The 43,861-nt window shown below is 63.1% G+C and carries 42 protein-coding genes (1 of these 42 running past the window's edge); 35 read left to right on the top strand and 7 right to left on the bottom strand.

The features are described from left to right. The 4 genes from F6X37_RS14940 to groL form a co-directional block, all read left to right on the top strand. A partial coding sequence (locus F6X37_RS14940; protein WP_316251967.1) for an IS4 family transposase occupies positions 1-177 on the top strand: 177 nt, incomplete at its 5' end. 9 nt (positions 178-186) lie between these two features. Continuing rightward, positions 187-468, top strand: a complete 282-nt coding sequence (locus F6X37_RS14935; protein ID WP_262419921.1) for an FkbM family methyltransferase — start codon at positions 187-189, stop codon at positions 466-468. A 532-nt stretch (positions 469-1,000) separates the two neighbouring features. Next, positions 1,001-1,291, top strand: coding sequence for a co-chaperone GroES (groES, locus tag F6X37_RS14930; RefSeq protein WP_008923887.1), 291 nt, complete (start codon positions 1,001-1,003; stop codon positions 1,289-1,291). A gap of 53 nt (positions 1,292-1,344) precedes the next feature. Then, the gene (groL, locus tag F6X37_RS14925) at positions 1,345-2,985 is read left to right on the top strand and encodes a chaperonin GroEL (protein WP_184062186.1); all 1,641 of its coding nucleotides are present in this window, start codon (positions 1,345-1,347) and stop codon (positions 2,983-2,985) included. Between the two features lie 204 nt (positions 2,986-3,189). On the opposite strand, the gene cysC is transcribed toward groL, so the two are convergent. Together cysC and F6X37_RS14915 are read right to left on the bottom strand one after the other, a co-directional pair. Next, positions 3,190-3,828, bottom strand: a complete 639-nt coding sequence (gene cysC, locus F6X37_RS14920; RefSeq protein WP_090803263.1) for an adenylyl-sulfate kinase — start codon at positions 3,826-3,828, stop codon at positions 3,190-3,192. 26 nt (positions 3,829-3,854) lie between these two features. Beyond that, the gene (locus tag F6X37_RS14915; protein WP_262419920.1) at positions 3,855-4,874 is read right to left on the bottom strand and encodes a chondroitin 4-O-sulfotransferase; all 1,020 of its coding nucleotides are present in this window, start codon (positions 4,872-4,874) and stop codon (positions 3,855-3,857) included. A gap of 21 nt (positions 4,875-4,895) precedes the next feature. Here F6X37_RS14915 and F6X37_RS36870 point away from each other — a divergent pair, with 21 nt between their 5' ends. Next, entirely contained in the window at positions 4,896-5,063 is a 168-nt protein-coding gene (locus F6X37_RS36870) for a hypothetical protein (RefSeq protein ID WP_244144937.1), read from the top strand. A 309-nt stretch (positions 5,064-5,372) separates the two neighbouring features. Here the strand turns inward: F6X37_RS36870 and F6X37_RS14910 are convergent, their stop codons facing one another. Further along, the gene (locus tag F6X37_RS14910; protein WP_090803266.1) at positions 5,373-6,236 is read right to left on the bottom strand and encodes a hydroxymethylpyrimidine/phosphomethylpyrimidine kinase; all 864 of its coding nucleotides are present in this window, start codon (positions 6,234-6,236) and stop codon (positions 5,373-5,375) included. Between the two features lie 338 nt (positions 6,237-6,574). Here F6X37_RS14910 and F6X37_RS14905 point away from each other — a divergent pair, with 338 nt between their 5' ends. The 9 genes from F6X37_RS14905 (at position 6,575) to F6X37_RS14865 (ending at position 15,517) form a co-directional block, all read left to right on the top strand. Continuing rightward, a complete protein-coding gene (locus tag F6X37_RS14905; RefSeq protein WP_006047743.1) occupies positions 6,575-6,745 on the top strand; it encodes a rubredoxin in 171 nt (56 codons plus the stop codon). Between the two features lie 375 nt (positions 6,746-7,120). After that, complete coding sequence (locus tag F6X37_RS14900) at positions 7,121-8,527, top strand: hypothetical protein (RefSeq protein WP_187611859.1); 1,407 nt, start codon at positions 7,121-7,123, stop codon at positions 8,525-8,527. Positions 8,528-8,835: 308 nt separating this feature from the next. Then, a complete protein-coding gene (locus F6X37_RS14895) occupies positions 8,836-9,414 on the top strand; it encodes a YqgE/AlgH family protein (protein ID WP_090803272.1) in 579 nt (192 codons plus the stop codon). Positions 9,415-9,424: 10 nt separating this feature from the next. Next, positions 9,425-9,865, top strand: a complete 441-nt coding sequence (gene ruvX / locus F6X37_RS14890; RefSeq protein ID WP_184062183.1) for a Holliday junction resolvase RuvX — start codon at positions 9,425-9,427, stop codon at positions 9,863-9,865. Next, positions 9,852-10,391 (top strand): bifunctional pyr operon transcriptional regulator/uracil phosphoribosyltransferase PyrR, encoded by a 540-nt coding sequence (pyrR, locus tag F6X37_RS14885; protein WP_187611858.1) that lies wholly within the window; start codon positions 9,852-9,854, stop codon positions 10,389-10,391. Before ruvX ends, pyrR begins: the two co-directional genes overlap by 14 nt. 460 nt (positions 10,392-10,851) lie before the next feature. Further along, positions 10,852-12,258, top strand: coding sequence for an RNA-guided endonuclease IscB (iscB, locus tag F6X37_RS14880; RefSeq protein ID WP_187611857.1), 1,407 nt, complete (start codon positions 10,852-10,854; stop codon positions 12,256-12,258). Next, on the top strand, positions 12,255-13,280 hold the full coding sequence (locus tag F6X37_RS14875; protein WP_090803276.1) for an aspartate carbamoyltransferase catalytic subunit: 1,026 nt from the start codon (positions 12,255-12,257) through the stop codon (positions 13,278-13,280). Before iscB ends, F6X37_RS14875 begins: the two co-directional genes overlap by 4 nt. 60 nt (positions 13,281-13,340) lie before the next feature. Then, positions 13,341-14,621, top strand: coding sequence for a dihydroorotase (locus F6X37_RS14870; protein WP_187611856.1), 1,281 nt, complete (start codon positions 13,341-13,343; stop codon positions 14,619-14,621). 38 nt (positions 14,622-14,659) lie between these two features. Then, on the top strand, positions 14,660-15,517 hold the full coding sequence (locus tag F6X37_RS14865) for a lysophospholipid acyltransferase family protein (RefSeq protein WP_187611855.1): 858 nt from the start codon (positions 14,660-14,662) through the stop codon (positions 15,515-15,517). 36 nt (positions 15,518-15,553) lie between these two features. On the opposite strand, the gene F6X37_RS14860 is transcribed toward F6X37_RS14865, so the two are convergent. Then, positions 15,554-16,426: a symmetrical bis(5'-nucleosyl)-tetraphosphatase gene (locus tag F6X37_RS14860; RefSeq protein ID WP_187611854.1), complete on the bottom strand. Its 873-nt coding sequence runs from the start codon at positions 16,424-16,426 to the stop codon at positions 15,554-15,556. A 234-nt stretch (positions 16,427-16,660) separates the two neighbouring features. On the opposite strand from F6X37_RS14860, the gene F6X37_RS14855 reads away from it, so the two are divergent. The 19 genes from F6X37_RS14855 (at position 16,661) to F6X37_RS14765 (ending at position 38,235) form a co-directional block, all read left to right on the top strand. Further along, on the top strand, positions 16,661-17,572 hold the full coding sequence (locus F6X37_RS14855; protein ID WP_187611853.1) for a GDP-mannose 4,6-dehydratase: 912 nt from the start codon (positions 16,661-16,663) through the stop codon (positions 17,570-17,572). A gap of 395 nt (positions 17,573-17,967) precedes the next feature. Beyond that, positions 17,968-19,029: a dTDP-glucose 4,6-dehydratase gene (rfbB, locus tag F6X37_RS14850; protein ID WP_187611852.1), complete on the top strand. Its 1,062-nt coding sequence runs from the start codon at positions 17,968-17,970 to the stop codon at positions 19,027-19,029. 10 nt (positions 19,030-19,039) lie between these two features. Continuing rightward, entirely contained in the window at positions 19,040-19,933 is an 894-nt protein-coding gene (gene rfbA / locus F6X37_RS14845) for a glucose-1-phosphate thymidylyltransferase RfbA (protein ID WP_184065112.1), read from the top strand. Next, positions 19,918-20,469: a dTDP-4-dehydrorhamnose 3,5-epimerase gene (gene rfbC, locus F6X37_RS14840; protein WP_184065114.1), complete on the top strand. Its 552-nt coding sequence runs from the start codon at positions 19,918-19,920 to the stop codon at positions 20,467-20,469. The genes rfbA and rfbC overlap by 16 nt, the downstream gene beginning before the upstream one ends. 9 nt (positions 20,470-20,478) lie before the next feature. Beyond that, a complete protein-coding gene (rfbD, locus tag F6X37_RS14835) occupies positions 20,479-21,405 on the top strand; it encodes a dTDP-4-dehydrorhamnose reductase (protein ID WP_090803286.1) in 927 nt (308 codons plus the stop codon). 286 nt (positions 21,406-21,691) lie between these two features. Continuing rightward, positions 21,692-23,107, top strand: a complete 1,416-nt coding sequence (locus F6X37_RS14830) for a mannose-1-phosphate guanylyltransferase/mannose-6-phosphate isomerase (protein WP_187611851.1) — start codon at positions 21,692-21,694, stop codon at positions 23,105-23,107. 1 nt (position 23,108) lies between these two features. After that, positions 23,109-23,927: an ABC transporter permease gene (locus tag F6X37_RS14825; protein WP_090803289.1), complete on the top strand. Its 819-nt coding sequence runs from the start codon at positions 23,109-23,111 to the stop codon at positions 23,925-23,927. A 4-nt stretch (positions 23,928-23,931) separates the two neighbouring features. Next, positions 23,932-24,708 carry an ABC transporter ATP-binding protein gene (locus tag F6X37_RS14820; RefSeq protein ID WP_187611850.1) on the top strand — a complete coding sequence of 259 codons (777 nt, stop codon included), beginning with the start codon at positions 23,932-23,934 and terminating at the stop codon, positions 24,706-24,708. Between the two features lie 191 nt (positions 24,709-24,899). Further along, the gene (locus tag F6X37_RS14815; protein ID WP_187611849.1) at positions 24,900-26,282 is read left to right on the top strand and encodes a phenylacetate--CoA ligase family protein; all 1,383 of its coding nucleotides are present in this window, start codon (positions 24,900-24,902) and stop codon (positions 26,280-26,282) included. Continuing rightward, a complete protein-coding gene (locus F6X37_RS14810) occupies positions 26,279-27,856 on the top strand; it encodes a polysaccharide deacetylase (protein ID WP_187611848.1) in 1,578 nt (525 codons plus the stop codon). The genes F6X37_RS14815 and F6X37_RS14810 overlap by 4 nt, the downstream gene beginning before the upstream one ends. After that, complete coding sequence (gene wecB / locus F6X37_RS14805) at positions 27,853-28,974, top strand: non-hydrolyzing UDP-N-acetylglucosamine 2-epimerase (protein ID WP_187611847.1); 1,122 nt, start codon at positions 27,853-27,855, stop codon at positions 28,972-28,974. The genes F6X37_RS14810 and wecB overlap by 4 nt, the downstream gene beginning before the upstream one ends. Further along, positions 28,967-30,220: a glycosyltransferase gene (locus F6X37_RS14800; RefSeq protein ID WP_187611846.1), complete on the top strand. Its 1,254-nt coding sequence runs from the start codon at positions 28,967-28,969 to the stop codon at positions 30,218-30,220. The genes wecB and F6X37_RS14800 overlap by 8 nt, the downstream gene beginning before the upstream one ends. Beyond that, the gene (locus F6X37_RS14795) at positions 30,217-31,350 is read left to right on the top strand and encodes a glycosyltransferase (RefSeq protein ID WP_187611845.1); all 1,134 of its coding nucleotides are present in this window, start codon (positions 30,217-30,219) and stop codon (positions 31,348-31,350) included. Before F6X37_RS14800 ends, F6X37_RS14795 begins: the two co-directional genes overlap by 4 nt. A 367-nt stretch (positions 31,351-31,717) precedes the next feature. Further along, a complete protein-coding gene (locus F6X37_RS14790) occupies positions 31,718-33,142 on the top strand; it encodes a UbiA family prenyltransferase (protein WP_187611844.1) in 1,425 nt (474 codons plus the stop codon). Positions 33,143-33,144: 2 nt separating this feature from the next. Then, entirely contained in the window at positions 33,145-34,461 is a 1,317-nt protein-coding gene (locus F6X37_RS14785; protein WP_187611843.1) for an FAD-dependent oxidoreductase, read from the top strand. Next, complete coding sequence (locus F6X37_RS14780; RefSeq protein WP_187611842.1) at positions 34,458-35,198, top strand: SDR family oxidoreductase; 741 nt, start codon at positions 34,458-34,460, stop codon at positions 35,196-35,198. Before F6X37_RS14785 ends, F6X37_RS14780 begins: the two co-directional genes overlap by 4 nt. Before the next feature lie 133 nt (positions 35,199-35,331). After that, positions 35,332-35,730 (top strand): GtrA family protein, encoded by a 399-nt coding sequence (locus F6X37_RS14775; RefSeq protein WP_184038521.1) that lies wholly within the window; start codon positions 35,332-35,334, stop codon positions 35,728-35,730. A 71-nt stretch (positions 35,731-35,801) separates the two neighbouring features. After that, the gene (locus tag F6X37_RS14770; RefSeq protein WP_262419919.1) at positions 35,802-36,866 is read left to right on the top strand and encodes a hypothetical protein; all 1,065 of its coding nucleotides are present in this window, start codon (positions 35,802-35,804) and stop codon (positions 36,864-36,866) included. A 481-nt stretch (positions 36,867-37,347) separates the two neighbouring features. Continuing rightward, positions 37,348-38,235: a hypothetical protein gene (locus tag F6X37_RS14765; protein ID WP_187611841.1), complete on the top strand. Its 888-nt coding sequence runs from the start codon at positions 37,348-37,350 to the stop codon at positions 38,233-38,235. Between the two features lie 28 nt (positions 38,236-38,263). Here the strand turns inward: F6X37_RS14765 and F6X37_RS14760 are convergent, their stop codons facing one another. The 3 genes from F6X37_RS14760 to F6X37_RS14750 form a co-directional block, all read right to left on the bottom strand. Continuing rightward, positions 38,264-39,421, bottom strand: coding sequence for a methyltransferase domain-containing protein (locus F6X37_RS14760; protein ID WP_187611840.1), 1,158 nt, complete (start codon positions 39,419-39,421; stop codon positions 38,264-38,266). 77 nt (positions 39,422-39,498) lie between these two features. Further along, complete coding sequence (locus F6X37_RS14755; protein WP_187611839.1) at positions 39,499-40,572, bottom strand: zinc-dependent alcohol dehydrogenase; 1,074 nt, start codon at positions 40,570-40,572, stop codon at positions 39,499-39,501. Between the two features lie 42 nt (positions 40,573-40,614). Next, positions 40,615-41,571, bottom strand: a complete 957-nt coding sequence (locus F6X37_RS14750; RefSeq protein ID WP_187611838.1) for a class I SAM-dependent methyltransferase — start codon at positions 41,569-41,571, stop codon at positions 40,615-40,617. A gap of 427 nt (positions 41,572-41,998) precedes the next feature. Between F6X37_RS14750 and F6X37_RS14745 the strand changes: the two genes are divergently transcribed. Both F6X37_RS14745 and F6X37_RS14740 read left to right on the top strand, forming a co-directional pair. Continuing rightward, positions 41,999-43,060, top strand: coding sequence for a glycosyl transferase family 1 (locus tag F6X37_RS14745; protein ID WP_410451353.1), 1,062 nt, complete (start codon positions 41,999-42,001; stop codon positions 43,058-43,060). A gap of 49 nt (positions 43,061-43,109) precedes the next feature. Further along, positions 43,110-43,861 carry the 5' portion of a glycosyltransferase gene (locus F6X37_RS14740; RefSeq protein WP_262419918.1) on the top strand. It continues 250 nt past the right edge of the window, so the window shows 752 of its 1,002 coding nt (coding positions 1-752); it begins with the start codon at positions 43,110-43,112; its stop codon lies beyond the right edge, outside the window.

Here is a 43,861-nt window from a genome sequence, read left to right as displayed (position 1 = left end):
AGGCCCAAGCTCAACGAGGTGCTGCGCTTGATCGCGCGCTTGGGCGGATTCCTCGGCCGCAAGGGCGATGGCGAACCCGGCGCGAAAGCTATTTGGCTGGGACTCAAAGAGGTTCATATCGCTGCCAAGACATTGCAGAAGTTACGTGTCGGCGGTCACGCTGGAAATTGTGTATAACCCGATGCATTGAACGACGTTCTCGAGCACACCCCGTACGCCGATCAGGAAATCGATCTGCTTTCCATCGACGTGGAAGGTCACGATTACGAAGTCTTGCGATCGATTGATATCAGCAGGTATAAACCAAAGATCATTATCGTGGAGTCTACGCTGACTGCGATCAGGGAAGTAATGGATTCCGCCATATTTCGCTATCTGGAGGAGCGCAATTATCGACTGGTCAGTTGGACATATTTGTCGCTGATCTTCAGAGTGGAAAGATCTCAAATCTTTCGCACTCAGTTATAGCGTTACGGTTCTGCACGTATCGTCCTTGCAGCTGCTATCAATTTCGCAATCCCACTTTCAACGGCCGCTGCAACGGTCCAGATATACCTGGACCGACTGGTGCCTCAGCCGTGAAGCACATTCATGAGCCCCTCGACTTGCCTGAAGGCTGACTAGCGTAACGGCCCGCGCTTATGGGGGATTTCCCTGGGTTTGACGTTTCGAGCGGGCGCTCCGCTCCGAAGTCGCTGCCTCGTCATGGCTCGCCTCTTCCTTCACGAAGGGCCGAATCTCAACGCAACACGTCGGTAAATTATTGTTTTCTTAGAGAAAATACCGAACGGCAGACGTTCCGCACGGGGCGGGGTTCAAGCCCGAGCGAATCACATTTGAGGATCAGTGAACTTCGACCGCGTTCCCCGCTTCTTGAATTTGTCACTGCCCGTCCATATAATTAGCACTCGCTGCACGAGAGTGCTAACAACATCTCCGGTTGGCTCGGCCAGCCGGGTTTTTCTCAGCGTTCTTCAGTCTCAATCAGAGAGGAGTATGTATGAACCTTCGTCCTTTGCATGATCGCGTGATCGTCAAACGTCTGGATCAGGAAACCAAGACCGCGTCGGGCATCGTGATCCCCGAAGCCGCAGCGGAAAAGCCGGATCAAGGTGAAATCCTCGCAGTCGGCCCGGGCAAGCGCGACGACAAGGGCGCAGCCATTGCGCTCGACGTGAAGGTCGGCGACCGCGTCCTGTTCGGCAAGTACGCAGGCCAGACCGTCAAGGTCGACGGCAACGAACTGCTCGTGATGCGCGAAGAAGACATCATGGCCGTGGTGCAGAAGTAAGCGCAAGGTCGCTACTTCACCGGTTATATCCAAAGTATTCAAGGAGTTAGAAGATGGCAGCTAAAGACGTCGTATTCGGTGATTCCGCCCGTGCCAAGATGGTCGAAGGCGTGAATATTCTCGCCAACGCCGTGAAGGTCACGCTGGGTCCGAAGGGCCGCAACGTGGTTCTCGAGCGCAGCTTCGGCGGCCCGACGGTCACCAAGGACGGTGTGTCGGTCGCGAAAGAGATCGAACTGAAAGACAAGCTCCAGAACATGGGCGCGCAAATGGTCAAGGAAGTCGCTTCCAAGACCAGCGACAACGCAGGCGACGGCACGACGACCGCTACGGTTCTCGCGCAATCGATCGTCCGCGAAGGCATGAAGTACGTCGCATCGGGCATGAACCCGATGGACCTGAAGCGCGGTATCGACAAGGCCGTTACAGCCGCAATCGAAGAACTGCGCAAGATCAGCAAGCCGTGCACGACCAACAAGGAAATCGCCCAGGTTGGCGCGATCTCGGCGAACAGCGATTCGTCGATCGGTGAGCGCATCGCTGAAGCAATGGACAAGGTCGGCAAGGAAGGCGTGATCACCGTCGAAGACGGCAAGTCGCTGCAAGACGAGCTGGACGTCGTCGAAGGTATGCAATTCGACCGCGGCTACCTGTCGCCGTATTTCATCAACAACCCGGACAAGCAAGTCGCCGTGCTCGAGAACCCGTTCGTGCTGCTGCACGACAAGAAGGTGTCGAACATCCGTGACCTGCTGCCGGTGCTCGAGCAAGTCGCGAAGGCTGGCCGTCCGCTGCTGATCATCGCTGAAGACGTCGAAGGCGAAGCGCTCGCAACGCTGGTCGTCAACAACATCCGCGGCATCCTGAAGACCGTTGCCGTCAAGGCTCCGGGCTTCGGCGATCGTCGTAAGGCGATGCTGGAAGACATCGCGATCCTGACCGGCGGTCAGGTCATCGCTGAAGAAACCGGCCTCACGCTCGAGAAGGCAACGCTGGCTGAACTGGGCCAGGCGAAGCGCATCGAAGTGGGCAAGGAAAACACCACGATCATCGACGGCGCTGGCGAAGCAGCGAACATCGAAGCTCGCGTCAAGCAAGTGCGCACGCAGATCGAAGAAGCGACCTCGGACTACGACCGTGAAAAGCTGCAAGAACGCGTCGCCAAGCTGGCAGGCGGCGTTGCAGTGATCAAGGTCGGTGCTGCGACCGAAGTCGAAATGAAGGAAAAGAAGGCACGTGTCGAAGACGCACTGCACGCAACGCGCGCGGCTGTGGAAGAAGGCATCGTGGCGGGTGGCGGCGTCGCGCTGATCCGTGCACGTACGGCAATCGCTGGCCTGAAGGGCGCTAACGCCGATCAGGACGCAGGTATCAAGATCGTTCTGCGCGCCATGGAAGAGCCGCTGCGCCAGATCGTCGCCAACGGTGGCGAAGAAGCGAGCGTCGTCGTGGCAGCGGTTGCTGCTGGCAAGGGCAACTACGGCTACAACGCAGCGACCGGCGAGTACGTCGACCTGGTCGACGCAGGTGTCGTGGATCCGACGAAGGTGACGCGCACGGCGCTGCAAAACGCCGCTTCGGTTGCTGGCCTGCTGCTGACGACCGACGCAGCTGTCTGCGAACTGCCGAAGGAAGATGCTCCGATGCCTGGCGGCATGCCCGGCGGCATGGGCGGCATGGGCATGGACATGTAATTCCGCTCGGGCCTCGTGGTCCGGCCGCGTGGTTGAACTGCCGCGCGTCTGGATCACGGCCGAGGCCCGGCTGGAAGTCCGTGTGGGGAGTGCGCCGCGAGGCGTTTCCCCAAACGAAAAAACCCGCTTATGCGGGTTTTTTTCGTTTGGGGCCGGCGTTGATGTGCTTGCTGGCGAGCGCTTCCGGACGACCTTTTGTCCGGATCAGGCGCCCGCGGCGTGAGCCGTGCGATGAGAGGACCTTCCGAGGCACTTTTCGCGCAGGTAGTGGAAGATCTGCGCGACGCTTTGCGCGGGGCTCAGCGTTCCCGTGTCGACGTGCAGGTCGGGATCGATCGGCGCTTCATAGGGCGCTGATACGCCGGTGAACGAGCTGATCTCGCCAGACCTCGCTTTCGCGTAAAGACCTTTGGGATCGCGGCTCGCGCAGGTGGCGAGCGAGGCGGACACATAGGTTTCGACGAACTTGTCGGCTCCGATGATCGCGCGCGCCATTGCCCGATCTTCGCGTAGCGGCGAAATCAGCGCGGAAATCACGATCAGACCCGCGTCGTTCATCAATTGGGCGACGTGCGCGACCCGGCGGATGTTTTCGCGCCGGTCGTCGGGCTCGAATCCAAGGTCGCTCGCCAGACCGTGGCGGATGTTGTCGCCGTCGAGCACATAGCAGGCGTGACCGAGCGCGATCAGCTGCTCCTCGAGCGCGAACGCGAGCGTCGATTTGCCGGCGCCGGACAGGCCGGTCAGCCAGATCGTGGCGGGCATCTGATCGAACATGCGTATGCGGTCCTGCACCGCGATCTTGCCGTGGAAGCGTTGCACGAACTGGGGCGGCTCTTTCATGGATAGGTTCTCTTGGCTCTTCTGGCTCATTCGCAGTGCCAGCCTTGCCGCCACGTGCCGGCGTTGTGCAGGCTTTCGGTGGAATTGGCAATGGTAACGCGAAAGCCTTCCGGAATATCGTTCGGCAGTGGAATCGAAAATCCGCTGTATGCGTTCGGATAGCCGGCGCTCGCCACATCGGGCCGCGGCTCGCCGCTGCAGCCGGTTGCGACGATCTGCGTGCCGACCCGCACCTCGAGCGGTACCTGCCGCTGCGGCTCGCTCAGATTGACGGCCCAGCCGCACACTACGCCGTCGCGCACCGTGTCGACAAAACCGTCGAATAGGTCGACCGGCGGACGCTGCCGGCTTCGCGCGAACTCCAGATAGGTGTCGATCGGCGCGAGATCGAAGCGGCGGATCACCTCATGCACGCGCGACAGGAATGAGCCGTCGATGCCCAAATACGTCGAGTTATAGACGTGCGGATTCTCGAGCTGATCGATTTCGGACTGAATCACACGAACCAATTCGAGCGCATTCGAAAAGACGCTGCCCGTTTCTTTCGCATAGGCTTCGACGATTCGATTCGCATCGCGGAACAGTTCGTAATCGAGGCTATTGTCGTCGATGAACTTTTGTCTTGCTGCTTCGCTGATGTGAGCTTTGCCTTTCGGCGCGCCATTGGTGCGATTCGATTCGAAACAGAACGGTAATTTCATCCCCGTCGAACCGCACAGCCGCAATAAGAATTCGCTCATGTCCTCGCAGACGCCGACGGTACCGATCTGTTCGCGCAAATGGATTTGCGCGACGGCGAGGCTCGCTTCGTTGACCGCCGGCTCGCCGCTCAGCATCTGCACGAACAGGTTCCTGCCGCCGAGCGATTCGCTGACCCACTCGTCGAGCGACAGTACGCCTTGCAGCGCCAGAGCCTCGGTCGCCGACACGCTGACGCCGCGCGTGATCTGGCCGTTCTTGCCGTTCGCCGCATACCAGTAGTGCGAGATCTGGCGCGCGAGCGGATCGCGCAGGATCGTGCAGTAGTTGACCGGATGTTTGATCATCCGATGAATGCCATACGGTAGATGACCGCCGCCTACCTGCGTCGCGAGCAGCTTTGCGCGACAGTTTCCCCAGCCATCCTGATCCCAGACAAAGCTAATGAATTGGTCATTACCTTTATTCAAATCAAAAAACGAAATAACAGTCGAACCGCCGCATTTCGGTGGATGGATGAAGAAGGTGGGAAATGACATGTGGGGACATATGACTGATCGTGATGCGTAAAGTCTAGACAAAAGATGTCATCGGCGTTGTAACGTTTGATTACGCGGTAAAACGTCCGGTTGCATCGCCGACCGCAAGATTCATGCGGCTATGCAAAATAAATTGACTAGGATGCCCGCGAGACGAACTGGGGCGCGGCAGTATCGATAGCTACGCGCTAATTACATTGTTCAATTTGGATAAATCGAATGGAAAGTCGCACCAATCGCGAAAGTCACATTAATGAAAAAACCGGCTGACAGCGGGTTTTTAGTCGATTCCGACAAATGGCGAGGTCAGTGCCGCGCTTCCCCCGGCGCCGCGCCCTTGCCTTGCGCGGGCGGCGTTTCGTCTTCATCGCTGCTGCGCGCCCAGAAGAAGCGATCGGGCATGTACGCCCCCATGCCAGGCCGGAACGCATTGCGCACTGCCTGATACAGATACTCCTGGCTTTCGCGCACCGCTTCCGCGGGCTCCTGGCCGTTGGCGAGGAGCGCGGCGATCGCCGCGCCGAGCGTATCGGTCAGGCCCGTCAACCGATGCGGCGCGCGGTCCCACATGTCCTGACGCAATTGGCCGTCCTCGCTGAAGAGTGTGTTGACGAGCCGATGCGTGCCGGTTTCGGTCGACAGAATGTATTCGCAGCCCTGCGACAGCAGGTGCGAGATCGCCGCGTCGAGGCTCGGCGCCTCCGCGTCGCCGTCGGGCTGCGCGAGCGCGAGCAGCGTCGCCGAGTCGGCGACTAGCAGCGTGGTTTGCGGCGCGAGCAGATCGGCGATCGCTTCGCGCAGTTCGTCGGCGGCGAGCACGTGCTCGTCGTCGAGCGTGAAGTCCGGGGCGAGGATCAGCGGGATGTCGTCGTAGTCGGCGACAACTTCCGCGATCGCGCTGACCACTTCGGCGCGCGTGCACGCGCCGACCTTGAATGCGGCGATCGGCATGTCCTCGAGCAGCATGCGCGCCTGCGTCGCGACGATGTCCGGGTCGAGCCCGGTGACTTCGTCGCAGTTCGCCGAGTCGCGCACGGTATAGCCCGTGAGCACGGAAACGCCGTGGCAGCCCATGCTGGCAAGTGTCAACAGGTCCGCCTGCAGGCCGGAGCCGCCGGTGGGGTCGGAGAGACCGAAGGTGAGGACGATCGGAGGCGTGTCGCTGGGCATGAAAATGGATAAGGAAAGCAGGATTTCGGCGCGCAATGCGCAATTGGCTCAATTATGCGGCCTAAACCGTGGAGAGGGCGTTTTTTCGCGCGGCGGGGATCGCGTTGAGGTTGCCACGCTAGCGCCGCGAGCTTGCCGAGGGCGCCCTCTATGGCGCTGCCGGGTGTCCCCCACCGCCATGCGGCCTGACGCCGCGAGCGTCGTGCGCACGGCGCGCGGGCGCACCGCCGAAGCCCGGTCCACGCTACGATTGCGAGTTTTCGATTGCTAGGCATGGGGGCGGCAACACGGTACCATCATGGCTCCCGCTTCCACGGACTCAACGACGCGACAAAAGAATGGAATATCAAAGCTGGATGTGCCTGATTTGCGGCTGGATTTACGACGAAGAGGCCGGCTTGCCCGACGAAGGCATTGCGCCGGGCACGCGCTGGGAAGACGTACCCATCAACTGGACGTGTCCGGAGTGCGGAGCGCGCAAGGAAGACTTCGAAATGGTCCAGATCTGAAGTGCGGCAAGCCGCCGGCGTCAGCCGGCCGGTCGTTCGCATCGCTTGATCATTTGTTCCGGCGTCGCGGTTTGATGGGCTCGTGCGACACGCCGGAAGCTTCGGCCCCCAAACCGGGTCCCGCGATTCGGTCCGAACCTGAACCCTGAGCTTCGATCCCGAAAAGTCAGCGGCGTCATCCGCCGCGCAATTGCTGCAATCGCTTGATGCGTCCGGCACGCCCGGCGCCTGTCTGAGCGCGCCGGCGCGGAACATCGCCGGTCGCGTCGTGTCGCAACGGTAGTCTGTCATTGTCCTGTCGCCGGTTCGCGCGGTGGCCGCTCACTCAGCATGCGGCGCGAAGCGACGGCCCCGTCAGCTTCGTGTCGCCTGCCCATGACTCTTCGATCCGCAGCACCCGTTTCCATCGATGCACTGCCGAACCCGCGCGGTGGCGCGGTCCGCCCTGCGGAACTCGCGTTCGCCGAGGCGTCGCTCGCGTTCGAGCAGCGCGACGAGAGCGGTGCCGCGCTGCTGCGCGCGTCGCATGCGTTGCGCACGGCGGGCTGGCTCAGCGCGCAGCGTTTCACCGACGCCCTCGTGCGGCTCTCGCCGCTCGCGAGCGGCGAGCCAGCCGAAGCGGAAAGCGCGCGGCCAGTGTTCGGCGCGGCGCTGCGCGACTTCCGCGCGGCGCTCGAACGTCACAATCTGCGCGAGCTCAGTTGCTCGCCGACGCTGTTCAACCACTACCGCGAGCTGTGTGCGCAACTCATCGAACCCACGCCGGGTTCCGCCGTTGCGTTCGAAGACCTCGCGCTGTGCGCGCGGCCAGTGCCGCCGGCTTCGCTGCACGCGCAATCGGCCGATCAGCTTGCCCATCAGCGGGCGCGCTACGAGCGCGCGTTGCTGCCGGTGCTGCGCTCGCAGGCCGACACCGGCAGCGCGGTGGCGCTTGCGGTCACGAACGCCGCGCTCGACGAGCTCGACGCCGTGTTCACCGAACTCGCCGGCCCCGATCCGTATGACTTCTGGCGGCTCGCGCGCGCCTGCGCGAAGGCGCTGCGCGCGCGCGGCCACGCAATCCGCGATATCGAGGCGCGGCGCTTCTACGCGCGCTGCAACCTGGCGCTCGCCGATCACGCGCGCGGCATCGAGCGCGCGCCGCGTTCGCTGGTGCGCGCGACGCTCGCGCTGCTGTGGCGCGACTACGCGCTGTTCGGCGCGGCCGCGCAAGACGCCGACCAGGTCGAGGTGCTGCACGACTATGGCTTGACCGTCGACTGGCACGTCGCCGGCACGCAGTCGTCGGAAGCGCTGTGGGAGGCGGGCGCGCTCGAGGCGCAGTCGCTGCCGCACACGCGCGATCTCGGCGTGCTGAGCGTCAACGCGAACGCGTACGAAGACTTCCTGCAGACCGCCGACGCGTCCATCGAGGCGCTGGCCGCCCATGCGCGCGCGGCCGATCAGCCGGAAAAAGCCGACCCGAGCGAAGCGCTGCAGGCGGGCGACGCCGCCTACCGGCTCGGCTCGGCCGCCTGCGCGCTCGGTCTCGGTCACGTGGCGCTGCTCGCCGACGCGCTCGGTCTCGCATGGCGGCGTCGTGCGCATGCGAGCGTCGCGACGCCGGCGGTGCGCGCGCACGTGATCGTCGGCGCGCCGCCGGCCGACACGCTCGAGCAGGCCGCCGAGGCCTTGCGTGCGTCGCTGCACAAGGTCGCCGCGGGCGTTGGGCCGGCGGGCGGCAGCTTCACGCAGGCGGCGCTCGCCGCGCTCACGCGTGCGATCGAGCAGGGCGGCGCGTGAAGCGCAAGCCGGGTCGAACCAAACGCGCGACGTGGCGCGCGAATTGCGTCCGCAACGCTTCGACCGACGCGCGCCGAACTCGCTGAAACCCATTGTGACAAGTCACAATGCCGCAACTTCGCGACGGGCGCCGAACGTGCCGTTCTACGCGGTGTTTCGGCGCCTGATCGCGGCATGGCGCAAGTCGCGCGCGTGATAGAGTGCAACTTGATCCGGCGTCGATGGCGCGTCGCGTAGCGTGCAACCCAACGCGTTGCAATGCTCAAAGCAGCCCGCCATGACGCATCGTCTTTGCTAAAATCCGAACTATGTCCAAGAGTACCGATCGCATCAATCTGACCAACCAGTTCCTGATCGCCATGCCGAACATGGCCGATCCGACGTTTTCAGGAACGGTGGTCTACCTTTGCGATCACAGTGAGCGCGGCGCGCTCGGCCTCGTGATCAACCGGCCGACCGATATCGACCTGCAAGCGCTCTTCAATCGCATCGATCTGAAGCTCGAGATCGAACCGCTTCTCCATGTCCCCGTGTATTTCGGCGGCCCGGTGCAAACCGAGCGCGGCTTCGTGCTGCACGATCCGAAAGGCGGCAGCGCATACACGTCGTCGATGTCGGTGCCGGGCGGGCTCGAAATGACCACGTCGAAAGACGTGCTCGAGGCCGTCGCGAGCGGCAACGGTCCGGAGCGTTTCCTGCTGACGCTCGGCCACGCCGGCTGGGGCGCGGGTCAGCTCGAAGACGAAATCTCCAAGAACGGCTGGCTCACGGTCGAGGCCGATCCGAAGATCGTTTTCGACGTGCCCGCCGAAGATCGTCTCGAAGCGGCGCTCGCGCTGCTCGGCGTGTCGTTGTCGATGCTGTCGGGCGAGGCCGGGCACGCATGAGGGGCCGCGCATGAATCTGCCGGCCGGACGTGAGGCGACGCTGCTTGCGTTCGACTACGGAGAGAAACGCATCGGCGTGGCAGTCGGCAATTCGCTGACGCGCCGCGCGCGGCCGCTCGTCGTCGTGCAGAACCGCAGCAGGGAGTACCGCTTCGAAGCGCTCGGCAAGCTGATCGCCGAATGGAAGCCCGATGCGCTGGTGGTCGGCCTGCCGATGCACCCCGACGGCACACCGCACGAGCGCACGCAACTCGCGAAGCGCTTCGGCAACCAGCTGAACGGCCGCTTCAATCTGCCGGTCACGTGGGTCGACGAGCGCTACTCGTCGGTCGAGGCCGAGGCGGAAATCCGCGCCGGCAATGCCCGCGCCGACATGCTCGATGCCGAAGCCGCGAGCATCATCCTCCAGCAATATCTAAACGGACTTTCCGACGATCATGAGTTCCATTGACGCCGAAGCGCTGTATCGCGCGTTGCTCGACCAGATTCGCGCGGCGTATGGCGACCAGCTCGCCGCCACGCAAGACGGTGCCGAAGCGGCGGTACTGGCGGGTATCCATAGCGGCGGCGCGTGGCTCGCCGAGCGGCTCGCGCGCGACCTGAAACTGCCGAGCTTCGGCGTGGTGAACGTCGCGCTGCATCGCGACGACTACGCGAAGAAAGGGCTGCACGCGCAAGCAAGCCCGACCTCGCTACCGTTCGAGGTCGGTGGCCGGCGCATCGTGCTGGTCGACGACGTGCTGTACACCGGCCGCACGATTCGCGCGGCGGTCAACGAGCTGTATGACTATGGCCGGCCGGCATCGGTCGAACTCGCGGTGCTCGCCGATCGGGGCGGACGCGAGTTGCCGGTGGCGGCGCGCTTCGTCGGTGGCGTGGTCGACGTACCCGCCGACGCGACGCTCGTGCTGGCCCGTGAAGACGACGGCGCGGGCGGCCAGCGGTTTTCTTTTCACACTGAAGCACGCGTCGATTGAAGGCAGTTTTGCGCAACGCAATGCCACGCAACATACGCGGAGCGCGCTGCGTTTGGTGAGATGCTGGAGTCGCCCCGAACCGTGGCAAGCAGCGTGCATCGGCAGCGATAGACTTGAGGTCCGTGTTTGAAGCAGGTACATCGTCAATCACCCCGGCCTATAGGCCGAGGCTTGCGGGGGTAAAAGTCCGCGAGTCTGAGATTGACCAGACCATGCGTCGCAAGACGCACCGTTGTGCAGAAGATTGCAGACCCACCGCCGGATGCTTCCTCAGTCTGGCGCTCTGGAAGTCGCAGCAGCAGACAAGCCACGGGTAGGTGTGAAACGGGCTGCGGCCGGTAGGAGTAATCCGCCCCTGCTGCACAACATGGTCGAGGGGAGCGGCGCCGCGAGGCGCCCGTCACCAGGCCCGTAAGGGCAACGCGCCGGAGTTTTTCCGGTTGGGCACCAGGAGCTACAGTTGGCGGTATTCGTTTTAGACAAGGTTGGGCGGCCGTTGATGCCGTGCAGCGAGAAGCGCGCGAGGCTGTTGCTCGCGCGTGGACGTGCGCGGGTTCATCGCCTCATGCCCTTCGCTATTCGGCTCGTCGACCGGGAGCTTCACAGCAGTGCATTGCAACCCCTGCGCATCAAGCTGGACCCCGGCAGCAAGGCCACCGGACTGGCGCTTGTGCGCGACGCGGAACACGTCGACACCTCGACGGGAGAAATCCATCGCGGCGCCGTGGTGCTTAACCTGTTCGAGTTGATCCACCGCGGTCGGCAAATCAGTGAGGCGCTTACTGCGCGCCGCACCATGCGGCGCCATCGGCGCAGCACCCTGCGCTATCGTGCACCGCGATTTCTAAACCGTACCCGGCCTGCAGGATGGCTCCCCCCATCGCTGCAACACCGGGTGGATACGACGCTCGCTTGGGTCGAACGGCTTCGGTGTTGGGCCCCGATAGCGGCGGTGAGTACTGAACTCGTACGCTTTGACATGCAGGCACTCGATAACCCAGAAGTCACCGGCATCGAGTATCAGCATGGAACTCTTTTCGGATATGAGCTGCGTGAGTATCTGTTGCAGAAGTGGACACACAAGTGCTGCTACTGTGACGCTCAGAACGTGCCTCTGAATATCGAGCACTTGGTGCCGCGCGCGCGCGGTGGCTCAAAACGGGTTTCCAACTTGGCAATTGCTTGTGTAGCCTGCAACGTCAGCAAGGGCGCGCGGCGGCTCGACGTCTTCGTAAAGGACGAGGCGCGCCTCGCGCGCATCATTGCCCAAGCCCTGCGCCCCCTGAAGGATGCATCGGCGGTCAATACCACCCGTTGGGCGCTGGTCAATGCCTTGCGCGCCACGGGTGTTCCTGTCGAAACAGCTTCCGGGGGACGAACGAAACACAACCGTAGCCAACTTGGCATCCCGAAGACTCATGCGCTGGATGCCGTGTGCGTGGGCGACGTTTCGACTGTGTTGGGGTGGCGAAAGCCGACATTGCAGGTGAAGTGCACTGGTCGGGGCAGCTATCAGCGAACGCGCCGAAACAAGTATGGTTTTCCTGTCGGCTATCTGATGCGGGCAAAACGCGTTCAAGGGTTCGGGACGGGAGACGTTGTGCGGGCGGACGTGCCTACAGGCAAAAAAGCAGGCACATATCATGGGCGTGTAGCCGTGCGCGCCAAGGGGAATTTCAACATTCAAACCCACGACCGGGTCGTACAGGGCGTTGCTCACCGCTATTGTCGGTTGCTGCAGCGCGCAGACGGCTATGGCTACTCAAGGATGGCAACTAACAAAGGAGAAGCGGGAGTAGGGGCTGTTATGCGGCCCGCGCCATCCCTCCCCGGCCCGGCGGCCGAGGTTTCCCGCGATGAAGGATGAACACCGCCACCCCGGCTCCGCAAGATTCCTCCGCCAGCGCATCCGAGCGCTTCCGCTACGGCTTCCTGAAGGGCAACCCGCAGCTCACGAAGAGCGGCGAGCTCAAACATCTGCTGTCGATCGAGGGGTTGCCGAAGGCCATCGTCAATCACATTCTCGAGACCGCCGACCAGTTCGTCAGCGTGACCGATCGCGAAGTGAAGAAGGTGCCGCTGCTGCGCGGCAAGTCGGTGTTCAACCTGTTCTTCGAAAACTCGACGCGCACGCGTACCACGTTCGAGATCGCGGCCACGCGGCTGTCGGCCGACGTGCTGAATCTGAACATCAACGCGTCGTCGACGAGCAAGGGCGAATCGCTGCTCGACACGATCAACAACCTGTCGGCGATGCACGCGGATCTGTTCGTCGTGCGTCATGCGTCGAGCGGCGCGCCGTTCCTGATCGCGCAGCACTGCGCGCCGCACGTGCACGTGATCAACGCCGGCGACGGCCGTCACGCGCACCCGACGCAGGGTCTGCTCGACATGTACACGATCCGCCACTACAAGAAGGACTTCACGAAGCTGCGCGTGGCGATCGTCGGCGACATCCTGCATTCGCGCGTCGCGCGCTCGGACATTCATGCGCTGACCACGCTCGGCGTGCCCGAAGTGCGCGCGATCGGTCCGCGCACGCTGCTGCCGGGCGGCCTCGAACAGATGGGCGTGCGCGTGTTCCACAACCTCGACGAAGGTCTCAAGGATGTCGACGTGATCATCATGCTGCGCCTGCAGAACGAACGCATGAGCGGCGCGCTGCTGCCGTCGTCGCAGGAGTACTTCAAGAGCTGGGGGCTCACGCCCGAGCGTCTCGCGCTCGCCGCCCCCGATGCGATCGTGATGCACCCCGGCCCGATGAACCGCGGCGTCGAGATCGACTCGCAGGTCGCGGACGGCCCCCAATCGGTGATCCTGAATCAGGTCACGTTCGGTATCGCGGTGCGCATGGCGGTGATGGGGATCGTCGCGGGCAATAACGACTAAGCAACGACTGATCAGGAAGCCGAACGATAGGCTGAACCACAGGTTTAACAAAGGCAGCGCATGAAGATTCATATTCAAGGCGGCACGCTGATCGATCCGGCAGCGGGCACCGAACAGCAGCAGGACATCTTTATCGAGGCGGGCAAGATCGCCGCCTTGGGCAACGCGCCGGCCGGCTTCCAGGCGGAGCGCACGCTCGACGCGCGCGGTCTGTCGATCGCGCCGGGTCTCGTCGACCTGTGCGCGCGTTTGCGCGAGCCGGGCTACGAGCACAAGGCGACGCTCGGCTCGGAAATGGCCGCGGCGCTCGCGGGCGGCGTGACGAGCCTCGTCTGTCCGCCGGACACCGATCCGACGCTCGACGAACCGGGCCTCGTCGAAATGCTGAAGTTCCGCGCGCGCAATCAGAACAAGGCGCACGTGTATCCGCTCGGCGCGCTGACGGTCGGTCTCAAGGGGCAGGTCATCACCGAGATGGTCCAGCTGACCGAGGCGGGCTGCGTCGGCTTCTCGCAGGCCGACACGCCGATCGTCGATACCCAGGTGCTGATGCGCGCGCTGCAATACGCGAAGACCTATGATTTCACCGTGTGGCTGCGTCCCGTCGATGCGTATCTGGGCAAGGGCGGCGTCGCCGCGAGCGGCGCGCTGGCGTCGCGGCTCGGGCTGTCGGGTGTCCCGGTGGCGGCTGAGACCATCGCGCTGCATACGATCTTCGAACTCGTGCGCGTAACCGGCGCGCGCGTGCATGTGTCGCATGTGTCGTCGGCGGCGGGCGTGGCGCTCGTGCGTGCGGCGAAGGGCGAGGGCCTGCCGGTGTCGTGCGACGTCACCGTGAACCACGTGCATCTGATCGACCTCGACATCGGTTACTTTGACGCGCAGTTCCGGCTCGATCCGCCGCTGCGCCAGCAGCGCGATCGCGAAGCGATCCGCGCGGGCCTCGTCGACGGTACGATCGATGCGATCTGCTCCGCGCACACCCCGGTCGACGACGACGAAAAGCTGCTGCCGTTCGCCGAAGCGACGCCGGGCGCAACCGGCCTCGAATTGTTCCTGTCGCTGACGGTGAAGTGGGCCGACGAAGCGGGCGTGCCGCTCGCGACCGCGCTCAATCGCATCACCGCGGCGCCGGCGCAGGTGCTCGGCCTCGAAGCGGCTGGCCGCATCGCGCTCGGCGCGGTGGCCGATCTCTGCGTGTTCGACCGTCACGCTCACTGGCGCGTCGAGCCGCGTGCGCTGAAGAGCCAGGGGCACAACACGCCGTTCCTCGGCTACGAGCTGCCGGCACAGGTGCGCGCGACCGTCGTGTCCGGTCAGCTCGCCTACGAACAGCGCTGAGCGGTATCGTTTCGGTCCAGTCAAGGAAAGCTCCGGCCATGAAGCTCGCGTTACGCAAGGTCCGTCTCATCACGCATCTGCTGCACGGCATGTGGACCGTCGCGACGCGCTTTCCGAACGCGAGCGCCGAGCGGCGTCACGCGCTCAATCGCGCGTGGTCGCTGAAGATGCTGCGGCTGTGCGGCATGCGCCTCGTCGTGCATAACGACGCGGTGCGGCTCGATCGTGGCGTGCTCGTCGTCGCCAATCACATCTCGTGGATCGACATCTACGTAATCAACGCGTGGCGGCCGACGCCGTTCGTCTCGAAGGCGGAGATCCGGCAATGGCCGGTGGTCGGATGGCTCGCACAGCAGCTCGATACGGTGTTCATCCAGCGCGAGAAGCGCAGTGACGCGAAGCGCATCATGCACGAACTCGCCGCACGGCTCAGCGCGGGTGAACTGATGTGCGTGTTCCCCGAAGGCACGACGTCGAACGGGCTCGAGTTGCTGCCGTTTCACGCGAACATGTTCCAGGCCGCGGTGTCGGCCGGTGTGCCGGTGCAGCCGCTGTGCATCATGTACGAGGACGCGCAGGGCCGGCAGTCGACGGCACCCGCATATATCGACGACGTGTCGTTGTCCGACTCGCTCGACATGCTGTTGCGTGGCGGTCCGCTGACCGCCCACGTATATGTTGGCGCACCGCTCGCGCCGGACGCGGACCGGCGGGTGCTCGCGGCGCAGGCTCAGCAGGTGGTGGCGAACGCGTTGCGGGACATGCAGGCCGGCAACGCAGTGGTGGGGACGGTCGCGCAAGAGGGCGACGTTGTAGATGCTGCGTCGTCGAGCGACGCCGCTGAGACGGCGCAAACGCTGATCGAGCCCGTCGATCAGCCGCACCGCTCGGTCTAAGCGGGGGCGCTGCCGGGCAGCGTCGCCGTCTTCTGTTTAGTTGCCCCCGCGCGGCACGCCGCGCGAATCGCAATCGACTTGCGTCAACGTCCGCTCAGCCGGGTTTTTCGCGAGCCGTACCGCCGACAGCTTCTGCCCCCATACGCAACCCGAGTCGAGGCCGATCAGGTTGTCGCGCAACATCAGGCCGAGCGCGGCCCAATGACCGAACACGACGGTCACGTCGGCGGTCCGGCGCGACGGCACGTCGAACCACGGCATGCAGCCGCTCGGCGTGGATGCGAGCGTGCCGCTGCTGCTGAAATCCATCACGCCATCGGCGCTGCAAAAGCGCATGCGCGTCAACGCGCTGCACGTGACGCGCATGCGCTCGATACCCTTCAGGCCCGGCTTCCAGCGGTTCGGTTCATTGCCGTACAAGCCGGCAAGCGTCTCTTTCCAGTTCGGCGCACGCAGCGCGCGTTGCAACTCGTCGGCGAGTTCGAGCGTCAGCGTCGCATCCCATTGCGGCAGCACGCCCGCATGCACCATCAGCATGCCGTTGTCGAAATGCGCGAGCGGGCGGTGGCGTATCCACTCGAGCAGATCGGCGGCATCGGGCGCGGCGAGGATATCTTCGATCGTGTCGCCTTTCTTCGACTTGCGAATCCCCGCCGACACCGACAGCAGATGCAGATCGTGATTGCCGAGCACCGGCACCGCGCGCTCGCCGAACGCGATCACGTCGCGCAAGGTGTCGAGCGAGTCGGGGCCGCGGTTGATCAGATCGCCGGCGAACCACAGCGGTGTGCCGTCCGGCGGCGCGGCTTTGGCCAGCAGTCGCTGAAACGGTGCGCGGCAGCCTTGCAGATCGCCGAAAGCAAGAGGGACGAGGGGAGCGGAGGTACTGGAAGCGTTGAGGGGTGTCATCGAGGAAATCAAGGCGATTCGATACGCGCGGTGCTGCACGACGCGTGCCACGCTGGGCAGGGCAGGGCAGCAAGATAGCGTGACATAATAGCCTGTTTGGGGTTCGGGTATCGTGCGATCACGTTGCGGGACGCGGGTGGAACACCGCCGTAACACGGCACGGCGGCAGCCACGCATGGACCGCGCGCGATTCCAATACAACAACAGGATGACTCTCTCGTGAACGAAGCCAGCATGTCGTCTTCCGCGGCGAAGCAATCATTTCGCACGCTCGTCACCGGTGCGAACGGTTTTACCGGCCGCTATCTGGTCGAGAAGCTGACCGGGCGCGGCCATACCGTGATCGAAGCGGTGTCCGGCCGCGACGAGCCCGACACGCCGACACGCGTCAAACTCGACATCACCTCACCGGAAGACTGCCGGCGCGTGCTCGACACCGTGCGGCCCGATTTCATCGTGCATCTGGCCGCGATCAGCTTCGTGGGGCACAACGATCCGCTCGACTTTTATCGCGTCAACGTGATCGGCACGCAGAACCTGCTCGAAGCCTGTGTCGCGATTGGCCATGTGCCGCGCAAGCTGCTGATCGCAAGCAGCGCGAACGTGTACGGCAACGTCAGCAGCGCCGCGATCGACGAGAGCTTCCCGCTTATGCCGGTCAATCATTACGCGGCCAGCAAAGCGGCCATGGAAGCGCTGGTGCGCACATGGTTCGACCGCCTGCCGATCCTGATCGTGCGGCCGTTCAACTACACCGGCCGCGGCCAGGCGGTGAACTTCCTCGTGCCGAAGATCGTCAGCCACTTCGCGCGGCGCGCGGCATCGATCGAACTCGGCAATATCGACATCGCGCGCGACTTCTCTGACGTGCGTTATGTGGCGAGCGCGTACGAGGCGTTGCTCGACTCCAATGTCGCCGCCGAAATCGTCAACGTCTGCACCGGCGCGCCGTATTCGTTGCGTGAAATCCTCACGACCGCGAGCGAACTCACCGGTCACGACATCGAAGTCCAGGTCAATCCCGCCTTTGTCCGGCAAACGGACGTCAAGATGCTTGCCGGTTCGCCCGCCAAATTGCACTCGCTGGTGCCGGCGGTCGAGTCGATCCCTTTCATCGATACGCTGCGCTGGATGCTCGCGGCCTGAGCGCGCTCGCGCGAGCAACCGCCTGACGGTCTGCACCGAAGGGCCGCGTTTGCGGCCTTTCATGACGCTTTCGCCGTTCTTCTTCATTTTCCACTCTTTCCGCGCCGCGCCGCACAGTATGTGGTGCACATCATCACAGGCGCCAAAATGCGCGTAACCGCACCGAAAAAGCCCCTTTTCACAGACCCACGGCAACGAATTCTGTCAAGCTGTTTCAAGTTGTTAGGGTTCTGGTTTTTGCACTCGGCGGCTTTATAATTGGGGGTTCATAAAATTGGCGTCTGAGTGTCCACTCTCCGGGGAACGCGACGGACGACCAGAGAAACGGACACCACGCGGGGTGAACAGGTCGCAAGCTCTTCGCCGCCTGTCACTAACATCGACAAGGGAATTACATGATCCTGGTAACGGGCGGTGCCGGCTTTATCGGCGCTAATTTCGTGCTCGACTGGCTGAATGCGTCGGACGAAGCGGTGCTCAACGTAGACAAACTGACCTACGCCGGCAACCTGGGCACGCTGAAGTCGCTACAGGGCAATCCCAAACACATTTTCGCGCGCGTCGACATTTGCGATCGCGCCGCGCTCGATACGCTATTGGCCGAGCACAAGCCGCGCGCCGTGCTGCATTTCGCGGCCGAGAGCCATGTGGATCGCTCGATCCACGGTCCGGCCGATTTCGTGCAAACCAACGTCGTCGGCACCTTCACGCTGCTCGAAGCGACGCGCAGCTACTGGAACACGCTGGGCGTTGCGGAGCGCGCCGCGTTTCGCTTCCTGCACGTGTCGACCGACGAAGTGTTCGGCTCGCTGTCCGCAACCGATCCGCAGTTCTCCGAAACGACGCCTTATGCGCCGAATAGCCCCTATTCGGCGACCAAGGCCGGTTCGGATCACCTCGTGCGCGCCTACCACCACACGTACGGCCTGCCGGTGCTGACCACCAACTGCTCGAACAACTACGGCCCGTACCAGTTCCCCGAAAAGCTGATTCCGCTGATGATCGCCAACGCGCTCGGCGGCAAGCCGCTGCCCGTGTATGGCGACGGGCAGAACGTGCGCGACTGGCTGTACGTCGGCGACCACTGCAGCGCGATCCGTGAAGTGCTCGCGCGCGGCACGCCGGGCGAGACGTACAACGTCGGCGGCTGGAACGAGAAGAAGAATCTCGAGGTCGTGCACACGCTGTGCGACCTGCTCGACCAGCAGCGCCCGAAGGCGGCCGGCTCGTATCGCGACCAGATCACCTATGTGAAAGATCGTCCGGGTCACGACCGCCGTTACGCGATCGACGCCCGCAAGCTCGAGCGCGAACTCGGCTGGAAGCCGGCGGAAACCTTCGAGACGGGGCTCGCCAAAACGGTCCAGTGGTATCTCGACAACCAGCAATGGGCCGACGAAGTCGCTTCGGGCGAATACCGGAAGTGGGTCGAGACCAACTACGCGCAGCGCGCGTAAAGGCACGGCAATGGCGCGCAAAGGCATTATTCTCGCGGGCGGCTCGGGCACCCGCCTGTATCCGATCACGCACGTCGTCTCCAAGCAGCTGCTGCCGGTGTACGACAAGCCGATGATCTACTACCCGCTGTCCACGCTGATGGTGGCGGGTATTCGCGACGTGCTGATCATCTCGACGCCGCAGGACACGCCGCGCTTCGAGGCGATGCTCGGTGACGGCAGCCAGTGGGGCATGAACATCCAGTACGCGGTGCAGCCGTCGCCGGATGGACTCGCGCAGGCCTTCATCATCGGCCGCGAGTTCGTGAACAATGATCCGTCGGCATTGATTCTCGGCGACAACATCTTCTACGGCCACGATCTCGCGAAGCAACTCGAACGCGCCGACGATCAGACCGACGGCGCCACCGTGTTCGCGTATCACGTGCAGGACCCGGAACGCTACGGCGTGGTCGAATTCGACAAGCAGTTCCGCGCGTTGTCGATCGAGGAAAAGCCCGCCAGGCCGCGTTCGAACTACGCGGTCACGGGTCTGTACTTCTACGACAAGCAGGTCTGCGACATCGCCGCGGACATCAAGCCGTCGCCGCGCGGCGAGCTCGAAATCACCGACGTGAACTCGCGCTACCTCGCGAACGCGGCGCTCAACGTCGAGATCATGGGCCGCGGTTATGCGTGGCTCGACACCGGCACGCACGATTCGCTGATCGAAGCCGCGACCTTCATCGCAACGCTGCAAAAGCGCCAGGGTCTGGTGGTCGCGTGTCCGGAAGAGATCGCGTACCGGCGTCAGTGGATCGACGGCGAGCAGTTGCTCGCGCTCGCCAAACCGCTCGCGAAGAATGCCTACGGGCAATACCTGCAAAACATTCTCACGGATCACGTCGCATGGCCATCCAGGTAACCGCAACCGCGCTGCCCGAAGTCAAGATCATCGAGCCGAAGGTGTTCGGCGATGCGCGCGGCTTCTTTTTCGAAAGCTTCAATGCGCTCGAATTCGCCGAGAAGGTCGAGCCGGGCGTCGAGTTCGTGCAGGACAATCATTCGCGTTCGGCGAGAGGCGTGCTGCGCGGTCTGCACTATCAGATCCAGCATGCGCAGGGCAAGCTCGTGCGCGTGGTCGAGGGCGAGGTGTTCGACGTCGCCGTCGACATCCGCAAGAGCTCGCCGAACTTCGGCAAGTGGGTCGGCGTGACGCTGTCGGTCGAGAACCATCGGCAGCTGTGGGTGCCGCCCGGTTTCGCGCACGGCTTCGTCGTGCTGTCGGAGTCCGCGCAGTTCCTCTACAAGACCACGGATTATTGGTTCCCCGAGCACGAGCGCAGCATCGTGTGGAACGATCCGGCGATCGGGATCGAATGGCCGGTCGACTTCGAGCCGCTGCTCGCGGCCAAGGATGCGGCGGGCAAGCGTCTCGCCGACGCCGAAGTCTACGCATAAGGGGATCGCATGAGCGCACACGACGCGAAACGGACGATTCTCGTCACCGGCGTAAATGGCCAGCTCGGCTATGAGCTCGCGCGCACGCTGCAAGGGCTCGGCAACGTGGTCGCGGTCGACCGCTCGCGGCTCGATCTGTCGAACCTCGATCAGATTCGCGCGGTGGTGCGCGACCTGCGTCCCGCGCTGATCGTCAATCCGGCCGCTTATACGGCGGTGGACAAGGCCGAAGAAGAACGCGACCTGGCAATGCGCATCAACGGCGAAGCACCGGGCGTGCTCGCCGAGGAAGCGAAAAAGCTCGGCGCCGCGCTGATCCACTATTCGACCGACTACGTGTTCAACGGCACGAAAGAAGGCGCGTACGTCGAAGACGATCCAACCGATCCGCAGAACGTCTACGGCCGCAGCAAGCTCGCGGGCGAGCAGGCAATCGCGGCGAGCGGCGTGAATCACCTCGTATTGCGCACGAGCTGGGTGTACGGCACGCGCGGCAAGAACTTTCTGCTGACGATGTTGCGACTCGGCGCCGATCGTCCGGAGCTGAAGGTGGTGGCCGACCAGTTCGGCGCGCCCACCTGGTGCAACACGATCGCGACGCTGAGCGCGCATCTGTGCGCGCAGTCCTTCGCCACCGAAGACGGCGCGAAGTGGTGGGACGAGCGTTCGGGCATCTATCACCTGTGCGCGGGCGACTCGACGTCGTGGCACGGTTTCGCGTCGGCGATCTTTGAACTCGCGGATTTGCCGAACAGGCCGAACACGCTGCCGATTCCGGCCGCGGATTACCCGACGCCCGCGAAGCGCCCAGCCAATTCCAGAATGTCGAACGACAAGCTGGCGCGCGTGTTCGGCCTGGCCGCGCCGCATTGGCGCGACGCGTTGAAGCTGTGTCTGACGGACGGTTTTCCGAAGTCGCCGGCGGCGCGCACCTGAGTCGCGGTTTCGACGCAGGGCTCGCGAGCGCCGGTGCGGCGAAGGAAACACTCGCATCGGATGTCCTGCCGCGCACGCTGCTCGCCATGATGCCGTCGTGGTCCGGGACCGATCGAAACGATTGTTCCCTGACAATGGTGAAAGGGTGCAGCGGTAGAATGTCGCTCGACGCGAGGGCGTTCGAGGCGCGGATTTAACGTTCTATGCGCAGTAGATTGCAAACGTCTGCGTCAACCGCGCGCAAGCCAGTATGGCCACGTAAAAAATACGGTATCGAGAGGGAGCTGTGAGTTTGTTACCGATCATTCTGTGCGGCGGAGCGGGATCGCGGCTCTGGCCGGTCTCGCGGGAATCGCACCCGAAGCCGTTCATCCGTCTCGCGGACGGCGAAAGCCTGCTGCAGAAAGCGTTCCTGCGCGCGGTCGCGTTGCCCGGCGTGAAGGAAGTGCTCACGGTAACCAACCGTGAGCTGTTCTTCAAGACCGAAGACGATTTCCGCGAGGTGAACGGCAAGAACGTCGCGACCTCGTTCATTCTCGAACCGTTCGGCCGCAACACGGCCGCGGCGGTTGCCACGGCGGCCTTGCACACGGCGAAGGCGCATGGCGCAGACACCGTGATGCTGGTGCTCGCCGCGGATCACCTGATCGCGGATCAAACCGCGTTCGCCGCGGCGGTCGCGCGCGCGCAGACGCTTGCGCAGGCCGGCAACGTGGTCACCTTCGGCATGCATCCGGATACGCCCGAAACCGGCTACGGCTATATCGAAGCCGATGGCGAGCGGGTCGTGCGCTTCGTCGAGAAGCCGTCACTGGAGAAGGCCCGCGAGTATCTGGCGTCGGGCAAGTTCGTGTGGAACTCGGGCATGTTCTGCTTCACCGCGGGCACGATCCTGAAGGAAATGCGCGAGCATTGTCCCGACATTCTCGATGCCGCGGCCGAATGCATGGACAAGTCGCCGTCCGCCGAAGGCAAGAGCGGCGCGCAGGTGCGTCTCGAGCCGGGCTGCTTCGGCGCGGTGCCGGAGCTGTCGTTCGACTACGCGGTAATGGAGAAGTGCGAGCACGCGGCGGTCGTGTGCTGCAACCTCGGCTGGACCGACGTCGGCTCGTGGACCGCGCTGTCCGACCTGTCGCCGGCCGATGCGAGCGGCAACCGCGTCGAAGGCGAGGCGCTGCTCGTCGACGTGAAGAACTCGTATCTGCGCAGCGACGGGCGCCTGATCGGCGCGGTCGGCGTCGACAACCTGATCGTGATCGACACGCCCGATGCGCTGCTCGTCGCGCACCGGGATCGCGCGCAGGACGTGAAGCAGATTTTCGCGGAGCTGAAGTCGCGCGGCCATGAGACGTACAAGGTGCATCGCACCGTGCATCGGCCGTGGGGCACGTACTCGGTGCTCGAAGAGGGGCCGCGCTTCAAGATCAAGCGCATCGAGGTGAAGCCGGGCGCGAGCCTGAGCCTGCAGATGCATCATCACCGCAACGAGCATTGGGTCGTGGTGAGCGGCATGGCGAAGGTCGTCAACGGCGAAAAAGAGTTCTTCGTGTCGACCAACGAGTCGACCTATATCCCGGCGGGTCACAAACATCGCCTCGAAAATCCGGGCGTCGTCGAGCTCGTGATGATCGAAGTGCAAAGCGGCGAATATCTGGGCGAAGACGATATCGTTCGCTTCGAAGACATTTACGGACGTACTTGAGATGGATATCAGTTTTACCAACGACTCGGAAGACCTGACACGTCACAACGAGCGCGACGACCTGCTGGTCGGCATGAAAGCGGTGCGGGTCTGGGGCACGCTCGGCTGGCACGACATCCGGCAGCGTTATCGCCGCTCGGTGCTCGGGCCGTTCTGGTTCACGCTCAGCACGATCATCTTGGTGGTCGTGCTCGGCGCGTTGTACTCGACGCTGCTGCACCAGGAACTCTCCGACTATCTGCCGTATCTGGCGGTGGGTCTCGTCGTGTGGGCGTATCTGGCGTCGGTCGCCAACGAGGGCTGCATGGCCTTCATCGGCTCGGCCTATCTGATCAAGCAGATCAGGCTGCCGCTGACGGTCCACGTATGCCGCATCGCGTGGCGCAACTTCGTGATCCTGCTGCATAGCCTGCCGGTCGTCGTCGTGCTGCTGTTCGTGTTCGGTCACTGGCCGGGCTGGGAAATCGTGCTGGTGCCGTTCGCGCTCGTGGTCCTGCTGCTGCACGGCGTGTGGCTCGGCGTCACGCTCGGCGTGCTGTGCGCACGCTTTCGCGACATTCCGCCGATCGTCACGAACCTGATCCAGGTCGTGTTCTTCTTCACGCCGGTCATGTGGTCGCCGGAAATCCTGAAGGACCGCGCGTGGGTCGCCGAATACAACCCGCTCTATCACCTGATCGAAACGGTGCGCGCGCCGCTCACCGGCCGCCCGACCCACTGGGAGTCGTGGGCGTGGTCGATTGGTCTCCTGATCGTCGGCTTTGCGTTCGCGCAGATCCTGATGAAGCGTTTCCGTAATCGCGTTCCTTACTGGCTTTGATATTGTGAGTTCTTCATCGATTGTCGCTCGTAACATCTCCGTCGAATTTCCGATTTACGAGAACTCGCATCGCTCGCTGAAAAAGGCGGTGCTCAATTTGACGACGGGCGGCCGGATCGGCCAGGACGCGGGTCGCCATGCGATCGTCCGCGCGATCGACGACCTGAGCTTCACCTTCAGCGAAGGCGAGCGCGTCGGCCTGATCGGCCACAACGGCTCGGGCAAGACGACGCTGTTGCGCACGCTGTCGGGCGTCTATGCGCCGGTGCGCGGCGAGCTGAAGGTGCGGGGCAAGATCGCGTCGCTGCTCGACGTGTCGATGGGCCTCGACCCCGACGCGACCGGCTTCGAAAACATCTATCTGCGCGGCATTCTCGACGGGCTGAAGCCCGCGCGCATCCGCAGCAAGATCGACGAGATCGCCGACTTCAGCGAACTGGGCGATTACCTGAATCTGCCGGTGCGCACCTATTCGAGCGGGATGATGCTGCGCCTCGCGTTCGCGATCTCGACGAGCGTCGAAGCCGACATTCTGATCATGGACGAATGGCTGAGCGTGGGCGACGCCGAGTTCAGCGTGAAGGCGGCCGAGCGTCTGGAAGGCCTCGTCGGCAAGGCCGCGCTGCTGGTGGTGGCGTCGCACGATCCGTCGCTGGTCGCGCGCGTGTGCACCCGCAAGATCTCGATGGAACACGGCAAGATGGTCGCCGACGAAGCCGTGCTGCCGTCGGAAAAATCCGACGAGCCGCTCATCAGCCACACCGCGCAGTTGCCGCACTGAGCACGCCGGCGCGCGGCCGGCGCGGCGCATGCCGCGCCTGCCGCATGTGCGCCGACGCGCGAGCTGCGCGGCGCGACGGCAGCAGGCAAATCCGTCGGCTCATCGGCTAAACCGCGCCCCGGCGCAAGCCAGTCCCGCAGTTCAGCAACACCCTCGTGGCCAATCCCGAGGCGTAACAAGGTTCGAATTTGATGCGAGCTAATCACCCGTTTCTGCGCTACTCCGAATCCCTGCTGGTGCGTCAGCCGTTTCGCACGCTGAAGGGTTTCGCGGGCGGCTATATCGCGTATCCGATTGCGGAGAACGCCGAAAAGCGCAACGTGCGCCCGAAAATCCGCGAGCTGCGCGAGCACTATTCGCTGCCGATGCCGCATCGCCGCTGCATCGCGCTCGAACGGCTCGTCGCCACGCTCGAATTCGCCGGCGCGAAGGTGCCTTACTATCGCGACCTGTTCCAGGCGAAGCAATTCGATCCCGCCAAGGTCAGGAACGACCCGCGCTACCTCGAAGAACTGCCGTATCTGACCAAGGACATCATCCGCGAGCAGGGTCCGCGTCTCCTGTCGGGACCGCTCGAGGCTGGCAAGCACCACGCGTGCAAGACCGGTGGCTCGACCGGCCTCTCCACGACGATTTACTACGACCAGGAAGGCGCCGATTATTCGTCGGCGGTCACCAACTATTGCCGCGAGCGGATCGGCAAGCTGCGCCATCGCTCGGAGTTGCACTTCGCGTGCCGTTTCCCGGATCAGGTCGTGCCCGAGTGGCCGTCGCGCGAAGACTTCAAATGCTTCGCGATGAATCGCAGCAATGTCTTCTTCGACCGCATCGACGATCACGGCCTCGAGGAAATGTGGCGCACGCTGAAGCGCCGCCGCCCGTATCTCGCGCACTCGCATCCGTCGACGATGTACGCGCTCGCCTGCTATGTCGAGCGCAAGTACGGCGGCGGCAACGCGTTCCAGGTGTTCGAGTCGAGTGGCGAGCTGCTCGAGCCGCATGCGCGCGAGATGATCGCGAAGGCGTTGCGCTGCCGCGTGATCGACCGCTACGGCCTCGCCGAGCTCGGTGTGATGGCCTATGAGCTCGACGGTCACGAAGGCGGCTTCCAGGTCCTCGAATCGGAAGGCTGGCCGGAAAGCCGCGTCGCGCCGGACAACCCCGACGGCGCGCACGAGCTCGTGTTCACCGGGTTCCGCAACCGGCTGATGCCGTTGATCCGCTACACGACCGGCGACCTCGCGCGCGTGCAGGAGACGGAGAAGGGCTTCTTCCTGACCGACGTGGTCGGCCGGATTCACGACGTCGTGCCGATCAACGGCGTCGCGCATCCGACGCACCACATCCAGGACATGCTCGATCACCGCGTCGGCGGCATCCAGGAATTCCAGATCGATCTGCGCACGACGCCGCCCACTTTGCGCATCGTGCTCGAACCGCACGCGAACGCGGAGGACACCACCGCGAAGCTGCGCCACTTCTGGCAGGACGCGTTCACGATCGCGTACGTCGGTCACGACGATTTCGTGCGCGTGGGCAGTCGCGCCAAATTCCGTCACGTGGTGAGCGCATGATCGGCGTCGCGTATCCCGATGCCCGCGCCGACGCCGGCCAATACGTGCTGGCGGCGCTGCGGCGCTCGGTCAGCGCGACCCAGGCGCAGGCGATCGCGCGCAACATGCTGCACGAGATCGCGCCCGACGTCATGGTCGCGGTCGACGCGCCCGATGCGTGGAGCGCCGACCTGATCGCGTTCGTGCAGGCGCGGCCGCGCAAGCTGATCGTGTTCGGCCATATGCCGATCGCGCTCGCGGACTATCTGCGTTATCGGCCCGCGGCGTTGCCCGCCGACCTCTCGCAAGCGAGCCGCAGTGCAACGGCGCCTTCGGGCGAGTCGCGCGAAAGCGCGGCGGCCGTGCGCTACGGCGCGCTCGCGCAAGCACTCGGCGGCGCGCCATGGCATCGCCCGTTCGAGCGCTTCGATTTCACCGACGAATGGAACAACCTCGGCTACGGCGCGATTCGCGCCGACGGCTCGATCTGGGCGCTCGCGCAGGCGCCCGAAGTTCCGGCCGAAGCGGAGCTGGCCGCGGTCGTCGTGAACGGCGAGCGACAGTTCGCGTACGCGGCGCTGTGGGATGCGGGCGCATCGGCCGTGCTGTGGTTCAACCGGCCGGTCGGCCCGTGCGATTCGTTCGAATGGCGCCTCGTCGAGCAGTTTCTGTCGGGCTACCGGGCTGATGCGCTGCCATGTCAGCCGGTGCTGAGCGAACTCCCGTGGGGTTACGACGCGGCGATCACGTCGCGGCTCGATTGCGACGAGGACGTCGAATCGGCGCGCCCGTTGTGGCACGCGTACCGGCGTCTCGGCGTGCCGTTCACGCTCGCCGTGCATACGCAGAACCTGCAACGCGGCGGCCAGCACGACATCCTGCGCGAACTGCTTGCCGACCGGCAGCAGGGCGCGGTGCTGTCGCACACGGCGACGCACTCGCCGAACTGGGGCGGCAGCTACGACACCGCGATCGCGGAAGGCGTGCAATCGGCCGAACTGCTCGAACGCGCGACCGGCGTGCCGGTGCGCTACGCGGTGTCGCCGTTTCACCAGTCGCCGCCGTACGCGATGCGCGGCCTGATCGACGCGGGCTACGCGGGCTGCATCGGCGGCATCATCCGCAACGATCCGGAGTTTCTGAGCGCACGCGGCGGCGCGTTGGCCGGCTTGCCGGCGGGCTTCGTCGGTCACAGCCAACAGTGCATGCTGCACGGCGACTGCATGCTGAAAGAGGGCGATCCGCTCGCGATCTTCAAGCAGGCCTTCGACACCGCGTACGCGACCAACACGCTGTTCGGCTATCTCGACCATCCGTTCTCCGAGCGCTACGCGTACGGCTGGACCGACGAGGCGGCGCGCATCGACGCGCACGAGCAGTTGATCGCCTACATGCGCGGCAAGGCCCAACGGCCGCTGTTCCTGCACGAGGAAGCCGCGCTCGATTTCCTGCGCTTGCGCTCGCTCGCGCAGATCGTCGAACACGACGGCGTCTTTCGCGTCGTCACGCCCTTCGCCGACACGACGCCGCTCGCGCTCGGCGTCGAGTTCCGGGGCGCTCATACCAAGGTCGAGACGGGGAAAGCACTGCAATGAAAGTCATGGTGGTGATGGGCACGCGGCCCGAGGTCATCAAGCTCGCACCGCTCGTGCGAGCGCTGCGCAGCGAGTTCGACACGATCGTCTGCGCGAGCGGGCAGCATAGGGACATGGCCGCGCAGGCGCTCGAATTCTTCGGCATCGAACCGGACATCACGCTCGAAACGATGCACCCGGGTCAATCGCTGAATGCGCTCGCGTCGCGCCTGATCGCCGCGCTCGATCGCGCGCTCGACGAAACACGTCCCGATTGGGTGATCGTGCAGGGCGACACGACGACCGCGTTCTGCGCGGGCTTCGCGGCATTCCAGCGCGGCATGCGCGTCGGTCACGTCGAGGCGGGGCTGCGCACCGGCGATCTGGCGAGTCCGTTTCCCGAGGAAGCGAACCGCAGCCTGCTCGGCCGCATCGCGACGCTGCATTTCGCGCCGACCTCGCGCGCGCGCGACAGCCTGCTCAGCGAAGGCGTCGCGCCAGAGAAGATCGTCGTGACCGGCAACACGGTCGTCGATGCGATCGGCGAAGTGCGCGCGAGCTGGAGCGTCACGCCGCCGGCGAGTCCGCTGCCCGCATGGCATGGCGCGCAGCAGCAGCACGTGCTCGTCACGTGCCATCGGCGCGAGAATTTCGGCGACGTGCTGCAGGATATCTGCCGCGTGCTGCGCGATCTGTGTCAGCGCTATAGCGATTACCGCTGGGTGTTCCCCGTGCATCTGAACCCGGCCGTGCGCGGGCCCGTGCATCGCGAGCTCGATGGCATCCCGAACCTCGCGCTGATCGAGCCGGTCGACTATCCGACGAGCCTTTATCTGATCAGCGGCAGCGCCGTCGTGGTCAGCGATTCGGGCGGCATCCAGGAAGAAGCGCCAACCTTCGGCGTGCCGGTCGTCGTGATGCGCAATCACACCGAGCGCCGCGAAGGCGTCGACGCCGGCTTCGCGACGCTCGCGGGCCAGAGCGCGGCGAGCATCGAAAGCGCGGTGATCGGCTGGCTCGACGATCCCGCGCGGCGCGCGGCGCTGCGCGATCGCGCGAATCCGTACGGCGACGGACTGGCCTCACGACGCATCGTCGACAGCCTGCGCGGCCGACCGGTCGAGGTGTTCGTTGGCTGACGGCAAGAACCGCGTGCTTGCCCCGCAAGACTGCGTGCTGTTTTCGACCGCCGACTGGGACGAGCCGTACTGGACCAACAAGCAGCACACGGCGAGCATCCTCGCCGCGCGCGGCTGGCGGATTCTGTATGTGGAAAGCGTTGGCTTCCGCTCGCCGAAAGTGGCGAGCGGCCGCGACTGGTCGCGCCTGTGGCGACGTCTGTGGCGCGGCGTGCAGTCGCTCGTGCTCGGCCCGCCGCGCCGCGCCGACAATATCTGGGTGCTGTCGCCGCTGATGGTGCCGGCCGGGCATCATCTGCCGTTCGTGCGCTCGCTGAATCAGGCGATGCTGCGTTTTTCGGTGAACCGCTTCGCGAGGTCGCATCGCTACGTCAAGCCGGTCGTGTGGACGTACCACCCGTACATGCTCGATGCGATCGCGACGCTGCCGCGCGGGACCCTGGTCTACCACTGCGTCGACGATATTGCGGCGATTCCGGGCGTCGACGTCGACGCGTTCCGCACTGCCCAGCAGGACCTGCTCGGACGCTGCGAGGCGGTATTCACGACTGCGCAGTCGCTGAAGGACGTGTGCCTGCCGTTTAACCCCAATACGCATTTCTTCGGCAACGTCGTCGATGAAGCGCACTTCGGCGCGGCGCGCGCGGACGGCCCGCTGCCCGCCGAGCTCGCCGCGATCGACGAGCCGCGGCTCGTGTATCACGGCGTGCTGTCGGACTTCAAGGTCGATCTGCCGCTGCTGCTGCAAACCGCGCAGGCGCGGCCGCAGTGGCAATGGGTGATCATCGGCGAGGAGCGCGAAGGGCAGCGCAGCGACCTGCTCGCGCAGCTCAAGCGTCTGCCGAACGTGCATCTGCTCGGCTACCGGCCGTATCGCGTGCTGCCACAGTATTTGCGCGGCATGCGGGTCGGTGTGTTGCCGACGCTGATCAACGAATACACGCACTCGATGTTTCCGATGAAGTTCTACGAATATCTCGCGGCCGGTCTGCCGGTCGTATCGACGCCGCTCGATTTCGCGAAGGAACCGCGCGCGGGGCTCGAAGTGGGCAGCGATGCCGACGCGTTCATCGCGGCGATCGACAAGCAGCTTGCACGCGGCAAGCTGAGCGCGGAGGAAGCCCGCGCGGCGGTTGGCGAGAACACGTGGGAAGCGCGGCTGGACAAGATGCTGGCGATTACCTTCCACTTCCCGCAGGCGGGCGGCGGCAGCGCGCGGCCACACGGCGCTGAGGTGCGCACGTGAGGGTCGTTCATGTGTACCGCACGTACTTCCCGGACCCGCCCGGCGGCCTGCAGGAAGCGATCCGCCAGATTGCGCTAGCGACGCGCGAGCGCGGCGTCGAACCGCGCATTCTGACGCTGTCGCCGAGCCCGACGCCGACCGTCGTCGAACGCCCGGAAGGGCAGGTGATCCGCGAGAAATCGTGGGCGGCGCCGGCATCGTGCGATCTCGGCGGGCCGTGCTCGGTGATCAGGTATCGCGAGCTGGCCGACTGGGCCGACGTCGTGCATTTCCACTTTCCGTGGCCTTTCGCCGACGTATTGCATCTGCTCGGACGCACCAGCAAACCGACGGTGATGACTTACCACTCCGACATCGTGCGGCAGAAGCTGCTCGGCGCCGTCTATGGGCCGCTGATGCGGCGCACGCTGCGCAGCATGTCCGCGGTGGTCGCGACGTCGGCGGCCTATGCGCGGACCAGTGAGACGCTTGCCGCGTGCGTGTCGAAGGAGCGTTTGAAGACGATTCCGCTCGGCATCATCGACTATCGCGACGAGCCGCAGCCGCTCGACGCGCGGCGCAAGCTCGAGAGCCGGCTCGGCCTGGCGCCGGGCGAACCGTATTTTCTGGCGCTCGGCGTGTTGCGCTACTACAAGGGACTGCATACGCTCGTCGAGGCCGCCCGGCATGTGCAGGCGAAAATCGTCATCGCTGGCTCGGGGCCGGAGCGCGAGCGGCTCGCCGCCTTGGCGCGGCAGCATGGCGCGACCAACGTCGTGTTTGCCGGGCAGGTCACGCATGAGGAAAAGGTTGCGCTGCTCGAGGGCTGTCGCGCGATGGTGCTGCCCTCGCATTTGCGCTCCGAAGCGTTCGGGATGGTGCTGGTCGAAGCCGCGATGTTCGGCAAACCGATGGTGTGCTGTGAAGTGGGGTCCGGGACGTCGTTCGTCAACGAGGATGGGGTGACGGGGTTTGTCGTGCCGCCCGAGGCGCCCGAACCGCTGATCGCCGCGATTAACCGGCTGACGCTGGATGAAGCACTGGCGCGCGGCATGGGAGCGGCGGCGCGGCAGCGATATGAGCGGCTATTTTCTGGGCCAGCGTTGGGAAACGCATATAAATCGCTGTATGAACACGTATTGTCTTCCTGAGTCGTTATTTTCTTTCTCTCTATATCGCCGAACAGCTTGCGAAAGTGTTTAATTCACCTTGGTTTGGGCTAATTCGGCCTATATGCGAGATGTTGGTATTATCTGCGCGGTCGAGCCCGCTACACTGATTATTCTGCTTCGTTACAAATATTGCGGGCTCATGGTTGTTAAATCAGTCGGCAGTCAGTTGACAAATAAATTGGAAGCGGGTTGTAGGGGAGGGCGCGAGATGGTAGCGTGATGCCGCTTTACGCGGTCCGGATTTTGATTCTCGTGGTTCGACTTGACCCGCTACCGCGCCGGAACGAATTTCTACGGCAGCGCATGTGCCTTCCACACTCTTTTCTGCCCTGCGGCGGTTCACTGAATGAGCAGCAAACCACTCGTCGTCGATCTTGATGGAACTCTCATTCGCTCGGACGTCCTGATTGAATGCGGATTTGCTTTCACCCGATCCGCTCCCCATCGGTTCTACGAGCCGCTTCTGTGGCTCCTGCGCGGGGGCAAAGCCGGCCTCAAAGCCCGCTTGGCCGAAGCGACCGATATCGACGTCACCGTCCTGCCCTACGACGCCACGGTCATCGAGTGGCTGAAGGAAGAACGGGCCGCCGGGCGGTCGCTCGTGCTGGCGACCGCTAGCCATGAACGCTACGCGAAGGCGATTGCCGATCATCTTGGGCTATTCGACAAAACCTTCGCCACGCATAGCGACATCAATCTGTCCGCGCATCGCAAGCGCGACAGGCTCGTGGCCGAGTTCGGCGAGAAAGGCTTCGACTACGCGGGCAATTCGCACGACGATGTCGCAGTCTGGGCCGCGGCCGAGCGTGCTTATGTGATCAATCCGTCGAGTGGCGTAGAGCGCGCGGCCCGCAAGCAGGGCAACGTCGAGCGCGTCATCGACCAACGCTCCGCGTGGCCGAGAACGTGGGCGAAGTCGTTGCGACTGCATCAGTGGCTGAAGAATCTGCTGATTTTCGTTCCGCTGCTCGCGGCGCATCAACTGTCGGACGCCGCGCTGGTCATTGCCGCGCTCCTCGCTTTTTTTGCCTTCGGTGTCTGTGCGTCGAGCGTCTACCTGTTGAACGATCTGCTCGATCTCGAGGACGACCGGCATCATCCGACCAAGCGCAAACGCCCGCTTGCGTCGGGCGCGTTGCCGCTGGTTTGGGGCGCGGCGCTCTGTCCCGTTCTGCTGGTCGTGGGCGGCGCGATCGCGTGGTTCTGCCTGCCTCATCAGTTCGCGCTGGTTTTGCTTGGATATTACGTACTCACGCTGGCCTATTCGTTCCATCTGAAGCGGCGAGTCATGATGGACGTGGTGGTGCTGGCCTTGCTCTATACGACACGGATCATCGCCGGAAGCGCCGCGATCGATGCGCGGCTCACGTTCTGGCTGCTCGCGTTTTCGATGTTCATTTTTCTCAGCCTCGCGCTCGTCAAGCGGTATGCGGAACTGCACGCGTTGAAGGAGCGCGGCCTCGTGAAGTCACGCGGCCGCGGCTATGTCGCGAGCGATCTGCCGTTGATTTCGTCACTAGGCGCGGCCTCGGGCTATCTGTCCGTGCTGGTTCTCGCGCTTTATATTCAGGACGGCAATACGGCGAGCCTCTATCGGCATCCACAGTACATCTGGGTGGCCTGTCCTCTGCTGCTTTACTGGGTGAGCCGCACGTGGATCATCGCGCATCGCGGCTCCATGCATGACGACCCGATCATATTCGCGGCAAAGGACCGGAGCAGCTGGCTGATCATGGCCCTATGCGGTGCCGTGTTCTGGATGGCGATCTAGCCATGTCGAAAGTCCAGTCCTGGGGGCGCTATCCGTACGCGCTGCAAGAGTCCCATCCGATCGCCTGGCGTGATACGGCCGCGGCAATATGGCGAAGTGTCGGCGGCACGCAGCGCACGACACTTGCCTTCGGCAATGGGCGCAGTTACGGCGACAGTTGCCTCGCGTCGTCGGGGCACGTGATCCAGACGCTGCCGCTGGACCGGATGATTCTGGCCGACTGGCAAAACGGCGTATTGCGCGCTGAACCGGGCATGACGCTCGAGCAGATTCTCGACGTGGCGATTCCGCGTGGATGGATGTTGGCCGTGACGCCGGGGACGAAGTACGCGACGTTGGGCGGCGCGATCGCCAACGACGTGCACGGCAAGAATCACCATGTACGCGGCACGTTTGGCCGGCATGTGCGGCGTTTCTGCTTGCTGCGAAGCGACGGCACGCAGTTCGAATGTACGCCGGACCTCCACCCCGAGTACTTCACCGCGACGATCGGCGGCCTTGGTATGACGGGGCTGATCGCGTGGGCTGAAATCCAGCTGATGCCGATCAGGTCGAGCATGCTCGACGTGACCAGTATCCGCTTTGCCAACCTCGACGAGTTCTTCGCGCTGTCCGAACGGCTCGACGAACTGCATGAGTACAGCGTGGCGTGGGTGGACTGTCAGAGCCGCGATGCCGCGTTGGGCAGAGGCATTTTCATGGTTGGCGATCACGCCTCCGAGGGGGGGCTCGACGTCGAACGCCGCAAGACGCGTACGGTGCCGTTCACGTCGCCGATCCCCGTTTTCAACCGCCTGACCCTGCGCGCCTTCAACGAGTTGTACTACAGGCGGCAACGCGCGGACGCGGTTCGCTCGACGGTGAGTTACGACTCGTACTTCTATCCGCTCGACAGCCTGCTTGAATGGAATCGCATCTATGGCCGCTCGGGCTTCCAGCAGTATCAATGCGCCGTCCCGGCAGCCGTTGCGCGCGAGGCAACGCGGGCCATTCTCGACGCGATTGCCCGCAGCGGCACGGGGTCGATACTTGCCGTGCTGAAGCGCTGCGGCGCCATCAAATCGCCGGGCTTGCTGTCTTTTCCGCTCGAAGGCACCTCGCTCGCGCTCGACTTCCCGCAGCGCGAGGAATCGAATCGCAAGCTTTTCGACCGGCTGGATGCGATCGTGCGCGAGAGCGGCGGCCGTTTGTATCCCGCCAAGGACGCGCATATGTCGGGCGAAGATTTTCGCGCTGCCTATCCGCAGTGGGAACAGGTCGAAGCGCTGCGTGATCCGGCTTTGCTGTCACGCTTTTGGGAACGAACCACTCGAGTATGAAAAACATCGTTATCGTAGGCGCCACTTCGGCGATCGCCATTGCCTGTGCACGGCAATGGGCTAAACAGGGCGCGCGGTTCTTTCTCGTCGCGCGCAACATGGAGCGCCTCCAGCAGGTTGCCGACGACCTCAAGGCACGTGGTGCGCAACACGTGCTGTGTCAGCAGTTGGACATCGATCAGATCGGTGAACATGCCGCCATGATGCAGCGTTGTTCGGCCGAGTTCGGCGCGCTCGACATCGTGCTGGTGGCGCCGGGAACGCTGCCTGACCAGCAGGCCTGTCAGAACGATGCCGACGTCGCGGTCCGCGAGTTCAATACCAATGCCGTATCGATCATCGCGTTGCTGACGCGTTTTGCCACTGTGATCGAGCAGCAGCGGCGCGGCACGATCGCGGTCATTTCGTCGGTGGCCGGCGATCGCGGTCGCCAGTCGAACTATCTGTACGGCAGTGCAAAAGCAGCGCTCTCCGCGTTTTGCGAGGGCCTGAGGGCGCGCCTGTTCAAGGCGGGCGCGCATGTGCTGACGATCAAGCCTGGCTTTGTCGCGACGCCAATGACAGCGGGTCTTCCCTTGCCGGGACCGCTTGTTGCTACCGCGGACAAGGTCGCGGGCGATATCGTGCGCGCGGTGGAAAAGGGTAGGGATGTCATTTATACCCCGTGGTTCTGGTGGGGCATCATGCTGATCATTCGCTCTGTTCCTGGCCGCGTGTTCAAGCGGCTCTCGTTGTGATGCATTGCATGCATCACAACGGGTCTGCCGTGCTCGACGGCAACCGTCGCCGCCCAGCGAGCGCATGGCGCGGCGAATGTTCGTTCGACCTTCCTGACCTGGTGTGCCTTTCGTGAACTCCTCGGCAACTCCCATGAGCGCGTCGCGCCTCGTGATTTTTTACGCGATATTCGCGGCAGTTTCGATCGCCGCGAATATCGGTCTGCAGAAGCTCTCGCTGATCACCTATTCGGGAGCGTTCAGCGTGCCGCTGTCCGTGGTCGTCGGAACGGGTGGCGGGCTGGTGGTGAAGTTCCTGCTCGACAAGCTCTGGATCTTTCGATACCAGCATCGCGATCTGTCGCACGGCATACAGAGTTTTCTGCTGTACACGGTGATGGGGCTCGCAACTACGGCGATTTTCTGGGGCTTCGAATTCGGCGCGGACGCGATCTATCATTCCGAGCCTGCCCGCTTTACGGGCGGCGTGATTGGCCTCGTGATTGGTTACATAGTCAAATATAGGCTCGACAAGAAGTTCGTTTTTGCCTGATTCGGGCAATGCATTGATTTTTGTAGTTGCGCTGCCGCACGCGCGTAATCAGAAAATATTGACCAATGAACATGCAACGATTTAGACAGTACCTTTCGGAGAACGCGCTTCTACTGGTGGTCACCATTGCCGTGGGTGGTTATCTCGCGTGGCAGACGCGCAACTTTCAGCTCGATGATTCGCTGATCTATCTGCGATATTTGCGCAATCTGTTTGACGGGCAAGGGCTCACCTACAACGCGGGCGATCGCTTCAACGGGCTCACGTCGCCGTTGTATTCCTACTTGCTGATCGTGGCGAACGTCGTGGCCGGTAATTTGCAATATACGACGATCTTTTTGTCGTTCGTGTTCCTGTGCGCGGCCGCGATCACCGGAGCGCATCTGCTGGCGAGCGGAAAATACGAACAGACGCTGTGCGCGCTGATCGTTGTTTCCTTCAATTATTTTTACGACACCTTTGGGATGGAGACTTCGCTGTTTCTGTTCCTCTCCGCGCTCGCGTTGGTGCTCTATCGCAGGGAGCAATTTTTCGGTCTGGGTGTGGTGCTGGGCCTGCTGTTCATCACGCGCAGTGAAGGTGTGTTCCTTGGCCTCGTCGTGGTCGTCGATTACTTCATCAGGAACAGAAAACTGCCTCATGTTAAGTATTTGGTCGCGCCGGTCATTCTGCTCGCGGCCAATTTCATATTTAACTACTACTACTACGGCGCGTTTCTTCCGGCCACCGGCAATGCGAAGCTCGGACAGGGCAAGTCGGGGTACTGGGGCGAGGGACTGATTTTTCTCCACGTGCAGTACATGAAGGACGCTTTCTTCGGGGGTGACTTCCGGCTGCTCGCGTTCATGCTGCCGATCGGTCTCGTCGGTGTGCTGTCGAGTCTCGGCAAGAGGATCGCGTGGCTCGTCATTCTCTATCTCGTGCTGCTGGCTTCGTTTTATGTGTTTCTGCATATTCCGAATTACCACTGGTACTACGCACCATTCTTCTTCTTCGGCTTGTTGTTTGTTGGTGTCGGCGCGTGGAGAGTGCTCAGCTTCACGTACGAGCGGTCCCGGGAGAGCTCTGTTTTCCTCTCGCTGTTCTCCTGTGGACACATTCAATTTCGCTGGTTACCGCCTGCTACGGCGCAGTGACGCCGCGCGGACGCAGCAGCAGATTCAAACATGCGCGAAAGGGCCGCGGACCTGATGAGCCCTGCAACACTCGTTGGGAACTCATGCCTGCCGGCTTGAGGCAATAACGGCCGACTCGATGTTCGAGTCGGCTGTGGATTTCTGCTCATCTTTTTGTCCAAAAAAATACTGAATTACGGGTATGCAGCGAGAAAAACCCCGCCTCTTCCCATTGCTCGTGTTTTTATGCGCGTTGCTGCTCATGTGGTATCGGGCGCCTCAGCGCATCGAGCACGGCTTTCTGTGGGCCGAAGACGCCACGATCTTTATCGCGCAAGCGCACGAACTGGGTATCCGGTCATTCGTCCAGGGCTATTCCGGCTATTGGCATGTCGTTCCGCGTCTGGTCGCGTGGCTGCAGATGAAAACGACGCCAATCGACGAGGCGCCGTACTTTTTCATGTGGGCGTGTGCGTTGATCACGGCCGGGTCGAGCGCCTACATGGCTCACGCGTTTCGAATCTTCTCGCGTCCCATCGCCGCACTTCTCGCACTCGGACCTCTGCTGGTCCCGCAGACGGGCGAGACGCTGCTGAACGTTACGAATATTCAATGGATACTGCTTCCGGCGCTCATCGTTCTGCTGTGGGAAAACCTGTTCAATCCGCCGACATCCTGGTATAGCGTTCGGGCCTTGGCGGCTGCGGTCATTGCGTTGACAGGCCCCTTTGGCATCATCACGTTCGGCCCGACCGTGCTGGCTTGTATCTATGCGCGGCGTCGTGGGAAGTTTTCATATCGTCAGACTGGATTTCTGGCCGTCTACACCGCGGGCATAGCGGGGCAGGTTTATGCGGTCGCAACGAACGCCTCGCCGCCGCTCGACTTCGGTCCGGCGCCGTATGTGTGGCGTTATGGCTCCCGGATGATCCGCGAGCTGTTTTGCAGTCTGCTGCCGTCCCCGGATAGCATTCCGCTAATCGCCGGCTTGATCCTGGCGATCGTATTGGTGTTCGTCGTGGCGAGATCGCGAGCGGTTTTTGCCTGTCTGCTGCTCGCGCCGATGGCGGGCATCATCTGGTTGCTCGGCGCCGCGAGATCGAATCCGTACTCGGTACACATGGAGTGGTACGGCTTCGGTGCCCGGTACATCTATCCTGCCTTGCTGTTCTTTTTCTGGGCCGCGCTGCTGTCGATCGCAACGTCGAGTTCGAAGCTGTCGCGGGTATTAGCGGGGGGATTCGCCGTCGTTATCCTGCTGGCCAGCGCTACGAGATTTCCCGCGTCGGAATGGCCAATGTGGAACATTACGGCGAACGACAAGGGGCATATGCTAAAGGTCGCGCCGAACTGGGCAGTACAGATTCCTGCTAGCCCGCCCGGCCATTAGGTCATCGAGCGTTTCCCCGTCTCGATCGTTACCTCGCTTCAATGGCGACCGGAGCGGCAGCCTGAGCCTCGGGGGCCGGCCGCAAGGCCCGCCCCTCCCGCCACCCATATTGAAGGTAATGCTGACCCGCGTTCACGCCCGCCGCCGCCACGTCCGTATTGACGGCGAGATATTCCTGCTCGTTGAAACCCGGCGGCAATTCGACCGCTACGTCCGGGTCCAGTTCGCTGGGCTGTCCGCTCACGCGCGGCGTGCTCTTACGGGCGTTCGGTCCTGCGCATAGCTCCTTGAGTTTGCGATGCGTGCGCCAGAACGGCACGGCCGGCGTCGCGTCGCTGGCCTCGCGCTCCATTCGCCGCCAGCTGTCGGCAATATATTCGCGATCGCGCGAGCGCCTCATCACGACAGAAAACTCGATATCGTTGTGCAGCGTGTCGTTGAAATCTTCACAAGCGAAATCGATCAGCTCCATTTCGCAAAGATCGGCGATCAGTTTTGCAAACGAGCGCGGCGTGAAAACCCAGCAGTGAACGTCGTGATAGGTGTCGTTTTCGAAGGCGTCGCGTGCGAGATGTAGCGCGCCTTGCCATGTGTGATGCCGCTTGACCGAGTGCGGGTCGATCCGCTTTTGCCACGCTTCGTGGGCCGAGACATCCGCGGCGGACAGGCAATGATCGAGCAGCGAGTAGGGCTGCGGTACCCGCGCACGGGCGATATAGCTGGCCAGTACTTCGGGCAGGCGGCTTTCGCGGCGGAAATAGTCGAAGGTGAAGCGCCGGTCGGGAACCACGAGACGCACTTCGCCGGTCGGTTTGAGGACCGCGGCCAGCTCTCTGAGCCACGTCACCGGATCTGGAACATGCTCGACGACATGAGAGGCCACCACGTAGTCGACATAGCGGCCCTTGATCGCTTCGTGCAGCGTATTGCGCCCCCATACCGCATCGACATCGACGATCTCATTGACGTCGAGATTAGGATCGTCCCTGTACTTCTCTCGCAGGTGCGGCGTGTCCGTGTGGTCGACGTAAATGATCTCGCCGCCGTCGCTGCGTCGCACGAGAGGCCAGCAAAGCGGGCCTATTTCCACGCCGACGCTTTCCTTGACGTTCAGGCCTTTCAGCAAACGGCAACGCCGCTTATCTCGAAATTCATCGATGCTTGGAGCATTGTCTTCCTTCGCCATGTTGCCTCCTCGTATTGGACGGCACAGCTTCCAGTTATGACCGATGTTCACTGCATTACGCGAGACCCCTTACACCATCAGGTATGCATCTGCACCTTGATGGAGTCCGAACTTTTGTCGCTGGCCAGACGAAAGGCCTCGTCGACGTCGTCGAGGCTCAGGTCGTGCGTGATCATGGCGCGCAACGTGTCGCCCTTGCGCGCCAGCAGATCGATCGCGAGCGCGAAGTCGTGCTGACCGTCGATATAGCCGTAGCAGTTCGGCAGATGAATCGTCAGTTCCTTGATGTGCGGTTTGATGATTTCGATGTTCCTGAAGCCGTGATCGAAGGCACCGAGCACGCACACGTGGCCGAGCGGGCGCACGAACTGACAGGCGAAGTCGAACGTGTCGGCCGTTCCGCCGACCGCTTCGATCGCGTAGTGCGCGCCCAATCCGCCGGTTGCCTGTTCGACCATGGCGAGCGCTTCGGCGCGATCGGCCGGCAGGATCGCAGTGGCGCCCATCGCCAGCGCCGCGCGCGCCTGAGCCGCGTGTCTTGCGACCACGTAGACATTTTCACTGCCAGCGTCCAGCGCCGCGGCGAGTGCCGCGAGGCCGATCGTGCCGGCGCCGATCACGACGCCGACCGAGCCGCGCGCAATCGGCATCTTGCGGCACCCGTGGATGCCGACCGCCACCGGCTCGACGATGGCGCCGAGCTGATCGTCGACGGCATCGGGCAGCGGGAACACGCCCGATTCCTTGGTGCGCACGTATTCGGCAAAGCCGCCGCCGAACGGAAATTCGCGCGCGCGGCAGTGAATCGGCGTGCCGAGCTTGCAGTACTCGCATTTGCCGCACGCGGTGCCCATCACCATGTCGATCGTCACGCGCTGGCCGACACGCACGCTTGTCACGCCCTCGCCGATCTCGACCGCGGTGCCGCTCAGTTCGTGGCCGTTCGGAAAGCTTTGATGAACGTCGACGTTCCGGTAAGCGTGCAGATCGCTGCCGCAGATACCGACGCTCGCCACCTTGACGATCACGGTGCCGGGTAGCAACTCAGGTACCGGGATGCGGCCGACCTTCATCGCGCGCACCCCGTCTTGCAAGCCGGCTCGCATGGACGCGCCTTCGGTGCGATGCTCGAGCGCGTTCGTCGAAGTCATCTATCAATCTCCGCAAAATGTGAGACGTTTGCGCCGCGGCGCCTAACGTGTCTTTCGAATCCAGAAGCTCGCGCCGGGATTGCGCATGAAGAGCGGCATCCGCGCGTTCATCAGGTCCGCATGGAAGTGTCCCATGAACGTATTCATCAGGACAACTTCGAACGCGCTGTTGTACTGGAGGAAGGCGCGCAGCAGATAGGCTTCGTTCCACGCGCGGCCTTCGTAGATCCACTGCGGCGGGTATTCGAGCGGCAGGAACACGTCGTGAAAGTGTATGTGCACGCCGGGCGCGAGGATCGGCAGTATCTCGAAGACGATGCGGTTCACGTCGCTGCCGATCTTGCTCACGTGCGACGAATCGACGAACAGTATGTCGTTCGCTTCGAGCTCCGCGAATACGGACAGGTCGACGTCCTGCGCGAGCGACTTGACGATCTTCGAGGTGACCTTGTCTTTCTCGGTCAGCAACGACAGCAAGCGTTCATTGTTCGGTTCGACGAAGGTGCACTGGATCTGGCCGTCGAAGAACAGGTCGTTGGTATCGAGCGAAACGGCGGACGAAAAACCCGAGCCGATCTCGACGATGCGGCGCGGCCGCAGGTGGCGAATCATGCAGTACAGCGACGTCGCGTCGCCATACGAGAACATCACGTTCTCGAAGTAGAAGCGCAGACCGTCTTTCTTGTGCGGCTCGAACGGCATTTCGCCGTAGTACTTGTCGGCGAACTCGCCGACGAGCCGCACCTGCGCCGCTTCGTTGAACTCGATGCCGGGCAGCGTGCGCGAGACGTTACCGAACAGCCGTGCTTCATTCTGTTTGATGTCGGGGATCGACGGGATCGGCGAATAGTAGTGGCCTGGAGGCACGTCGCCGAGATTCGAAAAGTGCGGAATATTGACCTGAAGCGCGTCGCGATACTTGTCCCGTTCAGCGATCAGTTCTGCAATCTCGGGATGCTGCGCGGCAAGTGAATCGAGAAGCTCGGGCGATGCCGACATCTTGTTTCTCCGCTTGAAAGAATGTGCGAAAAGCCATGACAGAACAGCGAATTCATACCGATATGCCGACTGGCTGGCGAGCCGGCCCTCCCGGCCGGCCAGTCTATCGTACCCCCAGTATTCTGCACGTCCAACATTTCCTGATGTTCCGACATGAGCCCGCATTTACCGTTACTTACAAATTTTTCGTCGTAGCAATCGGCACAGCCGCGAGGCCAAGGGTCATGCGCCGTCCGTTTTCCGTGGATACCGCGCGTGAGTCGCGAGTGCGCGGCGGTCATCGTTTCGTAAGCCACGTAAGCCGACGAAAGCATGCAGCAGGGTGCTCTGCGCGTCGCTCGTGGGCGATCGTCTGCGTTACGATTTGGCGTAAAATCGAGCCCCTGCCGATAATAGTCCGCGCCTGTTTCACAGGTCGCGCGAACGCGTGAATTCCGCACCGTCCGGCGGACGGCAGCAGCGCCCACGATACGGGACGATTCGGGACGGAGCCCGCAATATGCATTTTAAAATTCTCCTGACCACTCACAGTACCGCGTTCATGACGAGCGGTGGTGGTGAGTCGGAACTCGTGCAGGTCGCCGAACTTCTCAACGATTCGGATGTACAGGCCGACATTTACGGCATTCGCAGCCGGCCGCTACGCTTTTACGACGCGGTGATGCACTTCTCCGTCCATGCGGACGGCGAAGCGATCGTTCGCGAAACGGTGAATCAGGGCAAGAAGCTGTTCCTGTGGCCGAACGTCTGGTGGTTGAGCGCGCCCGACCCGGCGGAAATCAGCCGCATCGAGGCGTTCGTGCAGCGTGCCGAGCGGCTACTGTTCAAGTCCTCCGCCGAACTCGCGCACTTCAACAGGTGCATCACGGTCGATCCAGGTAAATGCGTGGTGGTGGGCTCCGGCATATCCGACCGGTTCCTGCTGCCGGCCGACAAGGATTTGCTCCCCACGGTCTGCGACGTCTCGGACTACGTGCTGTGCCTCGGCTTGATCGAGCCGATCAAGAATCAGCTCGAACTGATCCGCGCACTGAACCAGCTCGACATGAACGGCCTGATGGTCGGCGGTTTCAGGGACGAGGAGTATTACCGGCAGTGCGTTCGCGAAGCGCGTCGCGGTATTCATTTCCTGCCGTTCATCCAGCCCTGCAGCGCGCTGTTGCGCTCCGCGCTCGCCAGCGCGATGGTAGTGGCGGAGCCGAGCCTCGATCCGCCCGGGCGCTCGTGCCTCGAAGGCGCGTTCGTGAAGCAGCCGCTCGTCATGGTTGATGGGGATTGGCAGCGCGAGCACTTCGACGACAATGTCTGGTACGCGGCTTCTACCCGCGCGCCGGACATCGTTCCCGCCATTCAGGCTGCCCTGACCGACCCGGACAGGGACGAAAAGATTGAAAGTAACTACGAACGCGTCTATGCACGGCACTCGTCGAGCACGGTAGCAGCAGACCTAATCAGACACCTGATCGATGCCGGCCTCACAAATTACTAAGATTCCCCGACTGCTCGTCGTTCAGCGGCGCTCCATGACCGATGGCCGAATGAATTCGCGCACCATCGGCGCGCGCTTCGCGCCTTTGCTTTCGTACATGCAGCGCCATCGGTTGATCGAATGGGAGCAGATCTCGGAGGCGGACGTTGGCGTCAGCCATCTGCATCGCTTCGACGTCGTGCTGTTCAACAAGCACGTGTCGAATCTGTCGCTGAAGATCATGCGGATGGCCAACGAACTCGGTCTTCATACGATTTACGATCTCGACGACTGGCTGCTCGATCTGCCGTCGTGGAGCGTGCTCGAAATGAACGAGGACGTGCTCTACAACGTGCTCGCGATGATTCGCGAAGCGAGCGCGGCCACGGCGTCGAACTCGCTGTTGCAGGAGCGCATGCGCAAAGTGCGGCGCTCGGACGACGTGCTGATCATCCCGAACGGTTTCGACGATCAGGCGTTCGACCTGTCGCCGGAACTGTGGACTGAAACCCAGCCGCCGAAGATCATCTTCTCCAATCTCGACGGCATCAAGCTCGTGAGCTTTCGCAAGGAGTTTTTCGGCACCTTGCGCAGTTTTCTCGCGCGCCACGAAAACGTGTCGATCGACTTCTGGGGCGATCCGTTTCCGGAGCTCAACGCGATTGCCCGCATGACGCATCGCGGCAGCCGCGGCAACCTCGAATACAAGAAGGCCATTCGCGACGAAGGCTACACGTTCGCGATCGTGCCGCTCGGCGCCGAAGAGGATCCGGAGACGCTGTTTTTCAACTCGTGCAAATCGCCGATCAAATACGCGGACTA

This window comes from Paraburkholderia sp. 31.1 (assembly GCF_014397645.1).
Classification (GTDB): Bacteria; Pseudomonadota; Gammaproteobacteria; order Burkholderiales; family Burkholderiaceae; genus Paraburkholderia; species Paraburkholderia tuberum.
The sequence above is the reverse complement of the archived record's forward strand: the minus strand, read 5'-3'. Positions and strand labels throughout refer to the sequence as shown.

Bases quoted from the DNA above. Each gene is read 5' to 3' on its own strand.
- F6X37_RS14875 (WP_090803276.1), top strand. From the start codon at position 12,255: ATGAACACCGCCACCCCGGCTCCGCAAGATTCCTCCGCCAGCGCATCC.
- F6X37_RS14775 (WP_184038521.1), top strand. From the start codon at position 35,332: ATGAGCGCGTCGCGCCTCGTGATTTTTTACGCGATATTCGCGGCAGTT.
- F6X37_RS14765 (WP_187611841.1), top strand. From the start codon at position 37,348: ATGGCTCACGCGTTTCGAATCTTCTCGCGTCCCATCGCCGCACTTCTC.
- F6X37_RS14815 (WP_187611849.1), top strand. From the start codon at position 24,900: ATGCGAGCTAATCACCCGTTTCTGCGCTACTCCGAATCCCTGCTGGTG.
- F6X37_RS14860 (WP_187611854.1), bottom strand. From the start codon at position 16,426: ATGACACCCCTCAACGCTTCCAGTACCTCCGCTCCCCTCGTCCCTCTT.
- ruvX (WP_184062183.1), top strand. From the start codon at position 9,425: ATGAATCTGCCGGCCGGACGTGAGGCGACGCTGCTTGCGTTCGACTAC.
- F6X37_RS14905 (WP_006047743.1), top strand. From the start codon at position 6,575: ATGGAATATCAAAGCTGGATGTGCCTGATTTGCGGCTGGATTTACGAC.
- F6X37_RS14790 (WP_187611844.1), top strand. From the start codon at position 31,718: ATGAGCAGCAAACCACTCGTCGTCGATCTTGATGGAACTCTCATTCGC.
- rfbC (WP_184065114.1), top strand. From the start codon at position 19,918: ATGGCCATCCAGGTAACCGCAACCGCGCTGCCCGAAGTCAAGATCATC.
- F6X37_RS14750 (WP_187611838.1), bottom strand. From the start codon at position 41,571: ATGTCGGCATCGCCCGAGCTTCTCGATTCACTTGCCGCGCAGCATCCC.
- F6X37_RS14910 (WP_090803266.1), bottom strand. From the start codon at position 6,236: ATGCCCAGCGACACGCCTCCGATCGTCCTCACCTTCGGTCTCTCCGAC.
- pyrR (WP_187611858.1), top strand. From the start codon at position 9,852: ATGAGTTCCATTGACGCCGAAGCGCTGTATCGCGCGTTGCTCGACCAG.
- F6X37_RS14855 (WP_187611853.1), top strand. From the start codon at position 16,661: ATGTCGTCTTCCGCGGCGAAGCAATCATTTCGCACGCTCGTCACCGGT.
- F6X37_RS14865 (WP_187611855.1), top strand. From the start codon at position 14,660: ATGAAGCTCGCGTTACGCAAGGTCCGTCTCATCACGCATCTGCTGCAC.
- F6X37_RS14900 (WP_187611859.1), top strand. From the start codon at position 7,121: ATGACTCTTCGATCCGCAGCACCCGTTTCCATCGATGCACTGCCGAAC.
- groL (WP_184062186.1), top strand. From the start codon at position 1,345: ATGGCAGCTAAAGACGTCGTATTCGGTGATTCCGCCCGTGCCAAGATG.
- cysC (WP_090803263.1), bottom strand. From the start codon at position 3,828: ATGAAAGAGCCGCCCCAGTTCGTGCAACGCTTCCACGGCAAGATCGCG.
- F6X37_RS14755 (WP_187611839.1), bottom strand. From the start codon at position 40,572: ATGACTTCGACGAACGCGCTCGAGCATCGCACCGAAGGCGCGTCCATG.
- groES (WP_008923887.1), top strand. From the start codon at position 1,001: ATGAACCTTCGTCCTTTGCATGATCGCGTGATCGTCAAACGTCTGGAT.
- F6X37_RS14770 (WP_262419919.1), top strand. From the start codon at position 35,802: ATGCAACGATTTAGACAGTACCTTTCGGAGAACGCGCTTCTACTGGTG.
- F6X37_RS36870 (WP_244144937.1), top strand. From the start codon at position 4,896: ATGACCGCCGCCTACCTGCGTCGCGAGCAGCTTTGCGCGACAGTTTCC.
- F6X37_RS14915 (WP_262419920.1), bottom strand. From the start codon at position 4,874: ATGATCAAACATCCGGTCAACTACTGCACGATCCTGCGCGATCCGCTC.
- F6X37_RS14760 (WP_187611840.1), bottom strand. From the start codon at position 39,421: ATGGCGAAGGAAGACAATGCTCCAAGCATCGATGAATTTCGAGATAAG.
- F6X37_RS14870 (WP_187611856.1), top strand. From the start codon at position 13,341: ATGAAGATTCATATTCAAGGCGGCACGCTGATCGATCCGGCAGCGGGC.
- rfbA (WP_184065112.1), top strand. From the start codon at position 19,040: ATGGCGCGCAAAGGCATTATTCTCGCGGGCGGCTCGGGCACCCGCCTG.
- F6X37_RS14785 (WP_187611843.1), top strand. From the start codon at position 33,145: ATGTCGAAAGTCCAGTCCTGGGGGCGCTATCCGTACGCGCTGCAAGAG.
- rfbD (WP_090803286.1), top strand. From the start codon at position 20,479: ATGAGCGCACACGACGCGAAACGGACGATTCTCGTCACCGGCGTAAAT.
- F6X37_RS14895 (WP_090803272.1), top strand. From the start codon at position 8,836: ATGTCCAAGAGTACCGATCGCATCAATCTGACCAACCAGTTCCTGATC.
- F6X37_RS14825 (WP_090803289.1), top strand. From the start codon at position 23,109: ATGGATATCAGTTTTACCAACGACTCGGAAGACCTGACACGTCACAAC.
- F6X37_RS14780 (WP_187611842.1), top strand. From the start codon at position 34,458: ATGAAAAACATCGTTATCGTAGGCGCCACTTCGGCGATCGCCATTGCC.
- F6X37_RS14810 (WP_187611848.1), top strand. From the start codon at position 26,279: ATGATCGGCGTCGCGTATCCCGATGCCCGCGCCGACGCCGGCCAATAC.
- wecB (WP_187611847.1), top strand. From the start codon at position 27,853: ATGAAAGTCATGGTGGTGATGGGCACGCGGCCCGAGGTCATCAAGCTC.
- rfbB (WP_187611852.1), top strand. From the start codon at position 17,968: ATGATCCTGGTAACGGGCGGTGCCGGCTTTATCGGCGCTAATTTCGTG.